The sequence below is a fragment of the Streptomyces sp. NPDC088706 genome, assembly GCF_044752765.1.
GTDB lineage: Bacteria > Actinomycetota > Actinomycetes > Streptomycetales > Streptomycetaceae > Streptomyces.
This window is the reverse complement of record NZ_JBIVLW010000001.1, coordinates 1121373-1177854: the sequence shown is the minus strand read 5'-3', so window position 1 is coordinate 1177854 and position 56482 is coordinate 1121373. Positions and strand designations below refer to the sequence as shown.

General features: G+C 70.6%; 49 protein-coding genes and 3 pseudogenes (1 of these 52 running past the window's edge). 23 read left to right on the top strand and 29 right to left on the bottom strand.

Features of this window, described 5'->3' with window-relative positions; translation table 11 throughout:
• Positions 1 to 1003, bottom strand: partial view of an acyl-CoA carboxylase subunit beta gene (locus ACIQAK_RS05290; RefSeq protein ID WP_366390994.1) — the 5' portion only. 578 nt of this gene lie to the left of the window's left edge; 1003 of the gene's 1581 nt are visible here — the first part of the coding sequence; it begins with the start codon at positions 1001 to 1003; its stop codon lies off the left edge, out of view.
• Between the two features lie 204 nt (positions 1004 to 1207).
• Here ACIQAK_RS05290 and ACIQAK_RS05285 point away from each other — a divergent pair, with 204 nt between their 5' ends.
• From ACIQAK_RS05285 to hutH, 5 genes are all read left to right on the top strand, one after another.
• A complete protein-coding gene (locus tag ACIQAK_RS05285; protein ID WP_366390995.1) occupies positions 1208 to 2077 on the top strand; it encodes a biotin--[acetyl-CoA-carboxylase] ligase in 870 nt (289 codons plus the stop codon).
• A 330-nt stretch (positions 2078 to 2407) separates the two neighbouring features.
• Positions 2408 to 3607, top strand: a complete 1200-nt coding sequence (locus tag ACIQAK_RS05280) for an adenylate/guanylate cyclase domain-containing protein (RefSeq protein ID WP_366390996.1) — start codon at positions 2408 to 2410, stop codon at positions 3605 to 3607.
• 157 nt (positions 3608 to 3764) lie between these two features.
• Positions 3765 to 4577: an enoyl-CoA hydratase-related protein gene (locus ACIQAK_RS05275; protein WP_366390997.1), complete on the top strand. Its 813-nt coding sequence runs from the start codon at positions 3765 to 3767 to the stop codon at positions 4575 to 4577.
• Positions 4578 to 4672: 95 nt separating this feature from the next.
• Positions 4673 to 5827 carry a diguanylate cyclase domain-containing protein gene (locus tag ACIQAK_RS05270; RefSeq protein WP_366390998.1) on the top strand — a complete coding sequence of 385 codons (1155 nt, stop codon included), beginning with the start codon at positions 4673 to 4675 and terminating at the stop codon, positions 5825 to 5827.
• A gap of 161 nt (positions 5828 to 5988) precedes the next feature.
• A complete protein-coding gene (hutH, locus tag ACIQAK_RS05265; protein ID WP_366390999.1) occupies positions 5989 to 7539 on the top strand; it encodes a histidine ammonia-lyase in 1551 nt (516 codons plus the stop codon).
• A gap of 79 nt (positions 7540 to 7618) precedes the next feature.
• On the opposite strand, the gene ACIQAK_RS05260 is transcribed toward hutH, so the two are convergent.
• Complete coding sequence (locus ACIQAK_RS05260; RefSeq protein WP_366391000.1) at positions 7619 to 7927, bottom strand: hypothetical protein; 309 nt, start codon at positions 7925 to 7927, stop codon at positions 7619 to 7621.
• Between the two features lie 153 nt (positions 7928 to 8080).
• Between ACIQAK_RS05260 and ACIQAK_RS05255 the strand changes: the two genes are divergently transcribed.
• From ACIQAK_RS05255 to ACIQAK_RS05235, 5 genes are all read left to right on the top strand, one after another.
• Positions 8081 to 8485, top strand: coding sequence for a hypothetical protein (locus ACIQAK_RS05255; RefSeq protein WP_366391103.1), 405 nt, complete (start codon positions 8081 to 8083; stop codon positions 8483 to 8485).
• Between the two features lie 237 nt (positions 8486 to 8722).
• Complete coding sequence (locus tag ACIQAK_RS05250; RefSeq protein WP_366391001.1) at positions 8723 to 9988, top strand: Ig-like domain-containing protein; 1266 nt, start codon at positions 8723 to 8725, stop codon at positions 9986 to 9988.
• A 411-nt stretch (positions 9989 to 10399) separates the two neighbouring features.
• Positions 10400 to 11821 carry a hypothetical protein gene (locus ACIQAK_RS05245; RefSeq protein WP_401847764.1) on the top strand — a complete coding sequence of 474 codons (1422 nt, stop codon included), beginning with the start codon at positions 10400 to 10402 and terminating at the stop codon, positions 11819 to 11821.
• Between the two features lie 49 nt (positions 11822 to 11870).
• Complete coding sequence (locus ACIQAK_RS05240) at positions 11871 to 12377, top strand: polysaccharide biosynthesis/export family protein (protein ID WP_366391003.1); 507 nt, start codon at positions 11871 to 11873, stop codon at positions 12375 to 12377.
• A gap of 209 nt (positions 12378 to 12586) precedes the next feature.
• A complete protein-coding gene (locus ACIQAK_RS05235) occupies positions 12587 to 12946 on the top strand; it encodes a DUF1330 domain-containing protein (RefSeq protein ID WP_366391104.1) in 360 nt (119 codons plus the stop codon).
• 115 nt (positions 12947 to 13061) lie between these two features.
• Here ACIQAK_RS05235 and ACIQAK_RS05230 read toward each other — a convergent pair whose 3' ends face one another.
• The gene (locus ACIQAK_RS05230; RefSeq protein ID WP_366391004.1) at positions 13062 to 13625 is read right to left on the bottom strand and encodes an RDD family protein; all 564 of its coding nucleotides are present in this window, start codon (positions 13623 to 13625) and stop codon (positions 13062 to 13064) included.
• Between the two features lie 309 nt (positions 13626 to 13934).
• Between ACIQAK_RS05230 and gdhA the strand changes: the two genes are divergently transcribed.
• Together gdhA and ACIQAK_RS05220 are read left to right on the top strand one after the other, a co-directional pair.
• Positions 13935 to 15323, top strand: a complete 1389-nt coding sequence (gene gdhA, locus ACIQAK_RS05225; RefSeq protein ID WP_366391005.1) for an NADP-specific glutamate dehydrogenase — start codon at positions 13935 to 13937, stop codon at positions 15321 to 15323.
• A 148-nt stretch (positions 15324 to 15471) separates the two neighbouring features.
• Positions 15472 to 15876, top strand: a complete 405-nt coding sequence (locus ACIQAK_RS05220) for a helix-turn-helix transcriptional regulator (RefSeq protein WP_366391006.1) — start codon at positions 15472 to 15474, stop codon at positions 15874 to 15876.
• A gap of 77 nt (positions 15877 to 15953) precedes the next feature.
• Here ACIQAK_RS05220 and ACIQAK_RS05215 read toward each other — a convergent pair whose 3' ends face one another.
• From ACIQAK_RS05215 to ACIQAK_RS05205, 3 genes are all read right to left on the bottom strand, one after another.
• Positions 15954 to 16388: a VOC family protein gene (locus ACIQAK_RS05215; RefSeq protein ID WP_366391007.1), complete on the bottom strand. Its 435-nt coding sequence runs from the start codon at positions 16386 to 16388 to the stop codon at positions 15954 to 15956.
• Between the two features lie 60 nt (positions 16389 to 16448).
• On the bottom strand, positions 16449 to 17114 hold the full coding sequence (gene msrA / locus ACIQAK_RS05210; protein WP_366391008.1) for a peptide-methionine (S)-S-oxide reductase MsrA: 666 nt from the start codon (positions 17112 to 17114) through the stop codon (positions 16449 to 16451).
• A 211-nt stretch (positions 17115 to 17325) separates the two neighbouring features.
• On the bottom strand, positions 17326 to 18429 hold the full coding sequence (locus ACIQAK_RS05205; protein ID WP_366391009.1) for a hypothetical protein: 1104 nt from the start codon (positions 18427 to 18429) through the stop codon (positions 17326 to 17328).
• A 66-nt stretch (positions 18430 to 18495) separates the two neighbouring features.
• On the opposite strand from ACIQAK_RS05205, the gene ACIQAK_RS05200 reads away from it, so the two are divergent.
• Positions 18496 to 19641 (top strand): cystathionine gamma-synthase, encoded by a 1146-nt coding sequence (locus ACIQAK_RS05200; protein ID WP_366391010.1) that lies wholly within the window; start codon positions 18496 to 18498, stop codon positions 19639 to 19641.
• Between the two features lie 52 nt (positions 19642 to 19693).
• On the opposite strand, the gene ACIQAK_RS05195 is transcribed toward ACIQAK_RS05200, so the two are convergent.
• From ACIQAK_RS05195 to ACIQAK_RS05155, 9 genes are all read right to left on the bottom strand, one after another.
• Positions 19694 to 19906 (bottom strand): hypothetical protein, encoded by a 213-nt coding sequence (locus ACIQAK_RS05195; RefSeq protein WP_366391105.1) that lies wholly within the window; start codon positions 19904 to 19906, stop codon positions 19694 to 19696.
• Positions 19907 to 19944: 38 nt separating this feature from the next.
• Complete coding sequence (locus ACIQAK_RS05190; protein ID WP_366391011.1) at positions 19945 to 20439, bottom strand: RNA polymerase; 495 nt, start codon at positions 20437 to 20439, stop codon at positions 19945 to 19947.
• A gap of 92 nt (positions 20440 to 20531) precedes the next feature.
• Complete coding sequence (locus ACIQAK_RS05185) at positions 20532 to 22160, bottom strand: fused response regulator/phosphatase (RefSeq protein ID WP_366391012.1); 1629 nt, start codon at positions 22158 to 22160, stop codon at positions 20532 to 20534.
• Positions 22157 to 23554, bottom strand: a complete 1398-nt coding sequence (locus ACIQAK_RS05180) for an ATP-binding protein (protein ID WP_366391013.1) — start codon at positions 23552 to 23554, stop codon at positions 22157 to 22159. The genes ACIQAK_RS05185 and ACIQAK_RS05180 overlap by 4 nt, the downstream gene beginning before the upstream one ends.
• Positions 23554 to 24639 (bottom strand): ATP-binding SpoIIE family protein phosphatase, encoded by a 1086-nt coding sequence (locus ACIQAK_RS05175; protein WP_366391014.1) that lies wholly within the window; start codon positions 24637 to 24639, stop codon positions 23554 to 23556. Before ACIQAK_RS05175 ends, ACIQAK_RS05180 begins: the two co-directional genes overlap by 1 nt.
• Positions 24636 to 25058, bottom strand: coding sequence for an ATP-binding protein (locus ACIQAK_RS05170; RefSeq protein ID WP_366391015.1), 423 nt, complete (start codon positions 25056 to 25058; stop codon positions 24636 to 24638). The genes ACIQAK_RS05175 and ACIQAK_RS05170 overlap by 4 nt, the downstream gene beginning before the upstream one ends.
• Positions 25055 to 25429, bottom strand: coding sequence for an STAS domain-containing protein (locus ACIQAK_RS05165; RefSeq protein WP_151509958.1), 375 nt, complete (start codon positions 25427 to 25429; stop codon positions 25055 to 25057). Before ACIQAK_RS05165 ends, ACIQAK_RS05170 begins: the two co-directional genes overlap by 4 nt.
• The gene (locus tag ACIQAK_RS05160; protein ID WP_366391016.1) at positions 25426 to 26277 is read right to left on the bottom strand and encodes an STAS domain-containing protein; all 852 of its coding nucleotides are present in this window, start codon (positions 26275 to 26277) and stop codon (positions 25426 to 25428) included. Before ACIQAK_RS05160 ends, ACIQAK_RS05165 begins: the two co-directional genes overlap by 4 nt.
• Positions 26278 to 26416: 139 nt before the next feature.
• Positions 26417 to 26947, bottom strand: coding sequence for a MarR family transcriptional regulator (locus ACIQAK_RS05155; protein WP_366391017.1), 531 nt, complete (start codon positions 26945 to 26947; stop codon positions 26417 to 26419).
• Positions 26948 to 27104: 157 nt separating this feature from the next.
• Between ACIQAK_RS05155 and ilvA the strand changes: the two genes are divergently transcribed.
• The 3 genes from ilvA (at position 27105) to ACIQAK_RS05140 (ending at position 30296) form a co-directional block, all read left to right on the top strand.
• Entirely contained in the window at positions 27105 to 28334 is a 1230-nt protein-coding gene (gene ilvA, locus ACIQAK_RS05150) for a threonine ammonia-lyase (protein WP_366391018.1), read from the top strand.
• A 118-nt stretch (positions 28335 to 28452) separates the two neighbouring features.
• Complete coding sequence (locus ACIQAK_RS05145; RefSeq protein ID WP_366391019.1) at positions 28453 to 29436, top strand: ATP-binding cassette domain-containing protein; 984 nt, start codon at positions 28453 to 28455, stop codon at positions 29434 to 29436.
• Positions 29433 to 30296 (top strand): ABC transporter permease, encoded by an 864-nt coding sequence (locus ACIQAK_RS05140; protein WP_366391020.1) that lies wholly within the window; start codon positions 29433 to 29435, stop codon positions 30294 to 30296. Before ACIQAK_RS05145 ends, ACIQAK_RS05140 begins: the two co-directional genes overlap by 4 nt.
• Positions 30297 to 30392: 96 nt before the next feature.
• Here the strand turns inward: ACIQAK_RS05140 and greA are convergent, their stop codons facing one another.
• Positions 30393 to 30890 carry a transcription elongation factor GreA gene (gene greA, locus ACIQAK_RS05135; RefSeq protein ID WP_161279789.1) on the bottom strand — a complete coding sequence of 166 codons (498 nt, stop codon included), beginning with the start codon at positions 30888 to 30890 and terminating at the stop codon, positions 30393 to 30395.
• Between the two features lie 199 nt (positions 30891 to 31089).
• Positions 31090 to 31506: a DUF4307 domain-containing protein gene (locus ACIQAK_RS05130; RefSeq protein ID WP_366391021.1), complete on the bottom strand. Its 417-nt coding sequence runs from the start codon at positions 31504 to 31506 to the stop codon at positions 31090 to 31092.
• Positions 31507 to 31628: 122 nt separating this feature from the next.
• Here ACIQAK_RS05130 and mca point away from each other — a divergent pair, with 122 nt between their 5' ends.
• Both mca and ACIQAK_RS05120 read left to right on the top strand, forming a co-directional pair.
• A complete protein-coding gene (gene mca, locus ACIQAK_RS05125) occupies positions 31629 to 32510 on the top strand; it encodes a mycothiol conjugate amidase Mca (RefSeq protein WP_366391022.1) in 882 nt (293 codons plus the stop codon).
• Position 32511: 1 nt separating this feature from the next.
• Positions 32512 to 32748, top strand: coding sequence for a hypothetical protein (locus ACIQAK_RS05120; RefSeq protein ID WP_366391023.1), 237 nt, complete (start codon positions 32512 to 32514; stop codon positions 32746 to 32748).
• A gap of 35 nt (positions 32749 to 32783) precedes the next feature.
• On the opposite strand, the pseudogene ACIQAK_RS05115 reads toward ACIQAK_RS05120, so the two are convergent.
• The 4 genes and pseudogenes from ACIQAK_RS05115 to ACIQAK_RS05100 all read right to left on the bottom strand — a co-directional run bounded on the left by ACIQAK_RS05115 (position 32784) and on the right by ACIQAK_RS05100 (position 38262).
• Positions 32784 to 36049, bottom strand: a pseudogene (locus ACIQAK_RS05115) (tetratricopeptide repeat protein).
• A gap of 199 nt (positions 36050 to 36248) precedes the next feature.
• Positions 36249 to 36761: a Uma2 family endonuclease gene (locus ACIQAK_RS05110; RefSeq protein WP_366391024.1), complete on the bottom strand. Its 513-nt coding sequence runs from the start codon at positions 36759 to 36761 to the stop codon at positions 36249 to 36251.
• Between the two features lie 449 nt (positions 36762 to 37210).
• Positions 37211 to 37708, bottom strand: a complete 498-nt coding sequence (locus ACIQAK_RS05105) for a hypothetical protein (RefSeq protein WP_366391025.1) — start codon at positions 37706 to 37708, stop codon at positions 37211 to 37213.
• On the bottom strand, positions 37708 to 38262 hold the full coding sequence (locus ACIQAK_RS05100; RefSeq protein ID WP_366391026.1) for a hypothetical protein: 555 nt from the start codon (positions 38260 to 38262) through the stop codon (positions 37708 to 37710). Before ACIQAK_RS05100 ends, ACIQAK_RS05105 begins: the two co-directional genes overlap by 1 nt.
• A 1822-nt stretch (positions 38263 to 40084) precedes the next feature.
• On the opposite strand from ACIQAK_RS05100, the gene ACIQAK_RS05095 reads away from it, so the two are divergent.
• Genes ACIQAK_RS05095 through ACIQAK_RS05085 form a run of 3 tightly spaced genes read left to right on the top strand, consistent with a single transcriptional unit; the run spans position 40085 to position 43574 of the window.
• A complete protein-coding gene (locus ACIQAK_RS05095; protein WP_366391027.1) occupies positions 40085 to 42451 on the top strand; it encodes a glycoside hydrolase domain-containing protein in 2367 nt (788 codons plus the stop codon).
• Complete coding sequence (locus tag ACIQAK_RS05090; protein ID WP_366391028.1) at positions 42451 to 42873, top strand: hypothetical protein; 423 nt, start codon at positions 42451 to 42453, stop codon at positions 42871 to 42873. Before ACIQAK_RS05095 ends, ACIQAK_RS05090 begins: the two co-directional genes overlap by 1 nt.
• Complete coding sequence (locus ACIQAK_RS05085; RefSeq protein ID WP_366391029.1) at positions 42870 to 43574, top strand: hypothetical protein; 705 nt, start codon at positions 42870 to 42872, stop codon at positions 43572 to 43574. Before ACIQAK_RS05090 ends, ACIQAK_RS05085 begins: the two co-directional genes overlap by 4 nt.
• A 218-nt stretch (positions 43575 to 43792) precedes the next feature.
• On the opposite strand, the pseudogene ACIQAK_RS05080 reads toward ACIQAK_RS05085, so the two are convergent.
• A pseudogene (locus ACIQAK_RS05080) lies at positions 43793 to 44000 on the bottom strand (hypothetical protein); the annotation flags it as partial.
• Positions 44001 to 44110: 110 nt separating this feature from the next.
• Between ACIQAK_RS05080 and ACIQAK_RS05075 the strand changes: the two are divergent.
• Positions 44111 to 46149 (top strand): annotated as a pseudogene (locus ACIQAK_RS05075) (thioredoxin domain-containing protein).
• Positions 46150 to 46218: 69 nt separating this feature from the next.
• Here the strand turns inward: ACIQAK_RS05075 and ACIQAK_RS05070 are convergent.
• A complete protein-coding gene (locus ACIQAK_RS05070) occupies positions 46219 to 46932 on the bottom strand; it encodes a hemolysin III family protein (protein WP_366391030.1) in 714 nt (237 codons plus the stop codon).
• Positions 46933 to 47141: 209 nt separating this feature from the next.
• On the opposite strand from ACIQAK_RS05070, the gene ACIQAK_RS05065 reads away from it, so the two are divergent.
• Positions 47142 to 48968, top strand: a complete 1827-nt coding sequence (locus ACIQAK_RS05065; protein WP_366391031.1) for a phosphoenolpyruvate carboxykinase (GTP) — start codon at positions 47142 to 47144, stop codon at positions 48966 to 48968.
• 254 nt (positions 48969 to 49222) lie between these two features.
• Here the strand turns inward: ACIQAK_RS05065 and ACIQAK_RS05060 are convergent, their stop codons facing one another.
• From ACIQAK_RS05060 to ACIQAK_RS05035, 6 genes are all read right to left on the bottom strand, one after another.
• Complete coding sequence (locus tag ACIQAK_RS05060; RefSeq protein WP_366391032.1) at positions 49223 to 49630, bottom strand: hypothetical protein; 408 nt, start codon at positions 49628 to 49630, stop codon at positions 49223 to 49225.
• 82 nt (positions 49631 to 49712) lie between these two features.
• Positions 49713 to 50402 (bottom strand): response regulator transcription factor, encoded by a 690-nt coding sequence (locus tag ACIQAK_RS05055; protein ID WP_366391033.1) that lies wholly within the window; start codon positions 50400 to 50402, stop codon positions 49713 to 49715.
• Between the two features lies 1 nt (position 50403).
• Positions 50404 to 51588: a sensor histidine kinase gene (locus ACIQAK_RS05050; RefSeq protein ID WP_366391034.1), complete on the bottom strand. Its 1185-nt coding sequence runs from the start codon at positions 51586 to 51588 to the stop codon at positions 50404 to 50406.
• A 4-nt stretch (positions 51589 to 51592) separates the two neighbouring features.
• On the bottom strand, positions 51593 to 53797 hold the full coding sequence (locus ACIQAK_RS05045) for an MMPL family transporter (RefSeq protein WP_366391035.1): 2205 nt from the start codon (positions 53795 to 53797) through the stop codon (positions 51593 to 51595).
• Positions 53798 to 53987: 190 nt separating this feature from the next.
• The gene (locus tag ACIQAK_RS05040; protein WP_366391036.1) at positions 53988 to 55199 is read right to left on the bottom strand and encodes a pyridoxal phosphate-dependent aminotransferase; all 1212 of its coding nucleotides are present in this window, start codon (positions 55197 to 55199) and stop codon (positions 53988 to 53990) included.
• A 302-nt stretch (positions 55200 to 55501) separates the two neighbouring features.
• Positions 55502 to 56317 (bottom strand): arylamine N-acetyltransferase, encoded by an 816-nt coding sequence (locus ACIQAK_RS05035; protein WP_366391037.1) that lies wholly within the window; start codon positions 56315 to 56317, stop codon positions 55502 to 55504.
• Positions 56318 to 56482 lie beyond the last annotated feature (165 nt).

Sequence of the window (56482 nt, the reverse complement as noted above, 5' to 3'; positions counted from 1 at the left end):
CGACGATGCCGACCGGGTGGCCCTCCACCCGGCCGAAGCCGGTGATGATGTTCGGCGCGAACAGGGCCTGGGTCTCCAGGAACTCGGCGTCGTCCAGCACATGCTCGATCGCGGTGTGCATGTCGTAGGGCTGGTTCGCCGAGTCCGGGATGAGCGTGTCCAGCTCGCGGTCCTCGTCGGTGGTGGCGAGGTCCGCCTCCTCCGGGAAGGCCGGGGCCTCGGAGAGGTTGTTCGAAGGGAGGTAGGACAGCAGCGACTTGACGTACTCGATGGCGTCCTTCTCGTCGCCCGCCATGTGGTGCGCCACCCCGGAGGTGGTGTTGTGCGTACGGGCGCCGCCCAGCTCCTCGAAGCCGACGTCCTCGCCGGTGACCGTCTTGATGACGTCGGGGCCGGTGATGAACATGTGCGAGGTCTGGTCGACCATCACGGTGAAGTCGGTGATCGCGGGGGAGTAGACCGCGCCGCCCGCGCACGGGCCGACGATCAGCGAGATCTGCGGGATCACCCCGGAGGCGTGCACATTGCGGCGGAAGATCTCCGCGAACAGCCCGAGGGCCACCACGCCTTCCTGGATGCGCGCCCCGCCGCCGTCGTTGATGCCGATGACGGGACAGCCGGTCTTCAGCGCGAAGTCCATGACCTTGACGATCTTCTCGCCGTAGACCTCGCCGAGCGAACCGCCGAAGATCGTGAAGTCCTGTGAGTACACGCAGACCGGGCGGCCGTCGACCGTGCCGTACCCGGTGACGACACCGTCGCCGTACGGGCGGTTCTTCTCGATGCCGAAGTTGGTGGAGCGGTGCCGGGCGAACTCGTCGAGCTCCACGAACGAGCCCTCGTCCAGCAGGAGATCGACCCGCTCACGGGCCGTCAGCTTGCCCTTGGCGTGCTGCTTCTCGACCGCACGGGCCGATCCCGCGTGCGTCGCCTCCTCGATACGGCGGCTCAGGTCCGCGAGCTTGCCCGCGGTGGTGTGGATGTCACTCTGCGGCTCGGACATCGGGGGGCGGCTCCCTGCCTGGTCACGGGGACGACGACCGGTAGCGGTCACGGGGGGACGGGCGGTCGTCTGTCCGGCTCTGCGGCTGCTGACTCGTCACTCTGGTGCGTGACGCTGTTTCGTAATCGGTGGCTACTGACTCGTAGGGTATCGGCGCGCCTGCGGAAAGGCAGTGCGTCCTTTGCCACACCTAGGGTGGCTTGCATGACACCACCGGATGCGCCACACAACCGCTGGTCGGACCTGGACCGGCCGCCCCTGAACGTGACCGCACTGCGCCGCGGACTGCTGCGGCCCGAGGCGCTGTGGAGCGAGCTGGAGGTGGTGGAGAGAACCGGCTCGACCAACTCCGACCTGGCGGAGCGGGCCCGTTCCGGCGGCCTGCGCGAGGGCACGGTCCTGATCGCCGAGGAGCAGACCGCCGGACGCGGCCGGCTGGAGCGGAGCTGGACCGCGCCGCCCCGCTCCGGGCTGTTCTTCTCGGTGTACCTGGAGCCCGGCGACGTACCGGTGGAGCGGTGGGGGTGGGTTCCGCTGCTCGCCGGAGTGGCCGCAGCGACCGGCCTCGCCCGGTCGGCGGGCGTCGACACGGCACTCAAGTGGCCCAACGACCTGCTGGTCACCGTGGGCGGGGAGGAGCGCAAGGCCGGCGGCATCCTCGGTGAGTTCGCCGGGGACGGCATCGTCGTGGGCCTCGGCATCAACGTCTCGCTGCGCGCCGACGAGCTCCCCGCCCCCACCGCCGGGTCGCTGGCGCTCGCCGGGGCGGTCTCCACCGACCGCGAAACCCTGCTGCGGGCCGTCCTGCGCTCGCTGGAGCACTGGTACGGGGAGTGGAAGGCCGCGGACGGGGACGCGGCGGCGAGCGGGCTCCAGGCGGCGTACGCGGCCGGGTGCGCGACCCTGGACCGGACCGTGCGGGCCGAGCTGCCGGGCGGGGACTCCCTGGTCGGGCGGGCCGTGGTGATCGACGGCGACGGGCGGCTCGTGCTCTCCACCGACGAGGGGCTCCAGCAGCCCGTATCGGCGGGCGACATCGTGCACCTGCGGGGCGCGGCGGGCGGTCTGACCTGAGCATCCGCCCCGGAAGCGCGGTCACGCCCCCTCGGCGTACGCCGGAGCAAGCCCCGGGGGCGCGGTCACGTCCCCTCGGCGTACGCCGGAGCAAGCCCCGGGGGCGCGGTCACGTCCCCTCGGCGTACGCCGGAGCAGCCCCGATGGCCGTACCGGTGGATACCGCGTAACCGGTAGATGTCACACCCGACTCACCCGTAACGGGCGGCCAAGGACGTGAGCCAGGGCACACCTGCCGTATTGTTGAGGCGATCCAGCGACAGATCATCGTCGGTGCGATCCAGCGACAGATCGGCAGGCAGTGCGCAGGGAACGGGCAGGAGGCGGCTGGTGACCGTCGGCGACACGACGTCCGGCGCGGGCGAGGAGCCCCCGTCGGACTCCTCGGTCCATGCCACCCCGCATCACGAGGTCGACCACACGGCCGAGCCGACCGACGACCCCCTGGCCATCCGCCTCGAAGCGCTGATCCTCGGGGCGGACCGCCGCTACACGCCCTTCCAGGCCGCCCGCACCGCCGGTGTCTCCATGGACCTGGCCTCCCGCTTCTGGCGGGCCATGGGCTTCGCCGACATCGGCCAGGCCAAGGCGCTCACCGAGGCCGACGTGCTCGCCCTGCGCCGGCTCGCCGGTCTGGTGGAGGCGGGGCTGCTCAGTGAGCCGATGGCGATCCAGGTGGCCCGCTCCACCGGGCAGACCACCGCCCGGCTGGCGGAGTGGCAGATCGACTCGTTCCTGGAGGGGCTCACCGAGCCGCCCGAGCCCGGGATGACCCGGACCGAGGTCACGTATCCGCTGGTCGAGCTGTTGCTGCCGGAGCTCCAGGAGTTCCTCGTCTACGTGTGGCGGCGTCAGCTGGCCGCCGCGACCGGGCGGGTCGTGCAGGCGGCCGACGACGACGAGATGGTCGACCGGCGCCTCGCCGTCGGCTTCGCGGACCTGGTGGGCTTCACCCGGCTGACCCGGCGCCTGGAGGAGGAGGAGCTCGGCGAGCTGGTCGAGTCCTTCGAGACCACCGCCGCCGACCTGGTCGCCGCGCACGGCGGACGGCTCATCAAGACCCTCGGCGACGAGGTGCTCTTCGCCGCCGACGACGCGGGCACGGCCGCCGAGATAGCGCTCCGGCTGATCGAGGCGATGTCCCAGGACGAGACGATGCCCGCGCTGCGCGTCGGGATCGCCTTCGGCACGGTCACCACACGGATGGGCGATGTCTTCGGCACCACGGTGAACCTCGCCAGCCGGCTCACCTCGATAGCTCCGAAGGACGCCGTCCTGGTGGACGGGGCGTTCGCCAAGGAGCTGGTGCGCCACCGGGACGCCCCGGAGTCCGAGGCCCAGGCCGCCGAGGAGGTCGCGGCCGCCGCCGAGCGGGCCCGGCTGGCCGAGAAGGAGGGCCGCGAGGCGGTCGACGAGCCGCCGCTGCCCACGTACCGCTTCGGGCTCCAGCCGATGTGGCAGCGGCCGGTGCGCGGGCTCGGGGTCGTGGAGCCGTGGCTGCTGGCCCGGCGGGGGAAGACCGGGTCCTGAGCCCGTCCACCGATCCGCTTTCCGAGCGGTTGCGTCGTCGCTCCCCGCTCGCCCTGTCAGTTCCCCGGGTGCCCTGTCTAGGATCCCTGTCGGTAACGCTCGTCAACCCGCGTTCACCGGTGTCGTCCACCGGCAGTCGACCGACAGGGGTGCAGTCATGACCGTCACGTCCGAGCAGCGGTTCGGGGAGTTCGTCGCCGTACGGCGCCACGAGGGCCAGGAGCACGTGGCCGAGCTGGTGCTCGACCGGCCGAAGGCCATGAACGCCGTCTCCACCGACATGGCCGGCTCCATCGCCGCCGCCTGCGAGGCGCTCGGCGCCGACCGGAGCGTCCGGGTCACCGTCCTCACCTCCAGCCATGAGCGGGCCTTCTGCGTGGGCGCCGACCTCAAGGAGCGCAACTCCTTCACCGACGCCGAGCTGGTACGCCAGCGGCCCACCGCCCGGGCCGCCTACACCGGCGTCCTGGAGCTGCCGATGCCGACGATCGCCGCCGTGCACGGCTTCGCCCTCGGCGGCGGCTTCGAGCTGGCCCTCGCCTGCGATGTGATCGTCGCCGACGCCACCGCCGTGGTCGGGCTGCCCGAGGTGTCGGTGGGCGTCATCCCCGGCGGCGGCGGTACGCAGCTGCTGCCGCGCCGGGTGGGTGCGGCCCGCGCCGCCGAGCTGGTGTTCACCGCGCGCCGGGTGGAGGCCGCCGAGGCGCGGGAGCTGGGCCTGGTCGACGAGCTGGTGGCGGCCGGCCGGGACCGGGAGGAGGCCCTGGCGCTGGGTGCCCGGATGGCCGCCAACTCTCCGGTCGGGCTGCGGGCGGCCAAGAGGGCGCTCCGGCTGGGGCACGGGCTGGATCTGCGGGCGGGCCTGGAGGTGGAGGACGCGGCCTGGCGGTCGGTGGCCTTCTCCGGGGACCGGGCGGAGGGGGTGGCCGCCTTCAACGAGAAGCGGAGCCCGCGGTGGCCGGGTGAGTGACCGCGCGACGGGCCTCCGGCGGCCGCCGGTCGGCGCCGGGAATTAGTTGCGCAGCAAACTGATCAAAAAAGAACAAATCTACCTAAGCTGGATAAATGGGTGGAGATGATGCGCGGCTACGGGCCGTGGTGGCGCTGGCGCAGACGATGGCCGCGGCCTACACGCCGCGCGAATCGTGGCGGGCGGCCGCGCTCGGGGCCCGCGACGCGCTGGGCGGCTCGTTCGCCGCGCTCTCCGTCTGGGAGCGGGACCGGGGCCGGCTGCGGGTCCTGGTGAACGCGGGGGAGCGGGCCGAGGGGGAGGAGGAGTTTCCCGAGGAGGAGGCCTACCCGGTGCACGAGTTCCCGGAGATCACCGAGTTCCTGCACGAACGCTGGGCCGGCGGCGGTGAGCCCGACGCCTGGGTGGAGACCGTTGACGGCCTGCCCGGTGCCGGCGGCCCGGCGCGCGGCGCCCGCCCCTACTGCCACCAGCGGGTGGCGGCGCTGAGGCGGCGGGGCCGGGGCTGCTGCGTGGTGGCGCCGATCGTGCTGCACGGCCGGGCCTGGGGCGAGCTGTATGTGGCGCGCCCGGCCGGAAAACCGGTCTTCGACCGGGACGACGCGAACTTCGCCACGGTGCTCGCCGCCGTCGTGGCCTCCGGGATCGCCCAGACCGAACGGCTGGAGGAGGTCCGCAAGCTCGCCTTCACCGATCCGTTGACCGGCCTCGCCAACCGGCGGGCCGTCGACATCCGGCTTGACGAGGCGGTCGAGGCGCACCGCGGTGCGGGGGTCGTCGTCAGCCTCGTCGTCTGCGATCTCAACGGCCTCAAAGCGGTGAACGACAACCATGGGCACGCGGTCGGCGACCGGTTGCTGGAACGTTTCGGCTCGGTGCTCTCCCTCTGTGGGGCGATGCTCCCGGACGCCCTGGCCGCCCGGCTCGGCGGCGACGAGTTCTGCCTGGTGGCCCACGGGCCCCCGGCGGACGACGTGGTCGCCGTGGCCACCGAGCTGTGCGACCGGGCGGCGGTGATCGAACTGGGCAACGGGGTCGCCTGCGGGGTCGCGTCGACCGGCGATCCGATCGGCCCGGTGCGCTCGGCCCGCCGGCTGTTCCGGCTGGCGGACGCGGCGCAGTACCGGGCCAAGGCCGCCCGCTCGCTGCGGCCGGTGGTGGCCGGGCGGGACGGCGAGGTCATCCGGCTCGCCGACTCCCCGCCGAAGTCCGCGCACGACCGGCGCAGGCTGCGCGGAAACCGGCCGTGATCACGCACGGCAGAGCGGTAAGGATCCTCTGCGAGCGGTAAGGGTCCTCTGCGAGCAGTAAGGGTTCCTCTGCGAGCGGTAAGGGTTCCCCTGCGAGCGGTAAGGGTTCCCCTGCTCAACCACTAGTGACATGGCGGGTTTCAATCCGTACGCTGCTGAATATGGATATGCACACTGTCGTGGTGGGGACGTCCGGAACCACCGCCGAGGACGTCGTCGCCGTGGCCCGCCACGGCGCACGGGTCGAGCTCTCCACCGCCGCCGTGGACGCGCTCGCCGCCTCCCGCCTCATCGTGGACGCGCTCGCCGCCAAGCCCGAGCCGGTCTACGGCGTCTCCACCGGCTTCGGTGCCCTCGCCAGCCGCCACATCAGCACCGAGCTGCGCGGCCGGCTCCAGCGCAACATCGTCCGTTCGCACGCGGCGGGCATGGGCCCCCGGGTCGAGCGCGAGGTCGTGCGCGCGCTGATGTTCCTCCGGCTCAAGACGGTCGCCTCCGGCCACACCGGCGTACGCCCGGAGGTCGCGCAGACCATGGCGGACGTGCTCAACGCGGGGATCACGCCCGTCGTCCACGAGTACGGCTCGCTCGGCTGCTCCGGCGACCTCGCGCCCCTCTCGCACTGCGCGCTCACCCTGATGGGCGAGGGCGACGCGGAGGGTCCCGACGGCACGGTCCGCCCGGCGGGCGAGCTGCTCGCCGCGCACGGGATCACGCCGGTCGAGCTGCGCGAGAAGGAGGGCCTGGCCCTCCTCAACGGCACCGACGGCATGCTCGGCATGCTGGTCATGGCCCTCGCCGACCTGCGTACCCTCTACACCTCCGCCGACATCACCGCCGCCCTCTCCCTGGAGGCGCTGCTCGGCACGGACAAGGTCCTCGCCCCCGAGCTGCACGCCATCCGCCCGCACCCCGGTCAGGGTGTCAGCGCGGACAACATGCTGCGGGTGCTGGCCGGTTCGGGCCTGACGGGCCATCACCAGGACGACGCGCCCCGGGTGCAGGACGCCTACTCGGTGCGCTGCGCCCCCCAGGTCAACGGCGCGGGCCGCGACACCCTGGACTACGCGGCCGTGGTCGCCGGGCGCGAACTGGCCTCCTCCGTCGACAATCCGGTGGTGCTCCCCGACGGCCGGGTGGAGTCCAACGGCAACTTCCACGGCGCGCCCGTCGCGTACGTCCTGGACTTCCTCGCCATCGTCGCCGCGGACCTCGGCTCGATCTGCGAGCGCCGCACCGACCGGCTGCTCGACAAGAACCGCTCGCACGGTCTGCCGCCCTTCCTCGCGGACGACGCCGGGGTCGACTCGGGGCTGATGATCGCCCAGTACACCCAGGCCGCCCTGGTCAGCGAGATGAAGCGGCTCGCGGTCCCCGCCTCCGCCGACTCCATCCCGTCCTCCGCGATGCAGGAGGACCACGTCTCCATGGGCTGGTCGGCCGCGCGCAAGCTCCGTACCGCCGTGGACAACCTGGCCCGGATCGTCGCCGTCGAGCTGTACGCGGCGACCCGTGCCGTGGAGATCCGGGCGGCCCAGGGCCTCACCCCCGCCCCCGCCTCGCAGGCCGCCGTGGCCGCGCTGCGGGCCGCGGGGGCCCAGGGCCCGGGCCCGGACCGCTTCCTCGCGCCGGACCTGGCCGCCGCCGACACGTTCGTACGGCGAGGGCGTCTGGTCGCGGCGGTGGAGCCGGTCACCGGGCCGCTGGCCTGAGCCGGTCCCGTACCTCCCCTCATACGGAAAAGGGCTGCCGCACCGGGGGGTGTGGCAGCCCTTTTCGCGGGTACGGAGGTCAGAGCACCGGGCGCGTCCCGGCCCCGGAACGGCGTACCGAGTAGGTGACGAAGCCCGCGCCGATGCCGAGCAGCGCGGTGCCGCCGATCAGATACGGGGTGGTGTCCACCCCGGGGCCGGTCTCGGCGAGCTGCGGGCCGGAGGCGGTGTCCTCGGCGGCCGGCTGGATACCTCTGCCGGGCGCGGTGGCCACGCCGCTCCGCGCGCCGGTCTCGACGGTCGCGTTGGCCGACGGGACGAACCAGAGAGCGGTCAGCAGCGTTCCCGCGGCGGTGGCGGTCAGGAGCGTGCGACGAGTGACGGACACAGTTTCGATCCCCTTGTGACAACCATGAGTTAGCCCCGTGGGCCGATGCTAAGCAAAGCAGCGGGTCGGAGGAAAGTCGCGGCCTCCACGAGCCCTACGCTCCGGAGTATGAGCACAGAAGAGACATCCAGGTTTGTTCGCGTTCGCGTGGAGATGGTGCTGGAGGTCACCGACCTCGACGCCCTCACCGGCACCGCCCTCGAATCCATCGCCGCCGAGTACGGGGAGCCCGTCTCGGGGATCACCGGGAAGGACTCCGCCGAGGAGCGGATGCATGCCGAGGCGACCGTCCGGGCAGACGGAGCAGAAGCCCTCGCCTCGCTGATCGACCCGTTCGACCTGGTCGCCGAAGTGCCCGGAGTCGAGCTCGCGCAGGCCTCCTGGAGCAGTGAGAGCGTCGAGTACGACCCCGACGCGGAGGGCTGGGACGGCGACGAGGACGACGAGGACGGCCCGTTCCTGGCCGGAATCGGCGGCGACGAGGAGGGGTACGGCGACGAGGTCGCGCACAATGGGAAGAACGACGGCGAGGACGGTGACCTCGCGCAGCGGGTCTGACGTGTGAGAACGACGGCCCCGGCCCCCGCTTCACGGCGGACCGGGGCCGCGCTGTGCGGAGGTCGCGGGTCGGGCTCGACAGCGGGAACCACCGCTGCCGCGGCCGCGTCGATGAGTGGTGTTCCCCACATCCCTGACGGATGCGGAACGGAGTGCCCGTCCTGGGTGTTCTTGGAACATTGACGGGGAATCGCCGCCTGGCGGCCCCGATCGGGGATTTTGGGGAAATCGGCAACGATGGAGAAGCGTGTGATGACGGACAGCAAGCGGCGCAAGGGCCTCGCGGCCGTGTCCGCACTGCTCGGCGGCGTGCTGGTGCTTTCGGCCTGTAGCGACGACGGCGACAAGAAGGCGGGCGCCGGAAGCTCGGAGTCGTCACAGGCGCAGGAGGTGGACAGGGCCGCGGCCGAGGACGCTTCCGAAGCGCAGATAGCGATCAAGCCGAAGAACGGCGCCACCGACGCCGGCATCAACAACGACGCCCAGGTCTCCGTCAAGAAGGGCAAGCTGACCGAGGTCGTCATGACCTCGGCGGACGGCAAGCCGGTCGAGGGCACGCTGTCGGCCGACGGCTCCAGCTGGAAGCCCGCAGGACAGCTGGAACGCTCCACCACGTACAAGATCAACGCGACGGCGCAGGACGTGAAGGGCCGCGAGGCCCACGAGAACAGCTCCTTCACCACCGTCTCGCCCGACAACAGCTTCATCGGGAACTTCACCCCCGAGGACGGCTCCACCGTCGGCGTCGGGATGCCCGTCTCGATCAACTTCAACAAGGCGATCACGGACAAGAAGGCCGTCCAGGCCGGCATCACCGTGACCTCCAGCAGCGGCCAGGAGGTCGTCGGCCACTGGTTCAACGCCCAGCGCCTGGACCTGCGCCCGGAGAACTACTGGCAGGGCGGCTCGACCGTCACCCTGAAGCTGGCGCTGGACGGCGTCGAGGGCGCCGACGGCGTCTACGGCGTGCAGCAGAAGACCGTGACGTTCAAGGTCGGCCGCAACCAGGTCTCCACTGTCGACGTGAAGACCAAGACGATGACGGTCACCCGCGACGGCAAGACCGTCAAGACCATCCCGATCTCCGCCGGCGCCCCCGAGAACCCCACGTACAACGGGCAGATGGTGATCTCCGAGAAGCACAAGGAGACCCGGATGAACGGCGCCACCGTCGGCTTCACCGATGACGACGGCAAGGGCGAGTACGACATCAAGGATGTGCCGCACGCGATGCGCCTGTCCACCTCGGGCACCTTCATCCACGGCAACTACTGGGGCAAGGGCATCTTCGGCAACGCCAACACCAGCCACGGCTGCGTGGGCCTCGCCGACGTGAAGGGCGCGAACGACCCCGGCGCGCCTGGTGCCTGGTTCTACGACAACTCCATGGTCGGCGACGTGGTCATCGTCAAGAACTCCCCGGACAAGACCATCAAGCCGGACAACGGCCTCAACGGCTGGAACATGGACTGGGCCCAGTGGACGGCCGGCTCCGAGGCCTGATCCATCCGCCCCACCCTCTCGCTTCACCCTCGTCCCCGCCCGAAGGCGGCGGCCCCCCGCAACGCCGGGGGGCCGCCGCCTTCGGCGTGTCCGGGCGAGCTCACCGGCCGGCACTCGGGCGCCCGGGGCAACTGCCGTCCTGGCATGCGGCTTTCGGCGCCCGGGTGGACAATGGAAGCGGGCGTTCCTGCCCCGGCCGCGGGGTGTTCCCGCCCCGGCCGTGGGGTGTTCCCGTCCCGGCCGCGGGGTGTTCCCGCCTCGGGCCGCCGACGCGGAACGGGGCCGCCATTCTCCGGGCCGCCCCCGACGGCCGCCGCCGCGGCGGTGTGCGTCCGCCCGGGCCGCGAACCGCCGGCCCGGCGACTCTCTCTGGCCCGCCGAGCTGCACAGCCGGACGGAGGATTAGCCGTGGTGATGAAGCAGGAAATGGTTCCGATGCGCGACGGATACGACATCGGCATCGGGGTGTCGATGGCGAGCGGCAGCCCCATGGCCCTCGGTGCGACAGGGATGGTGACCCCGCCGCAGGTCGGCGGCGGTGAGACCGGTTCCTTCACCTTCCGGCGCATCGAGACGACACAGGAACTGGAGTCGGAACTCGGCGTGGGAGCGGACATCTCGGCCGGGATCGGTCTCTTCAGCGGTTCCGCCTCACTCGACTTCTCCAAGCGGTGCCGGGTCCAGTCGAGCTCTCTCACCGTGATGGTGTCGAACTCGCGGGCCTTCGCCTTCAAACAGATGGACTCGCCGGAGCTGTCGAAGGCGGCGTCGGATCTGAAGAAGCAGGGGAAGCCGCTGGAGGAGCAGTTCGGCGAGTACTTCGTGCGCGGTATCGGCACGGGCGGCCGGTTCTTCGGGGTCGTACGGATCGACACCAAGAGCGTGCAGTCCAAGATGTCGGTCAACGCGGCCCTGGAGGGCAGTTACGGGGTGACGGTCTCGGCCGAGGTGCGGATCAGCATCTCGGAGGCGATGCGGAACGCGGAGGCGCGGGCCGAGGCGTTCATCCTCCACGACGGCGGCACCTTCACCACCCAGCCGCGCAGCGGAGACCCGGTGACGCTGTTGAGCGACCTCTACGATGCGATGGACGAGTGGACGAAGAGCGTGAAGGACTCGCCGCGGGCGTACACGGCGTCGCTGGCGCCCTACGCGATCGCACTGGGGCCGACCCCGCCGAACATCGCCGACATCGAGAAACAGCGCCGGGTGCTGATCCGCTGCGCGAAGCTGCGGTCGCAGAGCATCGACATGCTCAACCTGGTCGACTACGTCCTCGACATCCGGCACACCGACGAGTTCGAGTTCGCGCCGGACGGGCCGGACCTCCAGGTCCTGCGGGCGGCGCTCGCCGGCGACCTCGACGTGATCGAGGAGGCCGCGTCCTTCGCCATCGAGAACCTGAAGGAGGCGCGCGACCCCGAGGTGTACATGCGGGACATCCACGGGAAGGCGGACTTCCGGCTCACCGGGCTGCCGGCGAACATGCCGAGGCAGAAGGAGATCCTCCCTCCGGTCACCCCGCCGCCGCCGGCGGCGCCCAACGCGATGCCCAATCTCGTCGGCCAGCTGGCGGAACCGGCCATCAGCCTGCTGGCCTGCATCAACATGGAGGGCGTAGACCACTGCCTGAACTTCGTCGGGGCCCGGCTGGACGCGCTCGGACTCGACCGCAGGGAGCTGGGCAACTTCTTCTTCACCGTGCTCCGCAGCGGTGTGATCCCCGATGTCCGGGGCGACGCCAGCCGTCCGGGCTCGCGGATCACCTCGCAGTCGCCGGCTCCCGGTACCCCGGTGCAGCCGATGACGACCATGACGCTGGTGGTGACCTGAGCCGCCCGGTCCGGACCGGGCGGCCGGGCGCACCGGGAAAGGAGGGGCCATGTCGGCCACCGCACTGGAACTGGGGGAGATCGTCCAGGTCGAGATACGGGACGCGGCGGGGGTGGTGACGGACTTCTCGCACGACTACCCGGTCGATGCCAGCCGCCTGCTGCGGATTCCCTCGCTGAACATGATCCTCGCCGAGGGCAAGCCGCTGACGCCGGACCTGCGGGCCGAGATCGAGGACCGGTTCGTGACGGACGGCATCCTGACCACCGTCACCGTCAATCTCGGGATCCGGGGCGACCGGGTGGACCTGGAGAACACCGTCCAGCCGGGGGACAAGCTCTTCGTGCGGATGCTGAACCCCGACGGCACCATCGACGCGAGTTCCGGCTCGTTCCCGGTGGACGCCTCGGGCGGCATCAACATGCCCTTCCTGGGCGGGGTCCTCATCCGCGACAACCGCTTCTTCGAGGCGGAGCACCAGATCGAGCAGGGGTTGCTGGATGCCCAGATCTCCACGCAGCCGCTGGTCAACGTGACCCGCGTGGAGCTCTTCTGAGCCTCCCCTCCCGGTGACCGAGCCGCACCTGCGGGACGGGCCCCGGCCAGGCGCTCGTCCAGGAGACCGCCGTCATGACCACCGAGGTAGCCGTCATGACCACCGAGGTAGCCGTCATGACCTCCGAGGTAATCGACGCCCTCCGCTCCGCCCGGCAGCATCGTGGGTGTCAGGAAGCGCCACCCCGACCCACCCCGGAGGACCGGACCATGACCGCGTACGCCATCGCCCATCTGCGCCCCGCCGACGGCCCCGTCCAGGACGAGGTGCTGAGCTACATCGAGCGCATCCAGGCCACCATGGCGCCCTACGGCGGCCGCTTCCTGGTGCACGGGGCCGAGGTGGAGGTGGTGGAGGGGGAGTGGCCGGGCGCGCTGGTCCTCGTGGCCTTCCCCGGCGTCGAGGAGGTCCGCGCCTGGTACGCGTCCGCCGCCTACCAGGAGATCCTGCCGCTGCGCACCCGGCACCTCGACGGTGACGTGGTGATCGTCCCGGGCGTCGGCCCGGAGTACGACGCGTCGGCCACGGCGTCGGCGATGCGGGCGGCGCGGGAGAGCGTGGCGGGGTAGTGCGTCCGGGCGCGCGGCGGGGCGGCCTCCGCGCCCGGCGAGGTGGGGCAGGGCGGCACCCGCACCCGGCGAGGTGGGGCAGGGCGGCACCCGCACCCGGCGAGGCGGGGGCGTCCTACCTCGTGCGCCCCGCCACCGCCTCCCGGTAGTACCGCAGGTCGCTGCGGTGGACCTGGCGTATCCCCGCCAGGTCCGCGTGCGGCGCGGTGCGGGGGCAGCCGCCCAGGCGCTCGCGGGGTGGCGTTTCGGCGGTCGCCCGGCGGAGGTGGTGCCAGGGCTGGAGCGGCAGCCAGAGAAGGCCGTAGAGCCAGCGCAGGACCAGGCGGCGGAACTCCGGCCGGCCCGCGTCGGGCAGCCGGATCACCCGCACGCCCATGATCAGCTTTCCGGCGCTCGCCCGTACGGCCATCGTGAGCAGCACCTGGTTGGCGAAGGACAGCACGGTCAGCTGGCCGACCAGCACCGCCGCCGTCCGCCCCGCTCCCGCCCCCGCGGCTCCCAGGCAGGAGTGCACCAGCAGGCCGACGACCAGCAGGCACAGGTAGCAGTCGAGCCCGACCGCCAGATAGCGGCGCGTCTCGCCCGTGCCCCTGGGGATGCGGGGCCGGAGCCCTGGGGCGTCGTACGGGTGGGGCCGCGGCCGCACGGGAGGGGCGGCGGTACGGCCGAATCCGTACAACGACCTTGGCTGATAAGGAGGTTGCGCTCTCCGACGCCCCTGCGGCTTCGTCATGGGGAGCATCATGACTGATCGTCAGGCGGGGTGTCCTGGTTCCTGACGGGTAACCTCCCACGCCCTGAACGGCTTTCACCCGTCCCTTACCGGGATGCGAACGGATACGCGAACGCGTACGCGGACAGAACGGCCAATATGTGGATGGTCGTCGAAGATGATCGGGCGGCGGGGGACAATCGCGGCGTACGACGCTGGTGCCCCTGGGACAGGGGTGCCGACGCGCACGAGCCGACCAAGGAAGGTCCTGATCAGATGCCGGTCATCCCCGACGCCCCCGACTCCACCCGCGCGCACGACGAGGTGAACCGGGTCATCGAGCCGCTCTACGCCGAGATCCTGCGGCGCAACCAGGGTGAGAAGGAGTTCCACCAGGCGGTCCGCGAGGTCCTGGAGACGCTCGGCCCGGTGCTGGCGCAACGCCCCGAGTTCGTGGACGCCCGCATCATCGAGCGGATATGCGAGCCCGAACGCCAGCTGATCTTCCGGGTGCCGTGGGCGGACGACTCCGGCGACATCCACGTCAACCGCGGCTTCCGGGTCGAGTTCTCCAGTTCGCTCGGCCCCTACAAGGGCGGCCTGCGCTTCCACCCCTCCGTCAACCTCGGCATCGTGAAGTTCCTCGGCTTCGAGCAGATCTTCAAGAACGCCCTCACCGGCATGCCCATCGGCGGCGGCAAGGGCGGCGCGGACTTCGACCCCAAGGGCCGCTCCGACGCCGAGGTGATGCGCTTCTGCCAGTCGTTCATGACCGAACTCCACCGCCATCTGGGCGAGTACACCGACGTCCCCGCCGGTGACATCGGCGTGGGCGGCCGCGAGATCGGTTACCTCTTCGGCCAGTACAAGCGGATCACCAACCGCTACGAGTCCGGCGTCCTCACCGGCAAGGGCCTCGGCTGGGGCGGCGCCCAGGCCCGTACGGAGGCCACCGGATACGGCACGGTCCTGTTCACCGCCGAGATGCTGCGCAGCCGGGGCGAGTCGCTGGAGGGCCAGACCATCGCGGTCTCCGGCTCCGGCAACGTGGCCATCTACGCCATCGAGAAGGCCCAGCAGCTCGGCGCGACCGTCATCACCTGTTCGGACTCCGGCGGTTACGTCGTCGACGAGAAGGGCATCGACCTCGCCCTCCTCAAGGAGATCAAGGAGGCGGGCCGGGGCCGGGTCTCCGAGTACGCCGAACGGCGCGGCGCACACGCCCGGTTCGTGCCCGGTACGGGGCTGTGGTCGGTCCCCGTGGACGTGGCCCTGCCCTGCGCCACGCAGAACGAACTCCACGAGGCCGACGCGCTCGAGCTCGTACGCAACGGCGTCAAGGCGGTCGCGGAGGGCGCCAACATGCCCACCACCCCCGACGCGTTCCGGGTCTTGCAGGAGGCGGGCGTCGCCTTCGCCCCGGGCAAGGCGGCCAACGCGGGCGGGGTGGCGACGAGCGCCCTGGAGATGCAGCAGAACGCGTCCCGGGACTCCTGGTCCTTCGCCCACACGGAGGAGCGGCTCGCCGAGATCATGCGGCACATCCACGACTCCTGCCACACGACCGCCGAGCGGTACGGGAGCCCGGGCAACTACGTGGTGGGCGCGAACATCGCGGGCTTCGAGCTGGTGGCGGACGCGATGCTGGCGCAGGGGCTGATCTGAGGACGCCGCCACGGAGGTCACCGGCCCGCGCGGTTCCCGCCGGGCCGGTGCCGGTCCTCCGTGTCACATGAATTCGCCGTCAGCAGATCCGCCCGGAGCGCAACGCCCGACCCGTGCCCGCCGGGCGCACTGCTCCTAGAGTGGAGCGGTGACCATCCGAGCGATGAACCAGGCCCGCGTCATCCCCCTGCGCCCGCTCCCGCCTCCGGCCGGGCCCGCTCCGTCCCGGGAGCCGCTCTGGCGCGACCTCGTCGGGGACGTGCTGCGGAGGGAACGGCTGGCCCAGGGACGGACGTTGAGGGATGCGGCCGACGCCGCGCGGATCTCGACGGGCTACCTCTCCGAGGTGGAGCGCGGTCGCAAGGAGGCCTCGTCCGAGGTGCTGGCGGCCGCCGCCCAGTCGCTCGGCCTGAGCCTCGCCGACGTCCTGGCGCTGGCTCAGGGGGAGTTGATCAGACTGTCCGCTGCGCGGTCCCGGAGCCTGAGCGCCGGAGCCACGGGCCGGCCCGGCGGCCCGGGGGGCCTGACGGGCACCGTACGGCTGGCGGCCTGAGCAGGCGGCCCGGCCCCACGGCCTGGCGGCCTGAGCAGGCGGCCCGGCCCCCTGGCGGGCCGGGCCCTGGCAGTCCCTCAGTCGAGGCAGAACTCGTTGCCCTCGATGTCCTGCATGTTGATGCAGGACTCGTTCTCCTCGTCGGCGACCAGCACGCGCTCACACACCGCGCCGAGCGCCACCAGCCGGTCGCGCTCGGCCTCCAGTGCGGCGAGGCGCTCCTCGCCCACGAGCCCGGTGCCGGCCCGCACATCGATGTGCACCCGGTTCTTGGCGGTCTTGCCCTCCGGAACGCGCTGGAAGAACAGGCGCGGGCCCACCCCCGAGGGGTCGGTGCAGGCGAACCACGCCCCTTGCCGCTCGGGCGGCAGCGAGCGGTCGTAGTCCGCCCAGGTGTCGAACCCTTCGGGCGCCGGTGGGACGACGTAGCCCAGCACCTCGCACCAGAAACGGGCGAGGCGCTCGGGTTCGGCGCAGTCGAAGGTGATCTGGAGCTTCCTGATCGTTGCCATCCGGGCACCCTAGTGGCGCGTGCCCTCCACCGGCACCGGGTTTCCGTCCCGGGTGGCCGCTCAGCCCTCGACCGGTGCCATACCGATCGGGCAGGACACCCCCGTACCGCCGATCCCGCAGTAACCGCCCGGGTTCTTGTCCAGGTACTGCTGGTGGTACGCCTCCGCCGGCCAGAACGGGCGGCCCTGCGCCGGAAGGATCTCCGTGGTGATCTCCTGGTGGCCCGAGGCCGTCAGGACCTTCTGGTACGCCTGGCGGGAGGCGTCCGCCGCCGCTGCCTGGGCGGGGGAGTGGGTGTGGATCGCGGAGCGGTACTGGGCGCCCACGTCGTTGCCCTGGCGGAAGCCCTGGGTCGGGTTGTGGGACTCCCAGAACAGCTTCAGCAGCTCCTCGTACGAGACGACCGCCGGGTCGAAGACGACCCGGACCGCCTCCGTGTGGCCGGTCAGGCCCGAGCAGGCCTCCTCGTACGTGGGGTTCTCCGTGTAGCCGCCCTGGTAGCCGACCAGCGTGGTCCAGACGCCCTCCGTCTGCCAGAACTTCCGCTCCGCGCCCCAGAAGCAGCCGAGCGCGAAGTCCGCCACCTCCAGACCCTCCGGGTACGGGCCCACCAGGGGGTTGCCGAGGACCGTGTGGCGGGAGGGGACGGTGAACTCGGGGACGGGGCGGCCGCGCAGGGCCTGCTCCGGGGTGGGGAGCTCGGGGGTGCGGCGGTTCAGGAACATGCGGGTGGCTCCTCCGGGGTCGGTCGGGGTTCGCTCCGTACAACACGCGACCGGCTGCCGGGATTCCAGGCCGGCACGGGACCGGCGCCCGGGATTCCGGGCCGGCACGGGACCGGCGCCCTGGATTCCGGCCGGCACGGGAGCGGCGCCCGGGATTCCGGACCGGCACGCGACCCGGCTGCCGGGATTCCGGGACAGCGGCCGCGACACCTCAGTGCGGCAGCGTCGCCGGGGAGCCCCCGTTCGCCTCGTACCCCGCGACCGCCAGCGCCCGGTAGACCGTGTACTGCGCGGCCGGGTCCGCATCCGTCGTCCACGGCAGCGCGCCCACGTGGCCGTCGATGTGGACCAGCTGGTGCACCGCCTCCGACCAGCGCTCCATGTGGACCAGGAACAGCACCAGCAGATGGCGGACGTGGGCGAGCATCGGGTCGTCCGGGCGGGCCGCGTGCACCGCGAACATCGCTCCCTCGACCGCCTTGGTCACCACCTGGCCGCGGTAGAAGCCCTGCACCAGGTTGACCTCCGGCAGGTGCTCGTACACCGCGAACAGCGGCAGCGCGGCCAGCAGCGAGCCCTGCGGGGCGCGGGCGGCGGCGGCCGTGGCGAAGGCGTCGGCGTCCGCGCGCGACCCGTGCCACTTCTCGCAGTGGAAGTGCAGCGCCGCGATGTGCGCGCCCATGTGGGCCGGGGCCCGGTCGATGATCCTCGCCCAGAGCTGGTCGAACTGCTCGGGGGGGTAGGCCAGGCCCCGGGCCACCGCCAGCTCCACGATGTACGGCACCGGGTCGCCGGGCGCCAGCAGGGCCGCCTCGCCGCAGACCGTACGGGCCTCCTCCAGGATGATCCGGAAGTCGTCGCTGCCCGCCGCCGATGAGCGCCACGCCTGCTGCACCAGGAACTCCGCGTGCACCGCTGCCCCGCCCGCGTCCTTCGGAGCCTCCGCGCGCCAGGCCCGCAGCCAGGACCCGCCCTTGCCCGGCTGCCGCGCCAGCTCCAGCGAGGCGGCGCCCGCGAAGGCCTGCACCCGCTGCCAGCGCACCTCGCCCTCCTTCGGCGTACCGGCGAGCAGCTGGGAGGCGGCCCGCCAGTCCTGGGTGGCCTGGACGACGTCGAGCACGTCCAGGAGGTCCTGGTCCGGGCCCGGCATCCGGACGTCCAGCTCCTCCTGGCGGGCGAAGCCGTACGTGTCGGGGTCGGCCGCGTCGGGGGAGCCCGGGGCGACCTGGCGGATACCGCCCCGCCGGCGCATGACCCAGGGGCCGGCGATCGCGGCGAGCATGCACATCGCGAGCAGGAACAACAGAATCTCCATGGACCCATTGTCCCCGGAGCGGCAAGTGGCCGATGAGCACCCTGGCGACGAACTACGCTCGGGACCATGAGCGACCAGCACAGCTTCGAGACTCTCGCGATCCACGCGGGGAACACCGCCGACCCCCTCACCGGCGCCGTGGTCCCGCCCATCTACCAGGTGTCCACGTACAAGCAGGACGGCGTGGGCGGACTGCGCGGCGGCTACGAGTACAGCCGCAGCGCCAACCCGACCCGCACCGCCCTGGAGGAGAACCTGGCGGCCCTGGAAGGCGGCCGCCGCGGTCTCGCCTTCGCCTCCGGCCTCGCCGCCGAGGACTGCCTCCTGCGTACGCTGCTGACCCCCGGTGACCACGTGGTCATCCCGAACGACGCCTACGGCGGCACCTTCCGGCTGTTCGCCAAGGTCGCCGCGCGCTGGGGCGTGGAGTTCTCGGTCGCCGACACCTCGGACGTCTCGGCGGTGCGGGCCGCGATCACCCCGCGCACCAAGGCGGTCTGGGTGGAGACCCCCTCCAACCCGCTGCTCGGCATCACCGACATCGCCGCCGTCGCCCAGGTCGCGCACCAGGCCGGGGCCCGCCTCGTCGTCGACAACACCTTCGCCTCGCCCTACCTCCAGCAGCCGCTCGCGCTCGGCGCGGACGTCATCGTGCACTCCACCACCAAGTACATGGGCGGCCACTCCGACGTGGTCGGCGGCGCGCTCGTCGTCAGCGACCCGGAGCTGGCCGAGGAGCTGGCGTTCCACCAGAACGCCATGGGCGCGGTCTCCGGCCCCTTCGACGCCTGGCTCGTGCTGCGCGGCATCAAGACCCTCGCCGTCCGCATGGACCGGCACACCGAGAACGCCACCAAGGTCGCCGAGCTGCTGACCCGGCACCCCAAGGTCTCCCACGTCCTCTACCCGGGGCTGCCCGAGCACCCCGGCCACGAGGTCGCCGCCAAGCAGATGAAGGCCTTCGGCGGCATGGTCTCCTTCCGCGTCGCGGGCGGCGAGGAAGCGGCGGTCGAGGTCTGCAACCGGGCGAAGCTCTTCACGCTCGGCGAGTCCCTCGGCGGGGTCGAGTCGCTGATCGAGCACCCCGGCCGGATGACGCACGCCTCCGTCGCGGGCTCCCTGCTGGAGGTCCCCTCCGACCTGGTCCGCCTCTCCGTCGGCATCGAGAACGGCGACGACCTGCTCGCCGACCTCACCCAGGCCCTGGGCTGAGTCCCCGGGCGAGCCAGGGGGCCCGCCCGGCGACGGGCGGGCCCCTCACCACTCACCACCCCTCCAGCGGCGGCGTCACCTCGGCCGGCTCCGGCAGCCACGGCTGCTCGACGCCCGCCCACACCAGGAACGCGGCGAACACCGCCCCCGCCAGCCACCAGGCCGTACGCCGCACCCCGCGCCGCAGCCGCAGCAGCCGGGCCCCGCGCCGCGCGGCCCGGGGCGCCAGATCGGCCGGCACCGGCGGGTGCGGCCCCTCCAGCATCCGGCGGACCTCCTCCGCCTTGCGGTCCCGGTGCCCCGTCACGGCGTGGTCCCGGGGGGAAGGGCCGACCCGGCCGCGGGGCGCCGGCGGCCTCCCGAGCGCAGCACCGCGATCGAGCGGCCGCAGACCGCCCGTACCCGGTCCGCCGGAAGTCCCAGCAGCGCCGCCGTCCGGTCCTCGCCGGCCTCCTCGTACAGCACCAGCACCACTACCAGCCGCTCCAGCGGAGTGAGCCGCCCCAGCACCCCGCCGAGCGGGTGCCGGTGCCGCCGGGCCTGCCGGGCGAAGCGGACCGCGAGCTCCTGGCGGGTGCGGTCGTAGGGGTCCTCGCCGCGCAGCCGGTCCCACTCCGCGTACGTACGTGCCAGCGCGGCACTGAGCAGCCGTTCGGCCCGGACGTTGGCGCCCGCCGGTGCGGCCGGCTCGGCGGTGAGCAGTGTCGCCAGGTGCAGCAGGCGGCCGCCCGCGCCCGCCACGAAGGCCTCGAACTCCTGGGCGCGGAGCCGGTCCCGGTGGGTCTGCCGCTCTCGCATGGAGCTCATCCGAGCCCCGGGGGCCGGGCGTGGTCAAGGGGGGCGACACGTCGGGGGCGAAGCGTGCGCCCCGGCGGGTCCCGTGCCGTCGTTCAGGCCGGCGGCGCGGGGGCCGGTCGCAGGTGGATGGCGAGCAGGGCGATGTCGTCCTCCTTGCCCTCGCCGAACGACGCGAGGAGGAAGTCGCAGAGGGCCTCCAGCTCCTGGGGGCCCTTGAGCGTCGCGTCCAGGAACGCCGTGAGGCTGTCGTCGAGGTTCTGGGTGCGCACCTCCACCAGGCCGTCGGTGATCAGCAGCACACGGGTGTCCGGCGCGACCTGGTGGACGCGCGCGGGCGGGTGCGACAGCCGGAGCCCCAGCAGCGGGCCGTGCTCGTGGAGGTAGCGGGCGCTGCCGTCGGGGGCGAGCAGCAGGGGCGGGATGTGACCGGCGTTGGCGACGTGGATCCGGCTGCCGTCCGGGTCGACGAGGACGAGGCAGAGCGTGACGGTGAGGCCGGGCCGGGTGTGGGCGAGGAGGGCGTCGAGCTGCTCCAGCACATGGTGCGGCGGGTGGCCCTCCAAGGCGTAGGCGCGCAACGCGTGCCGGATCTCGCCCATGACCGTCGCGGCGACGAGCGAGTGCCCGGCCACGTCACCGATGGCCAGGAGCAGCCCGGCCGGCGTCTCCAGGGCCTCGTAGAAGTCGCCGCCGATCTCCGCGTGGTCGGAGGCCGGCCGGTAGCGCACGGCGAGGGAGACGCCCGGTACGCGCGGCAGCCGGTCCGGCAGGAAGGTGCGCTGGAGGGCGAGCGCGAGGGCGTGCTCCTCGTTGAAGGTGCGCAGCGCCTCCAGGGCCAGCGCACAGGCGTTGACGAGCTGCTGGAGGAGTTCGCGCTCGTCGGTGCCGAGGGCCGCGCCGGCCGGGACGGCGACGCAGACGGGCGGCCGGTTGCGCTTGGTCCGGGCCACCACGAGGACGACGTCCTCCTCGATCGGGTCGAGGGGGAGCAGCGCCTTCCACTGGCTCCGGGACATCTCCCGCACCTCGGCCCCGGTGTCACTGCCGAGGGCGTACGAGGCCAGCCGGTCGAGCAGTCCGGCGCGCGCGGGGGAGGAGCGCGGGGCGGTGTCCGGCCCCGCAGCGTGGCTGTGCACGGGCTGCCCCTGGGGGCTCAGGAAGATCGCGGTGGCGGGACTGGCCATGAGAGCGGAGGCACCGCCGGTCGCCGCGGCGGCGAAGGAGTGGAAGCCGACGGCCCGGTAGACGTCCAGGGTCGCCCGGTTGAGGGCGGCCAGCCGCAAGGAGAGACGTTCCGCCCGGCGCCGGGCCCGTACGTAGCGCAGGGCGGCCGTGACGGTGGCCAGGAACTCCTCCGGATCGACGGGCTGGTCGAGATAGGCGTCCGCGCCCCGGCTCAGCCCCTCGGTGTGGTCCTCCGCGCTCATGGAGATGGCCGAGACGTGGATGACGGGCAGCGAGGCGGTGCCCGGGTCGGCCTTGATCCGCTCGCAGACCTCGAAGCCGGTCATGTCGGGAAGCTGGACGTCGATGACCGCCGCCTCGGGCATCGGGGTGTCGCGGGCGCCGAGCAGGGCCAGGCCCTGGGTGCCGTCGGCGGCGTCGATCACGGTGTGCCCGGCCCGCCTGAGCCAGCTGGTCAGGACGTAGCGGTTGGTCTCGTCGTCGTCGATCACCAGGATGATCCCCGGCGCGCTGTCGCGTCGTGCTGTGTCGGTCACGCGTCGGCCTCCGGGGCGAGGGGTGCGGGCGGGGGAGCGGCGGGCCGGTGGGGCAGCCGGACCTCGACCCGGGTACCCACGCCGGGGGCGCTGGACAGCCGCAGGGTGCCGCCCAGCAGTTCGGCGAGCGTACGGGCGTAGGGGAGCCCGAGCCCGGTGCCCCGGTGGGCGCGCTGGAGCGGCCCCCGTACCTGGTAGAACTCCTCGAAGACCCGGGTCACCTCGGACTTGGGGATGCCCACCCCGGTGTCCGCCACGGTGAAGGTCATCCACTGCGGGGAGTCCCCGGGGTCCGCCGCGAACTCCAGCCGGACCTCGCCCTTCTCGGTGAACTTCAGGGCGTTCGACAGCAGGTTGCGCAGAATCCGGGTGAGCAGGGCCTCGTCGGTCACCGTGACGGGGAGCGTGCCCGGGTCGGGCGTCAGCAGCGCGACGTCGCCCGGGGTCCCGGTGGAGCGCATCACGGCCCCGAGCTGGCCCACCAGCGCCCGCAGGTCCACCGGCGCCGAGGTGATCTCCAGCTGGCCCGCCTCCGCCTTGGCCATGTCGAGCAAGTCGTTGACCAGGGAGAACAGGGTCTGCCCCGAGGCGTCGATGAGGGAGAGCTGGTGGCGCTGCTCCTCGGTGAGTCCACCGGGCCCGGACGCCAGCAGCAGCCGGGAGAGCGCGACCACCGCGTTCACGGGGGTGCGGAGCTCGTGGCTGATGTTGGTCCAGAAGCGCGTCTTGGCCTCGCTGGTCTCCCGCAGCCGGGTCGACTTCTCCTCCAGTTCGGCGTGGAGGGCCACGACACCGCTGTTGGTCTCCTCCAGCTCCTGCGACAGCTCGGTGTAGAGCGCGAGGACCCCTCGGTTGGTCTCCTCCAGCTCGTCGTTGAGCCTGCGCAGTTCCTCGCGCTGGGCCCGCGTCTCCTCCAGGGTGGCGATGAGGTCGCGGGTCTGCGCCCGCAGGTCGTCCGCGAGCGTGGTGGGCGCGTGGCGGCGCAGGGCCTCCCGCACCCGCTGCCGGGCGGGCGGGGTGTCGGCCCAGCCCGCGGGCAGCGGGTGCTCGGCGACGATCCGGTCCCGGGCACCCTCCGACGCGTGGCGGACCCGGTGCAGGAGGCGGGAGGCGGGTTCGAGGTCGGGGGCCGCCTTCGTACCGCGGTCCCACTCGAAGACGACGGCCAGGACGGGTTCGGGGCCGGCCGGCAGGGCGAAGGCCACCGTCAGCCCCTCGCAGCCGAGCCGGTCGCGGCCCAGCTCGCTGAGCGCGGTGGCGATGCGCACCTGGTCCTGGCGGTCCATGCCCAGGGCCTCCGCCGCGCTCTGGCCGATGCGGCGCAGAGCGAAGACGTCCTGCGCCGTGCCGAGATCGAACGCGGAGAGGGAGCCGGACCGTGCGGCGGACGCCATCACCAGGCTCCCTTGACGACCACGATCCCGGCGTCGTCGCGGCGCACGGCGGCCTCGCGCAGCAGCTGGCCCGCCATCACGGCCGGGGTGTGCCGGAGCAGCCCGGGCACATCGTCCGCCTTCCAGCGCTCGGTCAGCCCGTCGGAGTGCATGACCAGGGCCCCACCCGGTCGCAGGGGCAGCTCGAACGTCCGCAGACTCCGCATCTGCTGTCCGACGATGCCCGGCGCCGAGAGCAGGCCGTTGCGGGACTCGGGACCGAGGAGGACCCCGCTCACGTTGCCGATGCCGCAGTAGAGGATGCGCCGCGCGGCGGGTTCGATCCGGGCCACCGCGACCGCGCCGCCCCTGGTGCCGCGCAGCGCCGTGTGGATGTCGCGCAGCAGGCCCTCCGGGTGGCGCGCCGCGCTCTGCCGGAACGCCTTGACCGCGGCCTCACCGGCGAGCGCGGCCATCGGGCCGTGTCCCAGACCGTCGCAGAGCATGACCAGGATCGCCGGGTCCGGCGAGGAACCGGACGCCGCGGCCCCGGACCGCGGGTCGTGATCGGCGCCGGGGTCCACGCGTACGGCCCAGGCGTCACCGCAGCTCGTCTCACCGCTGATGGGCCGGGTCAGGCCGGAGGCCACGGTGGGACTCCCGCCGGCCATCTCCTCCACGGCCTCACGCGCCCAGAACTGGGCGGCCATGACGGTGCCCCGCCCGGGGACCGAGTGGATGTCGAAGACGTCGGCGAGCCGGGCCACCGCCCCGAGCCCGATGCCGAGCGTCCCCGCGGTGGACGTGCCATCCGCGAGGGCGGCCTCCACGTCGGCCATACCGGGGCCGGTGTCCACGGTGACGAACTCGACGCCGGCCCGGTCCGGGGTGCGCAGGACCCGCAGCAGCAGCGCCCCGTCGGTCGCGTGCCGTTGGAGGTTGGTCGCGGCCTCGGTGACCGCCAGCGCCACCTCCGATGACCGGTAGCCCTCCAGGCCGATGCGGCGCGCCAGGGTCGCCGCCGCTCCCCGGGCCGCCGAGGGCATCTCGGGGGCGGCCCGGAACCAGGCGATGTCCTCGCAGTCGAGGACTCTGAAGGGGGTCATCGCGCCCACTTGACGATCGTGACCGAGGTGCCGCGGCCCGCCTCGGTGTCCAGGAAGAACTCGTCGACCAGCCGGCGCGCTCCGCTGAGCCCCAGACCCAGCCCGCCGCCCGAGGTCCAGCCGTCGGTCAGGGCGAGCTCGATGTCGGGGATACCGGGTCCGGAGTCCGCGAAGACCGCCGCGACGCCGCGCCGCCCGTTGTTCTCCACCAGGCCCGCCCGCATCTCCCCGCCCCCGCCGTACACCAGGGTGTTACGGGCGAGTTCGCTGGCGGCCGTGATGAACTTCGTCTGGTCGACCAGGGACAGCCTGCACTCCTGGGCGAATGCGCGGACTTGCTGGCGGGCCCGTACGACGTCGTCGTTCTGGACGATCTCCTGCGTCTGCGGCTCCAGTCCCACCGCCCAGGGAACGTTCATCGCCGGTCCGCGCCGGCGGCGGACCGGCGCAGCAGCGCGAGACCCTTCTCCAGGTCGAGTGCGGTACGTACCCCGCCCAACGAGAGGCCCAGCTCCACCAGGGTGATGGCCACGGCGGGGCGCATGCCCACCACCACGGTCTCGGCGTCGAGCAGCCGCGATATCGAGGCGATCGTGGCCAGCATCCGGCCCACGAACGAGTCGACGATCTCGACCGCGGTGATGTCGATGACGACTCCGCGGGCCGCGCGCGAGACGATCTGCTCGGCCAGGTCCTCCTGGAGGTTCAGCACCGTCTGGTCCTCCAGATCCACCTGGATGGAGACGAGGAGGACGTCCCCGATCCGCAGGACCGGAACCCGCTCGGTCATCGTCCGCCACCCTGCTGCGCGACGAGGTCGATGCCGGACTTCTTCAGCGCGAGCTGGAGGGCGTCGGCGAGGGTCGCCTTGGTGACGATGTCACCGAACTCGATGCCCAGGGCCACGATGGTCTGCGCGATCTGCGGACGGATGCCGGAGACCGTGCACTCCGCGCCCATCAGCCGGGCCGCCACGATGGTCTTGAGCAGGTGCTGCGCGACCTGGGTGTCGACGGCGGGGACCCCCGTGATGTCGATGATGGCCTGCTCGGAGCCGGTGTCCACCAGCGCCTGGAGGAGCTTCTCCATGACCACCTGGGTGCGCGCCGAGTCCAGGGTGCCCACGAGGGGCACGGCGATGACACCGTCCCAGAGCTTCACCACGGGGGTCGACAGCTCCATGAGCTGGGCCGCCTGCGAGCTGATGATCTCCTCGCGGGTGCGGGTGTACGTCTCGATGGTGAACAGGGCCAGGTCGTCGAGGATCCGGCTCAGCCGGAGATACCGGCCGGTGTCCTCGGCCGAGTCGTTGCGCAGCGCCGGTTCGAGCGCCTTCTTGAGGGCCAGCACGCTGATGGCCGTCTCGCTGGGCGTGAAGCCCTGCCGGGCCCGGTTGCGCGACAGCTCGGTCAGCAGCGCCCGGATCTCGGACATGCCCTCGCCCCGGGCGTCCTCCCCGCCCTCGCCCAGCGCCTCCACGAGCGCCGCGTACAGTTCACGCAGTTCCCGGTCGACCTCCGCCTTGCTGATGCGGCCCTTGAGCGACCCGACGACGCTGTCGATCCACCGGTCCACGACCTTCTCGCGGTCGGCGGACAACAGTCCCACCAGATCGCTCTTGCTGTCCTGCTTCGCCATCGTCCGGCACCCCTCGAAGGTAAAAAGTATCCATCTGGCAACTCTGCCGAAGCGTACGGCAACGCCCACAGAGCCCGGACTGCCTGAGGGCGCGGATACGCTCGCGGGGTGGTGCGAGACGGACGGGGGCCGGGCCGGGTCAGTCGGTCTGCGGCGGCTGGTGCGCGGCCTGCCGGGCGGCCAGCGATCCGTTGAACCGGGTGAGCAGGGCGCAGAAGGTGTCCCGCTCCTCCTGCGTCCAGCCGTCCGTCACCTGGGACATCAGCTCGCGCCGCGAGGCGCGGACCTCGTCCAGGCGGGCCTGGCCGCGCGGGGAGAGCTGGAGCACGACGGCCCGGCCGTCCTCCGGGTGCGAGGTCCGCTTGACCAGCCCGGTGTCGACGAGCGGCGCGACCTGCCGGGTCACCGTCGAGGAGTCGATCCCCATGCCCGCGGCGAGCGCCTTGACGCCCATCGGACCTTCCTTGTCCAGCCGGTTCAGCAGCAGGTACGCCGCCCGGTCCATCGAGTTGCGGACCTGGCCGACACCGCCGAGGCGGGTCTGCTCGGCACGGCGGGCGAAGACCGCCACCTGGTGCTGGAGCGAGTCCAGCAGGTGCTCGGGGCCCGGGTGTTCGGGGGCGGCGCCCCCGGAAGGAGACGCAGCAGTCGTCATGTCCTGAGGGGGCATGGCCGGGGGCTCTCTTCGTGCGGTGTCGGATGGGTGGGGGACAGAGTACGCGGCCCCGGGGCAACGCGTACCAGTGCCGCACAAACCTGCGGACACCACCGCAGGCCACCATGAGACAAGTCTGCCGCGGCCTCCGCGAGCTGCAAGACTTGCGGGCATGACGTTCCGCGTGACCGCCCGACACCCGGCCCTGATCCTCGACGACGTCAGGGGCGCGCAGAAGATGCTGTCCGGGGTGTCCCGGGTGACCGCCCTGGAGGGCAGCCGGCACCTGACCGAGCTGGTCGGCGCCCCCGTCCACCTCAAGTGCGAGAACCTCCAGCGCATCGGCTCCTTCAAACTGCGCGGCGCGTACGTGCGGATCTCCGGCCTCACCCCGGTGGAGCGGGCGGCCGGGGTGGTCGCCGCCAGCGCCGGGAACCACGCCCAGGGCGTCGCGCTCGCCTCCTCCCTCCTCGGCGTACGCTCCACCGTCTTCATGCCCGTCGGCGCCCCCCTGCCCAAGGTCGCCGCGACCCAGGAGTACGGGGCCGAGGTGCGGCTGCACGGCCAGGTCGTCGACGAGACGCTCGCCGCGGCGCAACGGTACGCGGAGGAGACCGGCGCGGTCTTCATCCACCCCTTCGACCACCCCGACATCATCGCGGGCCAAGGCACCGTCGGGCTGGAGATCCTGGAGCAGTGCCCGGAGGTCCGCACCATCGTCGTCGGCCTCGGCGGCGGCGGCCTCGCCGCGGGCATCGCCGTCGCGGTGAAGGCGCTGCGCCCCGACATCCGGATCGTCGGCGTCCAGGCCGAGGGCGCCGCCGCCTACCCGCCCTCGCTGGCCGCCGGGCACCCGGTCTCCCTCGACGACCCGGTCACCATGGCCGACGGCATCAAGGTGGGGCGCCCCGGGGACGTCCCGTTCGTGGTGATCGAGGAGCTGGTCGACGAGGTCCGCACGGTCACCGAGAACGAGCTCTCCAGCGCCCTGCTGCTCTGCCTGGAGCGGGCCAAGCTGGTGGTGGAACCGGCCGGGGCGAGCCCGGTGGCCGCGCTGCTCAGCGACCCGGAGGCGTTCCGGGGACCGGTGGTGGCGGTGCTCTCCGGCGGCAACGTGGACCCGCTGCTCATGCAGCGCGTCCTGCGCCACGGGATGTCCGCCGCCGGCCGCTACCTGAGCCTGCGGCTGCGGCTCACCGACCGGCCGGGGGCGCTGGCCACCCTGCTGGCGGCCCTGACCGTGGCCGACGCCAACGTGCTCGACATCGGCCATGTGCGCACCGATCCGCGCCTCGGGCTGACCGAGGTGGAGGTCGACCTCCACCTGGAGACCAAGGGGCCCCGGCACTGCGAAGAGGTCGCGGCGGCGCTGCGCGCGGAGGGCTACCGGGTCATCGGCTGATCGTCCGGTTCCGGCCTCCCGGCCGGATCTCTTTATTCACCGCGCGGTGAGGCCCCGCGAATCCTAGGATCGCTCACGGAACCACGTACCGAGAACGAGTGACGGGGGAGTCCCTTCCATGCCAGGTGCCATCCATGCCGAGGGTCTGGTGAAGACCTTCGGTGACGTACGAGCCCTGGACGGAGTCGACCTCTATGTGCCCGAGGGCACCGTCCTCGGGCTGCTCGGACCCAACGGCGCGGGCAAGACGACCGCCGTACGGGTCCTGACCACCCTGCTGCGCCCCGACAGCGGAGCTGCGTTCGTGGCCGGCATCGACGTGCTGAAGAAGCCCAACGAGGTACGCCGGTCGATCGGGCTCTCCGGCCAGTTCGCCGCGGTCGACGAGTATCTGACCGGCCGGGAGAACCTCCAGATGGTCGGGCAGCTCTACCAGATGAGCGCCCGCGACGCGAAGGCCCGGGCGGGCGTCCTGCTGGAGCGGTTCAACCTCGCCGAGGCCGCCGACCGCACCGCCAAGACGTACTCCGGCGGTATGCGCCGCCGGCTCGACCTCGCGGCCGCCCTGGTCGTCTCGCCGCCCGTGATGTTCATGGACGAGCCGACGACCGGTCTCGACCCGCGCAACCGGCAGCAGCTGTGGGACGTCATCGAGGACCTGGTGGCAGGCGGTACGACCCTCCTGCTGACCACGCAGTACCTGGAGGAGGCCGACCGCCTCGCCCACGACATCTGCGTCATCGACCACGGCAAGGTCATCGCCCGCGGCACCTCCGACGAGCTGAAGGCCCGCACCGGCGGCGAGCGCGTCGAGGTCGTCGTGCACCGGCCCGAGGAGATCGAGCGCGCCCGGTCCGTCCTGGCCACGCTCGGCAAGGGCGAGGTCACCGTCGTACGGCTCTCCCGCAAGCTGACCGTCCCGGTGAGCGGCGGGGCCAAGCTGCTGGCCGAGATCATCCGCGAGCTCGACGGGACCGGCGTGGAGATCGACGACATCGCCCTGCGCCGCCCCACCCTGGACGACGTCTTCCTCTCGCTCACCGGCCACGCGGCCGAGGCGGACGGCCCCGAGGACCACCACGGCAAGGAGGACACCCCGTGAGCGTCACCACGAAGGACGCCCCCGCCCTGACCCCCCGCCCCTCCGGAGGCGTGGTCCAGTCGGTCCGGGACTCGCTCGTCGTCGCCAAGCGGAATCTGATCAGGATGACCAGGATTCCGGAGATGGTCATCTTCGGGCTGATCCAGCCGATCATGTTCGTGGTGCTCTTCACGTACGTCTTCGGCGGCTCGATCAGCATCGGCGGCTCGACCGACCCGCAGCTGTACAAGGAGTTCCTGATGGCGGGCATCTTCGCCCAGACCGTCACCTTCGCCACCGCGGGCGCCGGCGCGGGCATCGCCGACGACATGCACAAGGGGCTCATCGACCGCTTCCGGTCCCTGCCGATGGCCCGGGGAGCCGTCCTCACCGGACGTACGCTCGCCGACCTCGTACAGACCACCCTCACCCTCGTCGTCCTCGCGGGGGTCGCCCTGATCGTCGGCTGGCGGACCCACGAGAACCTCGGGAAGGTGATCTGCGGCTTCCTGCTGCTTCTCCTGCTCGGTTACGCGTTCTCCTGGATCGGCGCCCTGATCGGCCTGTCCGTGCGGACCCCGGAGGCCGCGACCTCCGGCGGGCTGATCTGGCTGTTCCCGCTGACGTTCATCTCGAACGCCTTCGTGCCGGTCACCGGCATGCCGGCCTTCCTCCAGCACGTCGCCGAGTGGAACCCCTTCAGCGCCACGGTGGCGGGCGCCCGAGAACTCTTCGGCAACACGATGCCGGGGGTGCCGAAGTCGGTCACCGGGGCGTGGCCGATGGAGCACCCGATCCTCGCTTCGGTCATCTGGTCGGTCCTGATCATCGTGGTCTTCCGCACCCTGGCGGTCCGCAAGTACCGCTCGGCGACCGTCTGAGACCCTCGGCGGTGTGCCACTGACGAACGACGCGGGAGCCCCGGCCTTCTCCTCAGGCCGGGGCTCCCGCGTCGTTCTGTCGTGGTGGGCCGGACGTCAGCCCGTGTACGGCTTCGCCGCCAGGATCTTCACCGTGGCGGTCTTGCCGTTCGGCAGCTCGTACTCGGCGTCCTCGCCCGTCCGCTTGCCGTTCACGCCGATGCCGAGCGGGGACTGCGGGGAGTACGTCTCGATGTCCGCGCTGGCGTACTCGCGGGAGGCCAGCAGGAACGTCGTCGTGTCGTCCTCGTCGCCGTCGAAGGCGATCGTCACGACCATGCCGGGCTCGACCACGCCGTCGTCGGCCGGCGCCTCGCCGACCTTCGCGTGCTCCAGGAGCTGGGTCAGCTGGCGCACCCGCAGCTCCATCTTGCCCTGCTCCTCCTTGGCCGCGTGGTACCCGCCGTTCTCCCGGAGGTCACCCTCCTCACGGGCCGCCGCGATCTTGACGGCGATCTCCGTGCGCGCGGGACCAGACAGGTACTCCAGCTCGGCCTTGAGCTGGTTGTACGCCTCCTGCGTGAGCCAGGTGACGTTTTCGCTGGTCTGGGTCACAGGTGCTCCTCGTCGGTGCTGGATATACAAAGCATCGCCCTACCCGGAAGCATGTGCTTCCACGGGTGGGCGAAACCACGAGCCTAACAATTCCCCAGGAAAAGGGGGAGAAGGTAAACCGTCACACGTCCGGGTGGCCCGCTCCACCTCGGGAAGGCCCAGGTCACACCGGGTGCCTCACATCGGGCACGCCGGAAGGTCAGCCGGCCGGAGCGTCGCCCGTACTACAGCCCGTGAGCTCGACCGCGGTGGCCCGGGCCCGCGTCCGCATCACCACGAGCTCGTCGATCCGGTCGGCGCCGGGGCCGAAACGGGCCTCCTTGCGGCCGACCTCGCTGCCGTCCTGGCTCAGGGCCCGTACCGTGCAGAAGCCGTCCGTCCCGCGGTCCTTGCGCACTTCGAGGTGGGCCTCGGTCCGCACGTCGGAGACGATGTCGAACTTGATCAGCTCGCCGCTGATCCCCTTGCCGCCCACGTAGTCGAAGCCGATCCAGGCGACCACGCCGAGCAGTGCGACGCCCAGCACCGAACCGACGATCTTCAGCGTGCGGTCCGCGCGCTGATCGTCGGTCCTGCCGTACCGCCCCTCGGGCGTGGCTTCACGAACCGCCGTCATGATCTTTCCCTCCGGTCCGGGCAACGAGGAATTTTCCACCTGCCCGTTCGGTCACTATAGAAGTCGCCCTTTTGTCATCCGACCGCGCCCCACACCGCGACCACATCACTGAGGATCGAGCTTTGACTGAGCAGCTGCGACTGATGGCCGTTCACGCCCACCCCGACGACGAGTCGAGCAAGGGCGCGGCCACCATGGCCAAGTACGTGTCCGAGGGGGTGGACGTGCTGGTCGTGACCTGCACAGGAGGCGAGCGCGGCTCGATCCTCAACCCGAAGCTCCAGGGCGACGCGTACATCGAGAAGAACATCCACGAGGTGCGCAAGAAGGAGATGGACGAGGCCCGGGAGATCCTGGGCGTCCAGCAGGAATGGCTCGGCTTCGTCGACTCCGGCCTCCCCGAGGGCGACCCGCTGCCGCCGCTGCCCGAGGGCTGCTTCGCGCTGGAGGACCCGCAGGTCGCGGCCGGGCGGCTGGTGGCGAAGATCCGAGCGTTCCGGCCGCAGGTCATCACCACGTACGACGAGAACGGCGGCTACCCGCACCCCGACCACATCATGACGCACACGGTCTCGATGATCGCGTTCGACGGCGCGGCCGACGCGGAGGCGTTCCCGGAGGACGAGTTCGGTCCGGTCTGGGCGCCGAAGAAGCTCTACTACAACCAGGGCTTCAACCGGCCGCGCACCGTCGCGCTGCACGAGGCGCTGCTCGCCCGGGGCCTGGAGTCGCCGTACGGGGAGTGGCTGGAGCGCTGGAAGGAGTTCGAGCGGGTCGAGCGCACGCTGACCACGCACGTTCCCTGCGACGAGTTCTTCGAGATCCGTGACAAGGCGCTGATCGCGCACGCCACGCAGATCGATCCGGAGGGCGGCTGGTTCCGGGTTCCGATGGACGTCCAGCGGGAGGTCTGGCCGACCGAGGAGTACGAGCTGGCGAAGTCCCACGTCGATACCTCCCTCCCCGAGAGCGACCTCTTCGCGGGCATCCGCGACAATGCCTGATATGTACGCGACCCAGGCACTGACGCACGTCGTCCCGCTCGCCGCCGAGCTCGACAAGAACAAGGTCACCCCCGGCGTCCTCGGCTTCCTCGTCTTCGCGGCCCTCGCCGTCGGCGTGTGGCAGCTGATGAAGTCGATGAACCGGCACATGGGGCGGGTGAACTTCGAGGAGGCCCCGGACGCGGCCGCCCCCGAGGCAGCCCGGAGTGGGGCCCCCGGGGCGACCGCCGAGAAGTAGGCCCCGGGGCCCCCGGGCGGCGCGGGCTCCCGTCCTCAGACGCCGGACGGGCTGGATGTGCCCATCACCTCGCGGGAGTGGCGGGTCGGGATCAGGCCGAGCCGCCACGCCTGCCAGCCGTCCTCCAGCTCCACGCCCCGCTCCAGGACCACCGCGAACGCCTCCGCGCACCGCTCCAGCCGGGAGTCCCGGGCCGGGTGGTGGGCGGCGGCCAGCTCCGCCAGTTCCTGCTGGGCCACCACGTGCCCACCTCGCTGCCGCCCGGCGAGGCGTACGGCAGCAGCGTGCACCGCAGGAACCGGGCCCAGTCGCGCCCCCGCTCGTCCCCGTACGAGGCGAACAGCTCCACCGCCTCGCCGCACAGCGCGAGCGCCTGGGCCGCCCGCGCGTTGCCCGCGTCGATCAGCGCAAGCTCCAGGCAGGCCCACGCCTCCCCGTGCGCCACCCCGATCCGCCGGAAGTCGGCCCGCGCGTCCATCAGGAGCTGCCGGGCGAAGCCGGAGTTCCGCAGGTTCCCCGTCTGCGCGGCCCGCTGGTCGCGGGTCACCCGCCCCGAGTGGTGGCGGGCGCAGGCCAGTCCGTACACGTCCCGCATCCGGGAGAACATCGTCCGGGCCCGCTCCAGCTCCCGTACCGCCTCGACGGTGTCGCCGGCCTCCTCCAGCGCCTGGCCCAGGTAGTACCGCGTCCACGCCTCACCGCGCGCGTCCTCGTCGTCCCGGTGCCGGGCCAGCGCGTCGCGGAGCTGCTCAAGGGCGGCCCGCGGGTCGCCCTTGAGCAGCCGGGCCCGGGCCAGCTGGGTGATCGCCCACGCCTCACCGCGGCCGTCGCGGGTGCGGCCGTACAGTGCCAGGGCGGTGGACAGGGCCTCCTCGGCCGCCGCCACCTCGCCGGTGCGCAGGCGGACCTGGCCGAGCTGGAAGCGGGTCCACGCCCCTCCGTGCAGCGACTCGCCCTCCCGGTGCAGGATGAGCGCGCTGTCCAGCAGCGTGAGGGCGCGGGCCAGGTCGCCCCGGTCGCGCTCGACCGCCGCCAGCGCGTGCAGGGTCCAGGCCCGGTCCTCGGCCTGCGACTCGGAGGACTGGAGCTCCAGCGCCTCCCCGAGCCGGGCGGCGGCCTCGGTGAGGTTGCCCTGGTGGTGCAGGGTGATGCCGAGCGAGCAGAGGGCGAGCGCCGCGCCGGCGTCGTGGTGCGCCTCGCGGTAGAGGCCCACCACCGAGGAGAGCGTGGTGCGGGCCTTGTCCAGCTCGCCGAGCTGCCGCGCCGCGATCCCGGTACGCCACTGCACCGACCGCTCCAGCAACCCCTGGTCGACGGACCGGGTCAGCTCGCTGATCTCGCCCAGCCGGTAGAGGTCCTCGCGCAGCAGGCAGTAGTCGCACAGGGCGCCCAGCAGGTTCAGGACCGTGCCCTGGTCGACGCCCTCGCTGTGGCGCAGCGCCGAGGTGATGAAGCTCGACTCGTCGTCCAGCCAGCGCAGCGCCGCGTCGAGCGAACCGAAGCCGTGCGAGCCGAACCGGCCGGCCCGGGTCGACATCTTCCCGTCGACCATGCGGATCACCGCGTCGGCCAGCTCGGCGTAGTTGGTCAGCAGCCGCTCGTGGGCGGCGGCCCGCTCGGCGGGCTCCTCCTCGTCGAGCAGCCGGGCCAGCGCGAAGCTCCGGACGAGGTCGTGGAGCCGGTAGCGCGAACCTCGTACGTGGGTGAGCAGCCCGGCCCGGGTCAGCTCCGCCAGCCGCCGCTCGGCCTCCTGCTCGTCGGCCGCCAGCAGCGCGGCGGCGGCCGCCGCACCCAGGCTGGCCCGGCCCGCCAGCGCGAGCCGCCGCAGCAGCCGGCGGGCCACCTCGCCCTGGTCGGTGTAGCGCAGCCACAGAGCCCGGTCGACCGGGGGGACCGGACCGTACGCGCGCAGATCCTCGGCGAGCGCGCTGCGCGTACGGGCCCCGAGCGAGGACGCGGCCACCCGCAGCGCCAGCGGCAGCCCGCCGCACAGCTCCACGACGGCTTCGGTGGCCGGCTAGTCGTAGGGCCCCGCCTCCTCACCCCCGGCCACCTCGCGCAGCAGCTCCTCCGCCCCGGCCGCGTCCAGCGGACCGACCGGCAGGTGGTGGACCCGGGCCGGGATGTCCGCCGGCAGCTCCAGGGGCTCCCGGGCCGTGACGATCACCAGGCTGTCGGAGCGCTCCGGGACGAGGGTGCGGACCTGCTCGGCGTCGGTCGCGTCGTCGAGCACGACGGTGACCGGGGTACCGGTAAGGTGCTGGTGGTACAGCTCGCCGAGGCGCCGTACGTGCTGCTCGGCGGCGGATTTCCCGTACGCCTGCGGCTGGGTACCGTCGGCAGCTCCGGGCGTGGCCCCGTCCCGGAAGAGCAGCTGCTCGCGCGGGGCGCCCAGCCGGTTGAGCAGATGCAGCAGGGCGTCGCGGGTCGGCAGCGGGCTCTCCCCGGCGACCTGCCCCCGCAGATCGTCCACGCAGGCTCCCCGGAACTGGTCCTTGAGCGCGTGCGCCGCCCGCACCGCGAGCGTGGTGCGCCCGGACCCCGGCTCGCCGTGCAGGACGACGACGGTGGGCCGGGTCTGCGGGGCGGCGCGGGCGGCGTGCACCCACTGGGCGATCCGGTCCAGTTCCGCCCGGCGCCCGGTGAACGGCCCTCCGGCGTCGGGCAGCTGGCCGAAGGACTGTTCCAGCACGACCCGGGTGCGGGTGGCGGCGCTGCGGTCGCCGCCGCGCAACTGCCGTACCACCGGAGCGGTCTGCTTCCTGGGGGCGCGGGCGGCGGGGGTCAGCATGCGCTGCTGGTCCAGATACGGGCGGATGCCCCGTACCTCCAGGGCGGTCAGCCACTGGAGGCGCAACTGCTCGGCCCCGCCCGGCTGTCCGGCCGCAGCGGCGCGGCGGTGGGCGGCGGGCCAGTGCGAGGCGGTGGCCTTCACCACGGTCGTCGCGGCGCCGGCCACCGCGACGACGGCGCCCGCGCCGAGGGCGGGGCCGGTGGCCGTACCGAAGGCCAGGTCCGCCCCGAACGCGGCGACGGCGGCAACACCGGTCACCAGCAGGGGTGTTCCCAGCGCCTCCTTGGTGAGCCGCTCCGCCAGGGGCCGCTCGCCGGCCGCCGCCGCGTCGAGCACCTGCGTGTACGCGGCGTACTCCTCGCGCGCCCCCGCCGCGATGGTGTCGAGCGCCGCCGTGGCCCGCGCCATCAGCACACCGGGGTCGCTCCGGCCACCCGTGCGACGCGCCTCCTCCTCCACGGCGCGCGCCAACAGCCGTGTCGCTTCCGCCCGATGGCTGTCCCGCATGTGTGTCCCTCTCCGGGAGTGGCGTCCAAGCGTCCGGCGCCGGGCATCCGTGACCCGGCATCAGGGTCAAGTGTCCTGTGCACGACGCTTCGGCGCGAGGGCCACCGTGCAAGGGGAAGGTCAAGGAAGGGGTGCGTGGCCGCTGCCGGCGCGGTCAGAGAATTCCCAGGTCCACGACGACCGGGAAGGGTGCGGCGGCCTAGACCGTGCGGGTGAACATCTCGCCGTCCCGGTAAGCCTTGGTGGCGGGATCGAGGACATAGGTACAGACGATCGGGACCCCGGTGGCGGCCTGCTCGACCCGCCAGTAGAAGGGGATGCCGGCCTTGGCGTACTGGTCGACCTTCACGATCCGGTCCGTGGTCTCCGAGCCGGGCGACACCACCTCCACGACCAGGAGCACGTGCTCGGGGCGGGTGGGTGTGAGGTCGATGGTCGCCGCCCGGTAGACGACGACGCCCGGACGACGGTTGGTGAGCGGAACGTCCTGCAGGCGGACATCGAGTTCCGTGTCCGCGTTCCAGTCCCTGCCCGCAGCGGCGTCCAAGGCGTTGGCCAGGATGCGGGCCGGCCGGTTGTCCCGCTTGGAGGGGCTCGGGCTCTCGAGGACCATCCCGTCCACGACCTCGATGCCGGCGCACTGCTCCTCGGACTCGAAGGTCGTCCACTTCTCCGTGCGCAGGGGGGTGGCTCCTCTCGAAAGGCCGACCATGGCACGCGTTCGCTCGGCAACTCGCTCTCCAGCGCCGTGGCCTGGCTCGTCTTTCCCCACATGACCATCGTGGTCGGCGTCGCCAGCCTGCCTTCCTTGGACGCCTCCCGGCTCGTCATGGTGATCGGCGGCGTGAGCTCCCTGCTGTCAAAGACCTTGATCGGGTATTTCCGCACCACGTACGCTGACGGCCGTTACTGTGCGTGGCGCAAGCTGAACAGACCGCTAAATACGGTTCGTTCGAGGTGCCCGCGGGCTACGGGGGTTGAACAGCTCCATACCGGCCTCTCCCACCAGTTGTCCACGGCCTTGACACCTTGAACAGGGCGGCGACCTCCACCCGATCCCGGCCCTCCACCGACGTGGAAACTGCCAGCAACCGCACAGCTTCCTGCGCGTTCGGCGACCACGCGAGCCTGAACTCAAAGCGCTTGGGATCAATACAGTTCTCAGTAATAGATGGCTGATTCGATGTAGATCTTCGGATCATCCGGCAAGACGCCCTCGTAGGCATCTCCCATGAGTACGGATTCTCTGCCAATTTGACCTGGCGCTATTTGTTTGAATTCAAAATTGGTGGTTTGCACCCAGTCCGTTCCGTTGCCTATGCTGACAGTAACTCTAATATTGCGATTCAAGTCAGTGCTATTGGTGGCGTTGCAGGCAACTCTGAATCCGATCGAATCGCGAGTGGCTCGCACCTCCGTGTCGCCGAGCGTCACAACCTTCGTCATCCCCAGGTAGCTGATGACCGGCGACGGCTCCTGACTGGCTTCAGGTGTTGGCGGAGCACTTGGGGCACTGCTCGACGCGGCAGGGGCCGGGGCAGTAACTGAGGAGTCGGGAAGATGGCTCTCGCCGTTCGAGCACCCGGTGACCACAAACGTGATTGTGACCAGTGCTGCGCCCCAGAACACGGGGCGCAGCAGCAAGTTGAGGGCTGGCACTAGTTGCAGGCTCCTACAGTGAGGTTGTTGTCGACGACCACGTTGCTGCCGACCTTCATGTATGAGTACGCCACGCCGCAGTAGCCCTTGTTCTGGTACACGGGCCCGGCGTAGGTGCTGTACGTACCGAAGTCCTGAACATCGGGCGTGCTGGTGTAGTTGTCCTTCAAGCGGATACCCATGTAGTGCGCGACGCCGGTGTCGTTGAAGAGCACGGCACAGATCGGCTTGTCGTTGTAACTGTCACCCGTTGTCTTGCCGTTGGTCCAGGTATAGGCGGTGGCATAGGTGCCGTAACGGGCAGCCCGGACAGAGATGGTGTAGCCAGATCCGCACACGTTGGCCGCAGCTGCAGCCACCGCCGGTTCAGCCGCGATGACCTGCTTGGTTTCTTCTGTTGCCCGCTCGTCGACCTGAACGCCCTTAACGTCCATGGTCGCGATCGGGGTGTTGCTCCTCAAGTCGGCCTTGTCGGCCGCCGAGGCGGCAGGCGCAGCCATTGTCACGGCAAGCAGGACTGCACAGATGCTCCCCATACGCACAACAGTCTTCACTTTCTCCCCTTAAAGTGACAGTCAGGTGATCCTGACGCACGGACAGTACCGCATCGAATGCACCTGCGAACAGGTTTGTTGATCAAGCCGACGACCAAAGAGCTGGCGTTCAGTGATCTACAGGAGTATTTCCGCCACCTCTGTCTTCCAGCTCGCACGGGTGAGAGTGGCACCGACGGAGTAACCGAGGCGGACTGAGCAGGAGACCTCTGGAAAAGTCAACTCAGGGGCAGCGAAGAGAGCAGAACGGTTGTGGTCGAGATCTAGCCAAGAAGCGAACGCTGAGCTGATCGGCATCACCTGTCCATTCAATTCCGAAACAAGCCGCCTCTTACGCACTTGTCGCCATTGGGCCTTCCTCAACCTGCCTGCCGGAGCCGTCCGCCTGCTTGCCTATCCAGCTGGCGCACGGCGAGGACATTCAGGCCATTGAGCCGTTGGCCTCGCAGCGACTCACAAGCGCTGATCATCCAGATCTACGAGGGCCAGGGCGTCCCGTTCCTGACATACCGCACCTACCAGCGAGACGTTCCGTGGGCCATCAGGCGCAAATAGTCTGTGGTCTGACGCCTTAAAGCACGGCCGTCTCGTGCCCATCGTCGGCAGTTTCTCCAGAGGTGGCCCGCGCTGCGGTTGGATCGAAGTTGCCGGCGATCACGTGCTGAAGCCCCTCCTGGGTGTCGCTGGAGCGGAGGCTCCACGTCAGCCGGTGAGCATGACTCGTCCGAGCCGTCCGAGCAGCGAGCGCCGGCATCATCACACCGGACCGAGGACGAATGGAGACTGATCACCCCAGGGAGACAGGGCTGCACCGAACCGTCCGAAGCATTCTGAACCACCAGTAATCCGGTCGGTGGAACACCATGATCCCGACAGAGTCGGGCAGGGACATTTTCCGGCCAGTCTTACCGACACAGAAAACGGGACCTTGCGATTTCGCGTTGTTTCGCGTCCGATCCTATTCACCAGTTTATCCGGAATGCCCGGTGTGGGCACTCGACAGGCTGCCCACCCATCCGTGGAAACACGGCTTTCTCACACGACATGTAACTGTCGGCGAATTCGAGCCAAGATCCCGTGGCCCGGCGCGCCTTGTGTGATTGATCACAGACTTGTCGACTCCTCGTGAATATCCTGTGACCTCATTGGCGAGATGTGTGACAGTTCCGAGGCTCTCCATCAGGCGGTAAAGAAAGTAGACCTTATACCTGCAAAATTGATAAATCGTGACACGTCACCCCTCCGCTGGTCGGTGAAAATCAATGAGCGTTCTTGCAAGAGAATTTCAAGCATAAATGTCGCTGCATCGGAGCTGCCCGACTCCTTCACGGGGGGCTGATAAAGAATATTGTTTGTTCTTCGAATGTGCCGTCCTGTTGGCCGTGACAATAACGGACCCTGCTGCGTCGGCGGCTGACCAGGCCGGGCCTCAGGGCAACGCGTCGGTCGCAACTTTGGACGTCGAGGGCTCCAAGCGAGGTGTCAAGCGGGCATCAGCCGAAACTTGGCAGATCATCGCGGCCAACCCGGAGGTCGCTGTAGCCGCTGCCAACGTAATTCCTCATTCACTGATCCCGCCACGCCGAGTGGTGTCCCGAGTGCTCGGACAATGCCGGCGCCAGGCCAGATGGGCAGAGAATCCGTACTCATGGGCGATTCCTGTGAAGGCGCCCCGCCGGATTCCTCGAAAATCTACATTCATGCAGTCATGGATTACTGATGGACTCGCTTCTCTCGGTTGTGCCTGCTGAGTCGCGCACCATGTTGACCATGGTGGCAAGCGAACATATTTCTCACTCAAAGTTAGGGAAGGTAGGTTCTCGTGGCTGATGCGAAGGTCCTCGAGGGTCAGAAGTGGGTCAATGCCACCTATGCTGGCGTGTCGGGGTACGTGAAGTGCCCAGAAAACGGTCAGACCAGCTGGTCGACCATGAACTCGTTGATCATGGGCCTGCAGCACGAGCTGGGAATCAGCCCGGTCGTTGCCTCGTTCGGGGCGACCACGATGAGTAAGCTTGAGGCACTCAAGGGCATTACCGACGGAGAGAACCAGCCTAATAAGAACATTCCCTACATCGTTCGCTACGGCTTGTTCTGCAAGGGCTATTGGGGAGAAGCCGGGGACACCTTCAACGCCGACGCACTTGAGTCGATGAAGAAGAACATGGGTATATGGCAGGAGGGTCAGGAGGGGTGGAACCGCATGGTGCAGGCCAAGGTTTTCAAGGCCCTTCTCACCATGGACTCCTATGTTGTGGTCGCTGGCGGTACTGACAAGATCCGCGGAATTCAGCAATGGTTGAACGGTCTATACTGGGAAAAGTCTTCCTACTCAATTGGGCCGTGCGACGGACTCTATTCGCGCGATGTGCAAAAATCCTTGGTGATTGCTCTCCAGTATGAGATGGGCATCGCGTCGCCGAATGGAAACTTCGGGCCCGGCACCCAGGCCGCCCTGAAAAACCACACGCTTGCCCAAGGTGCCACCGGCATCATGGTGCGACTGTTCACCGCCGCGTGCGTGTTCAATGAACCGGTGCCGGTCGGTGAGTACGCGGAGCGGACCAACTTCACCTCCACTTTCGACGCGGCGATCACCAGGTACGTAAAGTTGTTCCAGAGCTTCTCCTACCTACCGGCTTCCGGCAAGGGCGACTACGACACGTGGTCTCAGCTACTCGTGTCCATGGGAAATCCCGATCGCAAGGTGTTCGGCTCCGACACTCGGTTCGTCATTAATGCTGACCGTGCCAGATGGCTCAAGAATAACGACTACCAGATCGTCGGACGGTACCTTTACAGTCCGGATCCCAAATTCGAGAAGGAGATCCTGCCCGGTGAGCTTGAGGTCATCCTCAATGCCGGTCTGAGATTCTTCCCGATCATGCAGGTCCACGGTCGGGATGCGACTGAGTATACCTACACGACAGGTTTCCAGCACGCTTTGATAGCGCACGAGAAGGCGACGACGTTCGGTATCCCACGCGGGTCGGTCATCTATTTCGCGGTGGACTATGATGCCACCCAGGATCAAATGGACCCCTACATCGTGAAGTACTACCAAGGCGTGGTAGCCGGCCTGGCCGATCGTGGCAAGAAGTACGTCCATGGCGTGTACGGGTCGAGGAACGTGTGCATCAACGTCACCAACAAGACCTACGCCCGATTCTCCTTCGTTTCAGGTATGTCCTGGGGCTTCTCCGGGAATCTCGGCTTCCCTCTCCCTGCGAACTGGTCGCTGAACCAGATCAAGGAGATATCTGGCATCGAGATAGGCGGCGCCGGGGGAAGGATCGACTTGGACAACACCGTGTGGCGGCTCCGTGAAGACGGCGGCGACCCCGGCGTGTCCTCACTGGCCACTACTGCCTCCCCGGCAGCGGACTTCATATCCTACATTGATCAACTGTATGCGACGGCCCAGGAATACAAGGCTGCCAACGCCACCAACCGCAGCGCCTCCCAATTGGTGATGGAGTTCGTCCGCCACGAAAACTATGGCGGATATAACTGGGGCTACCTCATCGGCCCCTACGACCGGGACTGGGTCGCCTACGCCGAGCGTAAGGGCCACAGAGTGAAGGAGGAATTCGTCGACCCTGTCTCGGGCTACGAAATGGGCCCCGAGCACTTGCTGGCCACCGCTAACGGCCACCTGCTCTATGCCCAACCAACAAATGCCAAGTCCGTGAACGCTGGGGACATCGCCGGGTGGGCTGGCGACCTCATGACCTTCTATGCCAACTGGCGCAACGACGAACAGCAGTATGCGTCCGGCAAAGCGTACTGTGACGCGAAGCTCGCCAAGCCGGGCATATCCTCTTCCTTCTCTTTCAAGGACCTGCTCGAAGACGCCGACGGCTACCTGATTGCCCGCGCCTGCGCTGACGGGACTCCGATCAACCAGTTCGTGCGGACGTACTATGGCGATGGCGGTGGCCACCGCACCCGGTTCACGCAGTATTTCAACAAGCGGTTTTTCACGGCAGCAGACTGCAAGGCCCAGGCGTACAACGCTCTGACGATGGAGAACGAAACGTACAACGTTGCGCGCTCTGCGCTGATCCTGGCAACCGGGGCGCAATCTCCGACAGTGCTAGCCAACCTTCCTGGCGGATTCGATAAACTGCAAGGCTTCTGCCAGGGGTTTGCCGACGCGATCATTGCAAGGATGGGTTCCGAGTCCTGATGTCCCTTCTCGTCTTCGCAGCTCTCGGCCCAGCCATCCTGGCAGGACTGATGATGCGTCGCAGCGTTAGATCGCGATGGTACGAGCAGCCTATCGAGCTCATTGGTGCCGCCCTGGCGGTCGGCGTTTGGGCAGTCGTCGTATGGGGGATCGGCATCTTCGCAGGGGGGCTGGACAGTCGGGAATCCTGTCAGCTCACCCATCACACCACCTACGACCAGGCGTGGCGTGAACGCACGGGAGCGAATGGCACATCCGTCTTCCCGTTGGCCAACGCATGCAACGAGCATGTCAGTCTGGTGCCCGCATGGGTGAACCCCACGATCGCCGTTCTCGCCGCCTTCACCGTCAGCGCTCTCGCCCTTGCTCTGTTCCGGATCGCTCTTGCGATTTTTCACAGAAAGGAACCGGTCTCCTCATGAGCGGTACAACCAGTCGTAGACGTTTGCTCGGAGCAGGTGCAGCTACCGCTGCCGGCCTCGCTCTCGCCACCAGCGGAAGCCCCGCGCAGGCTTCTGCCCGGCCGAAGCCACTGCCGAGTGCCAAGCAGGTGAAGCTGCCGGAAGACAGGGAATGGATCGGACGAAAGTCCGCAAATGGCTGGGATATTCTGACTGAGACCACCCAGTACCAGGTGCAGGGTGTACCGAAGCTCAACGTCAGGCTCACGAAGGGCGCAGCTGCGACCATTCTGCTGTATGTTGTGCGCCGCTATGCCTACGAGATCGATATGCTTCGACCCGAAGAGCTGGCAGGGCACACGACGGACCGTGCAGTGGGGGCGGATTTCGAATCGAATTACCTGTCCGGGACAGCCGTAGCGATTCAGTCCATGCTCTATCCGCTGGGCGGTACGGCCGCCAACGGCATGAGTGAGCTATCGGTGACAGTGGTAGAGGACATTCTTGCCGACGTGGGTGAAGTCGTAGCGTGGGGCGGAGAGCTGGACCCGCTCAAACAGTCCCACTTCCATATAGCCACCCCTCCTGGTGATCGGCGCCTTGAAGCGATGGCTGACCGCATCGGTGATTGGAACACCCGCCCCGGAAAGGGCGCGGGCTGCATCGACGCTTTCACCCGCTCCCGGATGTCTCGTTCTCGAGCGGCAAAGAACACACGTTGACCACTGCCCCAGCTGTGCCCGCGCAGGGTCGGCAGGTTGTCTGGCGAACGGTTACGGGATGATGTCCGATCCGACGGCTGCATGCCATCGATGGTGGGAAGCGTGATTCCAATGTCAGCGGCTCGTGGGTGTCTTCGGCTCGCCCTTACCGCCTTGGCCTCGATTTTTCGTGACGACCCGTCGGCTCCTTCGGCGGGCCGTTTCGGTTGTCCGGGGTGCTAGTCGGCTGCGCACAGTGCCGCTGCCCGCCCGAACCCACTCCGCAGGAGGGCGAGCAGCGTAGCCGCCGCGGCGGTCGCCCGGTCCGCCGCGGCGGTCGCCCGGTCCGCCGCGGTGCACCACGGAGGTCGTCCGGCGGAATTCCACGGGCTCCAGCCGCCGGACGGCCAGCGGCATGGACGACAGCGACGCGACCATCTCCGGCAGGCGGCCCGTCTCGTTGGTCCAGCAGGGAGGCACGCCCCTGGCGTGCTGGGTTCGACACGGAGGTTGCGAAGCCGTAGGTCAGAAGCTCCGGATCATGCAACGATGCGTGTATGAATCGACTGGCCAATTCGCAGTCGCCCTACCTACTCCAGCACGCCTCCAATCCAGTGGACTGGTGGCCATGGGGAGAGGAGGCGATGGAAGAAGCTAAGCGGCGGGACGTGCCCATCCTCTTGAGTGTGGGCTATGCGTCCTGCCACTTATGCTTCTGCTAATTCACTGGTGCCATGTGATGGCCCACGAATCGTTCGAGGACGAGACCGTCGCGGCCTATCTCAACGAGCACTTCGTCGCCGTGAAGGTCGACCGCGAGGAGCGGCCCGACGTCGACGCCGTCTACATGGAGGCCGTCCAGGCGGCCACCGGGCACGGCGGCTGGCCGATGACCGTCTTCCTCACGCCGGACGCCGAACCCTTCTACTTCGGGACCTACTTCCCGCCCGAGCCCCGGCACGGCTCGCCCTCCTTCCAGCAGGTGCTCGAAGGTGTGGGCGCCGCGTGGAGCGACCGGCGTGCGGAGGTGGCCGAGGTCGCCGGGCGTATCGTCGCCGATCTGGCCGGGCGGTCGCTCGCCCTTGGGGGCGAGGGGGTGCCGGGGGAGCCGGAGCTCGCGCAGGCGCTCCTCGGGCTGACCCGGGAGTACGACGAGCAGCACGGCGGGTTCGGGGGTGCGCCCAAGTTTCCGCCGTCCATGGCCATCGAGTTCCTGCTGCGGCACTACGCCCGCACCGGGTCCCAGGGCGCCCTCCAGATGGCCGCCGACACCTGTTCGGCGATGGCCCGCGGCGGGATCTACGACCAGCTCGGCGGCGGGTTCGCGCGCTACTCCGTGGACCGCGAGTGGGTCGTGCCGCACTTCGAGAAGATGCTGTACGACAACGCGCTGCTGTGCCGCGTGTACGCCCATCTCTGGCGCACCACCGGGTCGGCCGAGGCCCGGCGGGTGGCTCTGGAGACCGCCGACTTCATGGTGCGCGAGCTGCGCACCGCCGAGGGCGGCTTCGCCTCCGCGCTCGACGCCGACAGCGAGGACGCCGAGGGCAAGCACGTCGAGGGCGCGTTCTACGTGTGGACGCCCGCGCAGCTGCGCGAGGTGCTCGGTGAGGAGGACGGGGCCTTCGCCGCCGCGTACTTCGGTGTGACGGAGGAGGGGACCTTCGAGGAGGGGGCTTCCGTCCTCCAGCTCTCCGGTGAGGCGCGACCCGTGGACGCGGGGCGCGTCGCCGACGTACGGGCCCGGCTGTTGGCGGCCCGCGGGGAGCGGCCGCGTCCGGGGCGGGACGACAAGGTGGTCGCCGCCTGGAACGGGCTCGCCATCGCCGCGCTCGCCGAGACCGGCGCCTACTTCGACCGGCCCGACCTCGTCGAGCGGGCCACCGAGGCCGCCGACCTGCTGGTGAGGGTGCACCTGGGCGAGGTGGCCCGGCTGGCCCGGACCTCCAAGGACGGGCGCGCGGGCGACAACGCCGGGGTGCTGGAGGACTACGGCGATGTCGCCGAGGGCTTCCTCGCGCTGGCCGCCGTCACCGGTGAGGGCGCGTGGCTGGAGTTCGCCGGGTTCCTGCTGGACATCGTGCTGGAGCAGTTCACCGGCGAGGGCGGGCAGCTCTACGACACCGCCCACGACGCCGAGACGCTGATCCGCCGTCCGCAGGACCCCACCGACAGCGCCACCCCGGCCGGGTGGACCGCGGCGGCCGGTGCGCTCCTCACCTACGCCGCGTACACCGGGTCCGAAGCCCACCGCACCGCCGCCGAGGGGGCGCTCGGTGTCGTCAAGGCGCTGGCCCCGCGCGCCCCCCGGTTCATCGGCTGGGGGCTCGCCGTCGCCGAGGCCCTGCTGGACGGGCCCCGCGAGGTGGCCGTCGCCGGGCCGGTCGGCGGTGAGCTGCACCGTACGGCGCTGCTGGGCCGGGCCCCCGGTGCCGTCGTCGCGGCGGGCGAGGGACCGGGTGCGGGGGCCGAGTTCCCGCTGCTGGTGGACCGGCCCCTGGTGGGCGGGGAGCCGACCGCCTACGTCTGTCGGCACTTCGTGTGTGACGCGCCGACCACGGACGCGGGCGAGCTGGCGGTCAAGCTGGGCGGCTGAGCGCCGTACACGGAGGTGAGGGGCCGGTCGCCACGTGCGACCGGCCCCTCACCCGTACCGCCTGACTGTCTATCCGTGCTGGTACGCCACCAGCGAGATGCCCACGTAGTGCGCCACGAACGCCGCCAGGGTCAGCGAGTGGAAGACCTCGTGGAAGCCGAACCAGCGCGGCGACGGGTTCGGCCGCTTGAGGCCGTAGATCACGCCGCCCGCGCTGTAGAGCAGCCCGCCGACGATGACGAGCACCAGGACCGCGATGCCGCCCGTCCGCATGAAGTCGGGCAGGAAGAAGACCGCCGCCCAGCCCATGGCGATGTAGCACGGCGTGTAGAGCCAGCGCGGGGCGCCGACCCAGAAGACCCGGAAGGCGATGCCCGCCGCCGCGGCCGCCCAGACCGCCCAGAGCAGGGGCCGTCCGGTGGATTCGGGCAGCAGGAGCAGGGTCAACGGGGTGTAGGTCCCCGCGATGATCAGGAAGATGTTGGCGTGGTCCAGGCGGCGGAGCACCGCCTCCCCGCGCGGACCCCAGGTGCCGCGGTGGTAGACCGCGCTGACGCCGAAGAGCAGGCAGGCCGTCGCGATGTAGACGGTGCACGCGATCCGGCCGCGAGCGCTGTCGGTCAGGGCGATCAGGGTGATCCCGGCGATCAGCACCGCGGGGAACATGCCGGCGTGCAGCCAGCCGCGCATCCGGGGCTTGACGGGGACGGGGTCGAGTTCGACAGGGCCTGTGGTCGCCCCGATCGGGCTCGGGGTCGCGGCGGCAGCGGCGGCGTCAGTCATATCCGCATGCTACCTACGCAACCGTAGGTAACGGATACGAGTGGCGATGCTCACGTGTGAGGCCCCCTGGACAGATGGGCGAAACGGTCGGATGATCAAATGAGTGCGGTCGGCACCGGATGAGCGCCAGGGGATCGAAGGGTACGAAGCATCCGGGTCGCAGCCCCCACGGGGCACCTGACAACACATACCCTCATCAAGGAGCGATCGTGGCGCGCGACATCGCGGCTCCCCTCACCGTCCCCACCCACCACCAGGAGCTGGTCTCCTGGGTCGACGAGATCGCAGCGATCACCCAGCCCGACCGGGTGGTCTGGTGCGACGGCTCCGAGGCCGAGTACGAGCGCCTGTGCGGGGAGCTCGTCGCCAAGGGCACGTTCACCAAGCTGGACGAGATCAAGCGCCCGAACTCGTACTACGCCGCGTCCGACCCGAGCGATGTCGCCCGCGTCGAGGACCGTACGTTCATCTGCTCCCAGGAGGAGAAGGACGCCGGGCCCACCAACCACTGGAAGGACCCCGCCGAGATGCGGGAGATCTTCACCGGTGCCGATGGTGTCTTCCGCGGGTCCATGCGCGGTCGCACCATGTACGTCGTGCCCTTCTGCATGGGCCCCGTCGGCTCGCCGCTCTCCGCCATCGGCGTCGAGATCACCGACTCCGCGTACGTCGCCGTCTCCATGCGCACCATGACCCGGATGGGCCAGGCGGTCCTGGACGAACTGGGCACCGACGGCTTCTTCGTGAAGGCCGTCCACACCCTCGGCGCGCCGTTGGCGGAGGGCCAGGAGGACGTCCCGTGGCCCTGCAACACCACCAAGTACATCTCGCACTTCCCCGAGGACCGCGAGATCTGGTCGTACGGCTCCGGCTACGGCGGGAACGCCCTGCTCGGCAAGAAGTGCTACGCGCTGCGCATCGCCTCCGTGATGGCCCGTGACGAGGGCTGGCTCGCCGAGCACATGCTGATCCTGAAGCTCACGCCGCCGCGTGGTGAGTCCAAGTACGTCGCGGCCGCGTTCCCCTCGGCCTGCGGCAAGACCAACCTCGCCATGCTGGAGCCCACCATCCCCGGCTGGACCGTGGAGACCATCGGCGACGACATCGCCTGGATGCGGTTCGGCGAGGACGGCCGGCTCTACGCGATCAACCCCGAGGCCGGGTTCTTCGGCGTCGCGCCCGGCACCGGCGAGCACACCAACGCCAACGCCATGAAGACCATGTGGGGCAACTCCGTCTTCACCAACGTGGCGCTGACGGATGACGGCGACGTCTGGTGGGAGGGCATGACCGAGGAGGCGCCCGCGCACCTCACGGACTGGAAGGGCAACGACTGGACCCCCGAGTCCGGTACGCCCGCCGCCCACCCCAACGCCCGCTTCACCGTCCCGGCCGGGCAGTGCCCGATCATCGCGCCCGAGTGGGAGGACCCCAAGGGCGTGCCGATCTCGGCCATCCTCTTCGGCGGCCGGCGCGCCTCCGCCGTCCCGCTGGTCACCGAGTCCTTCGACTGGCAGCACGGCGTCTTCCTCGGTGCCAACGTCGCCTCCGAGAAGACCGCCGCCGCCGAGGGCAAGGTCGGCGAGCTGCGCCGCGACCCGTTCGCCATGCTGCCGTTCTGCGGCTACAACATGGGCGACTACATGAACCACTGGGTCAAGGTCGGGGCCGGCAAGGCCGATCAGTCCAAGCTCCCGAAGATCTACTACGTGAACTGGTTCCGCAAGAACGAGGCGGGCAAGTTCGTCTGGCCCGGCTTCGGCGAGAACAGCCGCGTCCTGAAGTGGATCGTGGAGCGCCTGGAGGGCAAGGGCGAGGGCGTCGAGACCCCGATCGGCATCCTGCCGACCAAGGGCGCGCTGGACACCGAAGGCCTGGACCTCGCCAAGTCCGACCTCGACTTCCTGCTGACGGTCGACAAGGAGGTCTGGCGCGAGGAGGCCGCCCTGGTACCCGAGCACCTCAACACCTTCGGCGACCACACGCCCAAGGAGATGTGGGACGAGTACCGCGCGCTGGTGGAGCGGCTGGGCTGAGCCCGGTCCGCCGAGTCCCGCTCCCCTGAGCCCCGCGGCCGGGTCCATCGGACATCCGCCCTGACCTGTGGGGTCGACAGCCCGCCGCGGTCCGGGGACTGTCGCTGTCGGCGCAGCCCCGGGGGTGTCCCCGACCACGGACACCCTCCCGGCCCCCGGAACCCCCTCACGGTTCCGGGGGCCGCCCTCGTTCCTGGGCGGGAGAGGTCGTGGCACCCGGTCCGCGCGCCGAGGCGGCACGCGGACCGGGGCCGTCAGTGGGCGCCGACCAGCAGCCCGAGGGGGGCGGTGGCGGCGGCGGAGGCGAGGGCCTCGGTGTGGGCGTCCATCCGCTGCGCGGCGAGGATGGCGGCGGTGGTGTCGGCGCGGGACGCGGCCACCAGCAGCGCGCGGCCCGCCAGGTCGTGGGCGCGGCGGTGCAGCGACGCCGGGGCGGCGTCGGTCAGGGCGGCGTGCCGGGCGGGCGGGGCGCCGCGCAGCCGGGCCACCTGTTCGGCGATGCGGTCACCCGCCGGGCCGAGGCCGAGTTCGTCGGTGACCGCGAGGAGGGCGGCGAGGTGCCCCGCGAGCTGGATGTCCAGCGCCTCCTCGCGGCTGCGGTGCGGAAAGTCCGCGTCCTGGGCCGGGGTGTGGACCGACTTGGTGCGGATCGGCTCGTACATGGATGGCCTCCCGGTGATGCTGGGTATCCATCCTACATTGGAATGAGTCCAAGTTTATGCCGGGTCCGGGAGAATGGTCGCCTTACGGCTGTCCGGGACCGGGTGCCGGGCCGTGTCCGGCCCGGGACCGGTCCAGCAGCCCGAGTCCGAGTGCCTTGACCACCGCGTGCGTACGGTCGTTGACATCGAGCTTGGCGAAGACCCGCAGCAGATGCGTCTTCACCGTTGCTTCCGTGATGACCAGCCGACGGCCGATCTCGACGTTGGAGAGCCCGTCCGCCACCGCGCCCAGCACATCCACCTCCCGTCTCGTCAGCGTCACCGGGGCAGGCGCCCGCATCCGGGCCACCAGCCGCGCCGCGACGCGCGGAGCCAGCACGGTCTCGCCGCGGGACGCGGAGTGGACGGCGTCCACCAGCTGCTCGCGGGTGGCGTCCTTGAGCAGGTAGCCGACGGCCCCCGCCTCGACGGCGCGCTCGATCTCCGCGTCGGTCTCGTAGGTGGTCAGGATCAGCACGCGGGTGCGGGCGGCGCCGGCGACGATCTCCGTGGTGGCCCCCGTCCCGTCGAGGACGGGCATCCGCAGGTCCATCAGCACCACGTCGGGCTCCAGCCGTCCGACGAGCGTGACGGCGGCCCGGCCGTCCTCGGCCTCGCCGACGACCTCGATGGTGGGTTCGTCGGCCAGCAGGGCGACGACCCCGGCACGCATCACCGTATGGTCGTCCGCCACGATGATCCGGAGCTTCTTCTCCGCCGTCCCATGGGTCATTTCAGTCCTGTCCGTCGGTGGGGATCATGGCCAGCACCCGCGTGCCGTCGCCGACCGAGCTGGTGACGGTGAGTTCGCCGCCGAGCTCGGCCAGGCGTGTGCGCATGCCGTGCAGCCCGAAGCCCTGGGAGTCCTCGGTCACGAATCCACCTCCGTCGTCGGTGATCTCCAGCTCGACCCCGTACGGCTGCGCGGTGAGGACCACCTCCACGGTGGAGGCCGCCGCGTGCTTGCGGACGTTGGCGAGGGACTCCTGGGTGCAGCGCAGGAGGGCGATCCGGGTCTGCTGGTCGCAGACGATGTCCGGGAGTTCGCGGGTCACGCCGATCCCGGTGTCCTCGGTGAAGCGGTCCAGGGTCCGTCGCAGGGTGTCCGCCACCGAGCCGGCGGCGACACCGCTCCGCGGGGCCGAACCGACGAGGACGCGCGCCTCGGCGAGGTTCTCGCGCGCGGTGTTCTCGATCGCCAGCAGCTGCTTCCCGCTCCTGCCCGGGTCGGTCTCCAGACCGGCTGCGGCCGCCTCCGCGAGCACGATGATGGAGGCGAAGCCCTGGGCGAGCGTGTCGTGGATCTCCCGCGCGAGACGTTCGCGCTCCTCCGCCGCCCCCTGGCGGTGGTGCGCCTCGACCAGCCGGAGCCGGGCGTCCTCCAGTTCGGCGCTCAGCCGCCGGGCCCGCTCGCCGGCATCCTCGGCGATGTGGCGCACGCCCAGCCCGATCAGCACGCCGGCCGCGTAGCCGATGACCGTGAAGATCACGTTGCCGGTGAAGAACTCCCCGTCCCAGCCCTGCCGTACGACGTTGCCGGCCACGACCCCCGCCGCTGCGAGACCGCTGAGGGCGCTCGCGGCACGCGCGCTCGCGGTGTAGATCCAGAAGTGCGGCAGTGTCACCACGAAGAGGGCCGCGCCGCCGTCGAGCAGGTACGACAGCGCGCTGAGACTCACGACGAGTACGTACAGGTGGACGCGGGGGCGCAGGAGGGGGCCGGCGGGGAACAGCCCCACCGCGCCGTACGACAGAGCCAGGACGGCCAGCAGCACCAGCACCGGGTACCTCGTCGTACCGGGGGCGTCGGCGACCGCGAGGGCCGGCGGGACGAGGCCCAGCAGCACCCAGAAGACGCCGTTCCACCGGTGCGGCACAGGTACGGTCAACGCGGTGTCGGGCTGCGGCCGTTGGTTCACCGCGTCAGCCTACTTCCGCCAGAGGCCGGGCGGCAGGCTGCCGGGTCCGGCCGACCCGCCCCGGCCACCAGGCACGCTCGCCGAGGAGCAGCAGCACCGACGGCAGGACCATGAGCCGGATGACCACCGCGTCCAGCAGGACGGCCACGGCCAGGCAGAAGCCCATCTGCTTCATCTCGGTGAGGTGCAGGGCCACGAACGCGCCGAACACCGTCACCATCACGATCGCCGCGCTGGTCACCACCTTGGCCGACCGGCTGAGGCCCTCCAGCACCGCCGCGCGGGCGGCCATGCCGTTCTGCCTGGCCTCCTGGATCCGGCTGACCACGAACACCTGGTAGTCCATCGACAGGCCGAAGAGGATCACCACGAGGAACAACGGAACCCGGGAGGCGATCGCCCCGAGCGAGTCGAAAGCCAGCAGGTCCTCCGCCCACGTCCCCTGGAAGACCAGGACCAGCAGGCCGAGCGAGGCACCCGCGGACAGCAGGTTGAGTACGACGCCGATGACGCCGATCACCACCGAGCGGAACGCCCACACGGTCATCAGGAACGTCATCAGCAGCAGGGACCCGAGGACCAGCGGCAGCTTGTCGCTCTCGTGCGCCACGTAGTCGCGGCCCCGGGCCACGTCGCCGCTCACCGCCGTCTCCACGCCCGGCAGTTGGCCGACGGTGGCGGGGATGTGGTCCTGGCGCAGCCGGGCGAGGGACTCGATCGCCTCGGCGGAGGGCGCGGCGTGGGGGACCGCGAGTTCCAGCACGCTGATCCGGCCGTCGGCCGACGTACGGACCCTCGGCTCCGGGTTCTCCGGATCTCGCGCGAACAGCGGATCGGCCTGAGCCCGTCGGCCGAGGTCCACCAGCGCCTGCCGCGCCTGTGCGGCCTGCTCCGGGGCGGAACGGGTGACGACCTCGTGCGTGACGAAGAGGTGGGGGAAGCTCTCGGTCAGCCGGTCGTAGACCTGCATGGCGGGGATGTCACGGGAGAAGGTGTCCTTGCCCGGGTCGATGAGCTTCAGGCCCAGCGCGGGCGCGGTCAGACCGAGCATGACGAGGACCGACAGGCACAGGGTGAGGGCGGGACGGGTCCGGGCGGGGCGCAGCAGAGCGCCGAACACCCGCCCGGTCTCCGGCCTCTCGGCCCTGGCCGGCTTGCCGCGCTTCGCCCGGCGGGCGGCCCTGCGGGGGGCGAGCCGGTCGGTACGGCGGCCGATCGTGACCAGCAGCGCCGGCAGCACGGTGAGCGAGCTGGCGACGGCGACGGCCACGACGAGGATGGTCCCGGTCGCCAGTGAGGAGAAGATGACGTCGGTGGCCAGATACAGGGTGGCCGTGGAGAAGATCACGGCGAGACCCGAGATGACGATGGCCCGGCCCGCTGTCGCCGCCGCCAGCTCCACGAGGGCTTCCGGGCTGAGCCGCCCGCCCGCTCGTGCCCGTTCCTCGCGTTCACGCTTCAGGTAGAAGAGCGTGTAGTCCACGCCCACCGCCAAGCCGATGAGCAGGATGAGGTTCATCCCGACCCCCGGGTCGGGCAGGAGGTGCGAAGCGACCATGGACAGCCCGATCGCCGCGGCGATGGAGGAGAGCGCCAGGAGCAGCGGGACGCCCGCCATGACCACCGAGCCGAACACGATCAGCAGGGTGATGAGGGTGACGGGCAGGCTGATGCGTTCGGAGAGCGCGAGATCCTCGCCGCGCTGGTCGTTGACGCCCTTGCTGATGGCGGGGGACCCGGTCTCCTCCACCACCAGGTCCGGATGGTTCGCGGCCACCGCCGCCGTCGCCTCCAGGAGCGGTACGACGTTCCTCCTGCCCGCCAGTTCCGGGCCGTTCAGCACCACCGAGACCAGCAGGACCCTGCCGTCCTGCGAGCGGACGGGAGCGGCCACGCTCTCCACCTCGGGCAGGACCCGCGCCCGCGCGGTCACATCCTCGGCCGCCGCACCGGCCGCCGCCATGTCCAGCTGTCCCGACCTCGCCCGGATCATGATCCGTTCGGTGGGGGAGCGCTCCAGACCGCCGTCGGTCGCCATCGCCTCGGCGCGTCCCGCCTCACCGACCCGGAAGTCCTCGGTGGTGGCCTCGTTGGAGCCCACGGCGATGCCGGCCACGAGGCACAGGACGACGAACGCGAACCAGCCGGCGATCGCCCGCCCGGCGTGCCGGGCGCTCCATCGGGCCATGCGTACAGGGAGTTGTCTCATGCCGGAAACTCTGGCCGGAGGGGGGCTGCGGCCGACACGTCCTGCCGGTGGAACCCGTTGTCCACCGACCGGTGGACAACGGGCGTCGGGGCGGGGGCGACCACGGCGCGGAGCGGCACCCCGGCACCCCGGCACCCTGACGGTCGGCAGGACGTCACGGACGCGCCCTGGGGCTGTCCGTACGTCAGGCCTACGGCTGCCCGTAACCGTCCAGGAAGGAACCGATCCGGGTCACCGCGTCGGTCAGCTCCTCGGCCGCCGGCAGCGTCACGATGCGGAAGTGGTCGGGCTCGGGCCAGTTGAAACCCGTCCCCTGCACGACCATGATCTTCTCGGCCCGCAGCAGGTCCAGGACCATCTGCCGGTCGTCCTTGATCTTGTAGACCTTGGGGTCGAGCCGGGGGAAGAGGTACAGCGCCCCCTTCGGCTTCACGCAGGTCACCCCGGGGATCGAGGTCAGCAGGTCGTACGCCGCGTCCCGCTGCTCCAGGATCCGGCCGCCCGGCAGCACCAGGTCCTCGATCGACTGCCGCCCGCCGAGCGCGGTGGCCACCGCGTGCTGGGAGGGCATGTTGGCGCAGAGCCGCATGTTGGCGAGGACCGTGAGCCCCTCGATGTACGAGCTGGCGTGCGCCTTCGGGCCGCAGACGGCCAGCCAGCCGGAGCGGTAGCCGGCCACCCGGTAGTTCTTGGAGAGCCCGTTGAAGGTCAGCACCATCAGATCGGGGGCCAGCGCCGCCGTCGGGGTGTGGGTCGCGCCGTCGTACAGGATGCGGTCGTAGATCTCGTCGGAGCAGACGATCAGGTTGTGGCGCCGGGCGATCTCGGTGAGACCGCGCAGCATCTCGTCGTCGTACACCGCCCCGGTCGGGTTGTTCGGGTTGATGATCACCAGGGCCTTGGTGCGGTCGGTGATCTTCCGCTCGACGTCCGCCAGGTCCGGCATCCAGTCGGCCTGCTCGTCGCACCGGTAGTGCACGGCCGTCCCGCCGGCCAGCGAGACCGAGGCCGTCCACAGGGGATAGTCCGGGGCCGGTACGAGGACCTCGTCGCCGTCGTCGAGCAGCGCCTGCATCGACATCTGGATCAGCTCGGAGACCCCGTTGCCCAGGTAGATGTCCTCGACGTCGAGGTCGATGCCCTTGGTCTGGTAGTGCTGCACCACCGCGCGCCGCGCCGGGAGCAGGCCCTTGGCGTCCCCGTAGCCGTGCGCGCCCGCGAGGTTGCGCAGGATGTCCTCGAGGATCTCCGGCGGGCACTCGAACCCGAACGCGGCCGGGTTGCCCGTGTTGAGCTTGAGGATGCGCTGACCGGCCGCTTCGAGCCGCATCGCCTCCTCCAGCACGGGGCCCCGGATCTCGTAACAGACATTGGCGAGCTTCGTGGACTGGATGACCTGCATGTCCGCGAGCTTACGGCCGCGTTTCGCGCGGTGCGCGGAGAATGCGCCGTCCTCGCCACCTCCGGCCGGCCCGCCGCCGCGCTCCGGCTTCCATCGGCAAGGCCGCCCCGGCCCCGGACCGTGGGAACGGCCGGTCCGGGCGGCGCCGGGGCTTGGAATGGGGCGTGAGCCGCCCGAACGGGTGAGATGCGCCACGCGCGGCGACCCGGGCCGGGAGGTGCCCGGGCCCGGCCCCGCCGACCGGCGGTGGTGTGCGGGCGGCGGGCCGTACGGCTGCCGGGGCGGTTTGCTGCCCGGCGCGTTCACTCCGGCAGTTCGGTGCCCTCGGGGACGCGGATGCCGAAGTCGTCCCGGAGCACCTGGAGGACCTCGGCGGGGCCGGACAGCATCCGCTCCTTGATCGTGCCGTCCCCGGCCGTCTCGATCAGGTCCAGCCCGGCGAGCGCCAGATGGGAGGAGTCGGACAGGGCGCGCTGCGCGTAAACCGCCTGCGCGAAGGGTGAGTGCGGGCTGGTGGCCACGTACCAGTTGATCATCTCGAAGTCGGGGACCTCGAACGGCTCCGGCGTGAAGCTGTACTGCGCCTCCCAGCTCCCGCCCTTCTCCGTCTGCAACTCCCACATCTCCAGCGGCCCGTCGTGCGCCACCGTGACCAGGCGGTGGTGGCGCGGAGCGTCGTGCAGCTCGGCCCCCGCCACCAGCTCGATCGGCTCCAGCAGCGCGCCGATGCTCCCGAACCCGACATCGGCCACGTACGGGGTCACCACGTCCGGGACGCCCACTCGCAGCAGTATGTGGCTGCGCGGCCGGATGTCGCCCGGCGCGGCGCCCACCATCACCCGGGCGGCCAGCAGCGTCACGGTGAAGCCCAGCTGCCGCAGGGCGGTGGCGAGGAGGGTGTTCTGCTCGTAGCAGTAGCCGCCCCGTCCGCCGAGGACGAGCTTGGCCTCCACGTCGGCCGGGTCCAGGGAGGGCGCCGAGCCGAGCACCGGGTCCAGGTTCTCGAACGGGATGCCGAGGGCATGGGCGCGGTGCAGGGACCGCAGCACCTCCACCGTGGGGCGGCGCTCCCCGGTCCAGCCGATCCGGGCGACGTAGGCGTCGAGGTCGAGTGTCATACCCCGACCGTACGCAGCCGGAGCGGGACCGCGCCTCAGGCTGCGGGACCAGGTGCCCCGCCCGGGTGGACCGGGACTCCCGACCGAGCCCGAACGGGGGAAGAGCCGGGCTTCCGCCGGGCGGTACCGGTGGACCGGGCTGCGCCTTCCGCTCGGCGGTACCGG

Bases quoted from the DNA above. Each gene is read 5' to 3' on its own strand.
- ACIQAK_RS05130 (WP_366391021.1), bottom strand. From the start codon at position 31,506: ATGACGGCGGTTCGTGAAGCCACGCCCGAGGGGCGGTACGGCAGGACC.
- ACIQAK_RS05285 (WP_366390995.1), top strand. From the start codon at position 1,208: ATGACACCACCGGATGCGCCACACAACCGCTGGTCGGACCTGGACCGG.
- ACIQAK_RS05120 (WP_366391023.1), top strand. From the start codon at position 32,512: ATGTACGCGACCCAGGCACTGACGCACGTCGTCCCGCTCGCCGCCGAG.
- ACIQAK_RS05275 (WP_366390997.1), top strand. From the start codon at position 3,765: ATGACCGTCACGTCCGAGCAGCGGTTCGGGGAGTTCGTCGCCGTACGG.
- ACIQAK_RS05200 (WP_366391010.1), top strand. From the start codon at position 18,496: ATGAGCGACCAGCACAGCTTCGAGACTCTCGCGATCCACGCGGGGAAC.
- ACIQAK_RS05190 (WP_366391011.1), bottom strand. From the start codon at position 20,439: ATGCGAGAGCGGCAGACCCACCGGGACCGGCTCCGCGCCCAGGAGTTC.
- ACIQAK_RS05170 (WP_366391015.1), bottom strand. From the start codon at position 25,058: ATGAACGTTCCCTGGGCGGTGGGACTGGAGCCGCAGACGCAGGAGATC.
- hutH (WP_366390999.1), top strand. From the start codon at position 5,989: ATGGATATGCACACTGTCGTGGTGGGGACGTCCGGAACCACCGCCGAG.
- ACIQAK_RS05060 (WP_366391032.1), bottom strand. From the start codon at position 49,630: ATGTACGAGCCGATCCGCACCAAGTCGGTCCACACCCCGGCCCAGGAC.
- ACIQAK_RS05045 (WP_366391035.1), bottom strand. From the start codon at position 53,797: ATGAGACAACTCCCTGTACGCATGGCCCGATGGAGCGCCCGGCACGCC.
- ACIQAK_RS05085 (WP_366391029.1), top strand. From the start codon at position 42,870: ATGAGCGGTACAACCAGTCGTAGACGTTTGCTCGGAGCAGGTGCAGCT.
- ACIQAK_RS05070 (WP_366391030.1), bottom strand. From the start codon at position 46,932: ATGACTGACGCCGCCGCTGCCGCCGCGACCCCGAGCCCGATCGGGGCG.
- ACIQAK_RS05160 (WP_366391016.1), bottom strand. From the start codon at position 26,277: ATGGCGAAGCAGGACAGCAAGAGCGATCTGGTGGGACTGTTGTCCGCC.
- ilvA (WP_366391018.1), top strand. From the start codon at position 27,105: ATGACGTTCCGCGTGACCGCCCGACACCCGGCCCTGATCCTCGACGAC.
- ACIQAK_RS05040 (WP_366391036.1), bottom strand. From the start codon at position 55,199: ATGCAGGTCATCCAGTCCACGAAGCTCGCCAATGTCTGTTACGAGATC.
- ACIQAK_RS05035 (WP_366391037.1), bottom strand. From the start codon at position 56,317: ATGACACTCGACCTCGACGCCTACGTCGCCCGGATCGGCTGGACCGGG.
- msrA (WP_366391008.1), bottom strand. From the start codon at position 17,114: ATGTTCCTGAACCGCCGCACCCCCGAGCTCCCCACCCCGGAGCAGGCC.
- ACIQAK_RS05205 (WP_366391009.1), bottom strand. From the start codon at position 18,429: ATGGAGATTCTGTTGTTCCTGCTCGCGATGTGCATGCTCGCCGCGATC.
- ACIQAK_RS05195 (WP_366391105.1), bottom strand. From the start codon at position 19,906: ATGCTGGAGGGGCCGCACCCGCCGGTGCCGGCCGATCTGGCGCCCCGG.
- ACIQAK_RS05180 (WP_366391013.1), bottom strand. From the start codon at position 23,554: ATGGCGTCCGCCGCACGGTCCGGCTCCCTCTCCGCGTTCGATCTCGGC.
- ACIQAK_RS05145 (WP_366391019.1), top strand. From the start codon at position 28,453: ATGCCAGGTGCCATCCATGCCGAGGGTCTGGTGAAGACCTTCGGTGAC.
- gdhA (WP_366391005.1), top strand. From the start codon at position 13,935: ATGCCGGTCATCCCCGACGCCCCCGACTCCACCCGCGCGCACGACGAG.
- ACIQAK_RS05250 (WP_366391001.1), top strand. From the start codon at position 8,723: ATGGAGAAGCGTGTGATGACGGACAGCAAGCGGCGCAAGGGCCTCGCG.
- ACIQAK_RS05175 (WP_366391014.1), bottom strand. From the start codon at position 24,639: ATGACCCCCTTCAGAGTCCTCGACTGCGAGGACATCGCCTGGTTCCGG.
- ACIQAK_RS05240 (WP_366391003.1), top strand. From the start codon at position 11,871: ATGTCGGCCACCGCACTGGAACTGGGGGAGATCGTCCAGGTCGAGATA.
- ACIQAK_RS05110 (WP_366391024.1), bottom strand. From the start codon at position 36,761: ATGGTCGGCCTTTCGAGAGGAGCCACCCCCCTGCGCACGGAGAAGTGG.
- ACIQAK_RS05235 (WP_366391104.1), top strand. From the start codon at position 12,587: ATGACCGCGTACGCCATCGCCCATCTGCGCCCCGCCGACGGCCCCGTC.
- ACIQAK_RS05270 (WP_366390998.1), top strand. From the start codon at position 4,673: ATGGGTGGAGATGATGCGCGGCTACGGGCCGTGGTGGCGCTGGCGCAG.
- ACIQAK_RS05215 (WP_366391007.1), bottom strand. From the start codon at position 16,388: ATGGCAACGATCAGGAAGCTCCAGATCACCTTCGACTGCGCCGAACCC.
- ACIQAK_RS05090 (WP_366391028.1), top strand. From the start codon at position 42,451: ATGTCCCTTCTCGTCTTCGCAGCTCTCGGCCCAGCCATCCTGGCAGGA.
- ACIQAK_RS05055 (WP_366391033.1), bottom strand. From the start codon at position 50,402: ATGACCCATGGGACGGCGGAGAAGAAGCTCCGGATCATCGTGGCGGAC.
- ACIQAK_RS05255 (WP_366391103.1), top strand. From the start codon at position 8,081: ATGGTGCTGGAGGTCACCGACCTCGACGCCCTCACCGGCACCGCCCTC.
- ACIQAK_RS05155 (WP_366391017.1), bottom strand. From the start codon at position 26,947: ATGCCCCCTCAGGACATGACGACTGCTGCGTCTCCTTCCGGGGGCGCC.
- ACIQAK_RS05165 (WP_151509958.1), bottom strand. From the start codon at position 25,429: ATGACCGAGCGGGTTCCGGTCCTGCGGATCGGGGACGTCCTCCTCGTC.